Genomic DNA, 56,132 nt, shown 5'->3' on the forward strand with positions numbered 1-56,132 from the left:
GGTGGGTGACGACGTCCCGGTGGACGAGGCGCAGGCGCGGGGCGAGCGGGCCGTAGAGGGCGGTGGCCATGGCGTGCTGCGCCGGAGAGGCGTCCACGGCGTCGACCCGGCCCGGCGCGTGGTGCACGGTCAGGTGGGCGGCGTGACGGGCGGCCCCGGCCCCGAGATCGGCCAGGGTCGTTCCGGCGAGGTCACCGAGGACTTCCGCTCCCGGCCCGTCGACCTGACTCCAGGACCACCGGAAGGAATCGGGGACGGCGTGGTCCCGCTCGGCGCGGTCCCGGCCGTAGTGGTGCCAGAGGTCTGTGGTCGTCACCCGCCTCATCCTGACGGCGGCGCGCGCGGGCCGCGCCCGGTTCGGGGGAAAGTCACCCGGGTGCCCCCGGGGCCCGGACGGTCTCCGGACCACGGGGGGCGGGCGGGTCAGTGGGCGTCGTTGCCGTGGTGGCAGGGCCCGCAGGAGGCAGCGTCCTCCCACAGTGGCAGGTCGACCTCCCAGCCGGCGCGGGCGACGAGGTGTGCGGTCTTCATGACCGACCCGTCGTTCTTCACGTCGACCAGGGGCACGTGGTGCAGGAAGCGCCCGTCGTTGTACGTGTCGCACAGCTCGGCGTAGGCGACGGTGTCGAGGATGATCGTGTGGACGCCGACGTCCACGATCGTGCTCGGGGCGAGTCCCAGGCCCTCGCCGCGGTGGGCCATCGCGGTGAGGAGGTAGGCGTAGCCCTGGCCGAGGACGCGGGCCGCCATGACGGAGTCGTAGGGGTGGTCCCGCATGAGCAGGCCGACCTGCTTGTCCCAGAGGACGGCCGGCACGAGGTCGCGGGGGGAGCGGGACGGTCCGGTCACCGGATCGGTGACGACGGCGTTCTCGGCTGCGGTTGCCATGGTGCCTCCCTCGGGCTGTGCCTCCGCGAGGTGCGGGGCGATGTCCCGAGGACACCGCACTCCACATCCGGAGAGTGATCGACTCTCCTCCTGTGCAAGGCGTTTGCGCATCGTGCAAGCGGTCTCGACGTGGGGCTTCCGGGGCCCGTACCGTGAGGGCCCCGGTCGTGCGGCAGGGGGAGGGGCCAATGGCCGGTGACCCGCTCTGGAACAGCCCGGAAGTCAGGGAGTCGGTCGCCCGGCGCCATCCCGGCGGGCTCGTACGGCTGGGCCGCGAGCGCCGGGGATGGACGCTCGTCGACCTCGGTCGGCAGTTGGGCTGCTCGGCGGCGACGGTCTCGCGGATGGAACGCCGCACGCGGGTGACCGATCTGACGCTGATGCACCGGGCCGCCTCCGCGGTGGGCGTACCGCAACACGTCCTGGTGAGTTCTCTGGCGCCCCCGGCTCCCACCGCATCGGCCACCACTAGAGTGTCGGCCAGTCCGCACGCCGAGGAGGACCCGATGCGCCGCCGCTCGCTGCTCGCCGCCACGGCGACCGTTCCGGCCGCCATGCTGCTCGGCATGGACCGGGCCCTGGCCGACACCCCGTCGCCCACGGGCAGGGGCGCACTCGATGCCCGTACGGCGTCCGCTCGCGGGCTGTACGACAAGGGCTCCCACACGCGGCTCATCGCTCTGCTGCCGGACCTCCTGGCCGACGGGCACGCCGCAGCGTCCTCACGTCGTGAACTCGACCAGGCGAGGCTCTCCTCCGTCTACAGCCTGAGCGCCGCCCTGCTGATCAAGCTCGGCTCGTACGAACGGGCCCGCCTCGCCGCCGACCGCGCCCGCACCTGGGCCGAGGTGTCCGGCTCTCCGCTCGCCGAGGCCGCCGCCTCCCGGGAACTCGCGATCGTGCTCCGTCACCAGGACCGGGGCGAGGAGGCGCAGAGCCTCATGGAGTCGGCGGCGGCCCGGGTGGAAGCCACGGGGCTGCGGACGGAGGCCGCCTCGTCGGCCTATGCGCAGATGCTGTGCACCCTGGCCTACACCGCCGCCCGGGGAGGCCGGCGCGCCGAGGCGCCGGCCATGGCCGATGAAGCCCGACGCGCCGCCCGGCGCCTGCCGCTCCTCGCACCCACCGGACGTCTCTTCCCCATCAACCCGGCTGCTGTCGACCTCTATACCGTCGGTGTGCACTGGGCGCTCGGCGACGCCGGTGCGGCCCTGGAGGCCGGACGGAACCTTCGGACCGACCACTTCCCGACGGCCGAGCGCAAAGCGCGGCTGGGCACCGACATGGCCCGTGCCTGGTGGGCGTGGAGCCGCCCCGAGCAGACCGCCCGCGCCCTGCTCGACGCCCACCGGGCGAGCCCCGGCGAGGTGCGGGACCGCCCCGCGATCCGCCGCATCGTCACCGAGTTGGCGCAACGGCACCCCCGGGCCGCCGGCGTACGCGAACTGCACGCCGCCGTGTCGGCCCCGGCCAGTGCGGGAAAAGGTGCCGGCGACCGCCCGTCATGAGACGGACCCCGCTCCGAGCAGGAGCCAGGTGGACGCGGTCGCCGGTCGGTCCCCGAATTTGTCAGCACCCGGGGACGGCAGGAGCCTAACCGGGGCCCGGGCCCCGGGGCACGTGGATTACGGCCGGGTCAGGAGCCGAGCGCCGCCAGGACGTGCGGGGCCGCCTCCGCCAGGGTCGGGAAGTGGCGGTGGGCGTCCGGGTGCGGGGCCGGGACGTTGACCGTCCAGACCGTCATCCCGGCGTCGAGCCCCGCCCGCACCCCCGAGGGCGCGTCCTCGATCACCAGGCAGTCCGCCGGGTCCGCGCCCAGCTTCTTGGCGGCGGTGAGGTACGGGACGGGCGACGGCTTTCCCTCCGCCACCGAGGCCGCGTCGACGATCAGCCCCGGCAGCGGGAGCCCGGTCCGTCCGAACCGCCCCCGCACCCGGTGCTCGTAGTTCGACGTCACCAGTGCCCACCGGTCCGCCGGGAGCGCGGTCAGCAGCCCGGCGGCGCCGTCGAAGGCCGTGTACGTGCCCGTACGGACGTCCTCGCCCTCCAGCGCGTGCAGGAGGGCGAGGCACGCGTCCGGGTCCTCGGCCGGTACGACCGCCGCGAACGTCTCCACGGGCCGCGTCCGCAGCGCGACGGCGTACACCTCGTCCCCGTCCAGCCCGTACCGCCCGGCCCACTCGTGCCAGACGCGGCGCTGGTTGGCGACGGCGTCCACGAGGGTGCCGTCGACGTCGAAGAGGACGACCTTCTTCCCGGTCACACGGCCGAGGCGAAGGCCGCCCAGGCGGCGGGGGCCACGGCGAGCTGGGGGCCGTGCGGGACCTTGGAGTCACGGACGTGGACGGTGGTGGGGTGGGCGGCGACCTCGACGCAGTTGCCGCCTTCACCGCCGCTGTAGCTGGACTTGTGCCAGTCGTACGCGACCTCGATGCAGGCCCCGCCCTCGCCGCTGCTGTAGCTGCTCTTGAACCAGGCCAGATGTGCGGTGCTCATAGCTCTCCCAGCAATTTTTCGATGAACTCCAGGGACTCCATGGGCGTGAGTGCCTGTGCGCGCATGATTCCATACCGCTCTGCGTACGTGCGTGCCTCTTCTGGGTCGGTGATCAGGCGGGCGTGCTGGTAACTCTCGATGTACGCGACCTCTCGTTTCCCCCTCAGGGTGAGGAGGATGAACTCACCTCCCAGCGCCGGGTGTTCTTCGCGATCGGTCGGCATGATCTGGAGGTGAACGTTCCGGAGCTTGGCGACCTCGACCAAGCGCTTGAGCTGTTCACGGAAGGCCTCTCGTCCGCCCAATGGGCGACGGAGTACATCCTCTTCGATGACGAAGCTCATTGTCGGCGCTGGCTGCTTCTCGAAGATGGCCTGACGTGCGATTCGGTCAGCCAGTAGCTTCTCGATGCTCTCCTCGTCGTACAGCGGACGCCGATGGCGGAAGACGGCATCCGCGTACCCGTGCGTTTGGAGAATGCCCGGCATGGCCTGGGGCGAGTAGTGATGCAGGGAGACCGCTTCCGCCTCGGCCTTGGCGTAGTTCCGGAACCAGTCCGGGTGTCGTACCCGAACCCGCGCCAGCGCCTCCCGTACGTTGTCCGCCGCCGCGGCGAGCACCCCGCCCGCCTTCACCACCGGATCCACCCGTACCAGGAAGTCCGGTTGCGGAGTCCGTACGCCCCGCTCGATCGACGAGATCAGGTCCTCGCTGCAGTGCACGAGGCCCGCCAGCTCCGCCTGGCTCAGCCCCGCGTTGTGGCGCAGGACTTTCAGGATCTTGCCCAGCGCTTGGAAAAGGTGCGCCGTACCGTCCACTTCGGAGGGCCGTTCCGGCCGCTCCTCCTCGTTCCCCGACATCCGTACCGCCTTCTTGGCGTGCCCGTACCGTTACGCAGCGTCGTCGCGTCGCTGCTGGTCAGCGTAGGGGCGGCGGACCACTCTCGGGGCATGAAGTCAGAAACCACCACCCCGACCGGTGAGTTCGTCCTCCGGCTGTCGGCCACGCGCCGGGGCGCACGCCTGGCGCGCCTGCTGGGCGCGCAGCAGCTCCGGGAATGGGAGGTCACCGGGGCCGGGGCCGAGGCCGCCGAACTGGTCCTCGCCGAGCTGGCCAGCAACGCGGCCCTGCACGGGCGCGTGTCCGGGAGGGATTTCGAGGTGCGGATGGAGCGGGGGGAGGGCCACGTGCGGATCGAGCTGTCCGACGCGCGTGGCGAGCGGCGGCCGTTACCGTCCGCGACGCCCGACGAGGGCGGTTACGGGCTGGTGCTCGTCGCCGCCCTCGCCACGGCGTGGGGGGTGAAGGAGCGGGAGGTCGGCAAGACGGTCTGGGCGACCGTCCCGCTGACTCCCCGCTGACCCTCTTCTGAGGTTTCGTCAGAAGAGGTGGAGACCCCCGGTCATCAGGGCGGCGTTGGTGATCGTGGCGCGCCCCTCGAACGGGGCGCGCCAGTCGCCGGTTCCCTTGTAGAAGTAGGCCCGGCCCTGGGCGCCGTACGCCACCGCGTCGGCGCGGCCGTCCGCGTCGGCGTCGCCGAGGCCGACGACGGCCGCGTACGCGTTCCAGCCGCCGCCGATCTTCGTGCGCGCCGCGAACGTGCCGTCGCCCTTGCCGAGGTAGAGCCAGAGGACGCCGTCCTTGTCGCGGGCGACGAGGTCGCCGGCGGCTCCGCCCGCGATGTTGCCGACGGCGGTGAGCTGGTTGTAGATCCCCCAGCCGAAGCCGATCTTCGTACGGGCCGCGAAGGGCGCCGAGGTGTTGCCCGTGCCCTTGTACAGCCACAGCTCACCGGCCTTGTCGGTGGCGACGAGGTCGGGGCGGCCGTCGGCGGTCAGGTCGCTGCCGCCCGCGAGCCGGTCGTAGACCTGCCACCCGCCGCCGACCCTGACGCGGGGCGCGAGGGCGCGGCCGGCGCCCTGGTGCAGCCAGAGCACGCCGCTGCGGTCGCGGGCCAGGAGGTCGGCGTGCGGGGAGCCGCCGAGGTTCCCGGGCGCCAGGACCCGGTCGTAGCCGCTCGCGCCGTAGGAGAGGCGGGTCGTGTCCAGGGTGACCGGCGCCCTGCCCCGCAGGACCTGGTTGCCGTCGTAGACGCGTACGCCCTTGTCGTCCCCGACGAGCAGGTCGGGGGTGCCGTTGTCGTTGAAGTCGTGCGCGGTGGGCGTGCGGGCGACCTCGAAGGTGCCGGACCGGGTCACGGCGGGGCCGATGCCGTTGAGCGGGTGGGCGGTGAACTCCCAGGCGTACTGGCCGTTGTAGGCGGTGACGTCGTTGGGGAACACGCCGTTCCAGCCCAGTCCGTAGCCGTTGCCCGCGAGGTACGACAGGCTGGGCCACAGCACCTTCCCGGAGGCGGTGTGGGTCAGCTTGAGGGACGTGCTCGCCCGGCGGCTGAGGGTCCAGCTCATCCGGAACAGTCCGGTGGCGGGGTCGAAGACGGCCTTCTCGGGGACGTTCTGGGCCACGAGCGTCAGCGCGGTCGGCTCGCCGGTGGAGGCGACGAGCGCGGCGGCCGGGGTGCCGTCCGGGCCGGGGGCGATCCGGTAGAGGCCCTCGCCCGCGTCCAGGGTGCCGCCGCGCAGCACCGGGGCGCCGCCGGGCCCGGTGACGCCTTCGGCCACGTGGTCCAGGAGCTTCACCGTCTCACCGGTCTTCAGCGAGCGGGCGGTCAGCGGGTGGAGGGCGTGCGGGACGGTGGTTCCGGCGCCGCCCGGGAGCGCGTACGCGACCCAGTCGCCGACGAGGCCGGTCAGGAGGCGGTCCGCGTGGGGGAGCGGGAGGCGCTCGGTCGCGCCGGTGTCCCGGCGGGTGACGGCCAGGACCGTCGTGGTGGCGGTGGGGTGCTCGACCACGGCGAGGTGCGCCGGCGACAGGGCGGTGTCGGAGAGCGGCCCGGTCCCGGAGGCCCCGTACCGCTCGACGACCGCGCCGGAGGCGACGTCCACGACGGCCGCGTGCTCCTGCCGGGACCCGCCCTCGGCGCTCGCGTACAGGACCACGAAGGCGGTGGGGGAGTCCACGTCCACGCGCGTGACGACGGCGTCCTCGGGCAGACCGGTGACCTCGCGCTCGTCGGGGCCGTCCGGCCCCGCCCCGACGAGCCGGACCCCGGTGCCGCCGGCCGCGTTCGCCGCCGTCATGACGAGGGTGGTCCCGGCGATCCCCCGGAGGGAACGGCCGGGCAGGGCGGCGGTGTCGAACCGCAGGGGAGCGGCGCCGGTGGCCATGTCGTACAGCTCGACGACACCCCCCTCGCGCTTCGCGACGAGGTCCGCCCCCATGACACCCGCGTACGGCTTCCCGGCCAACTCGGTCGTGACCCCGTCCGCGTACCGCGTCCAGCGGTAGGGCCCCCTCTCCGCGCCCGTGTTCCCGGCGCTGAGGAACCCGGTGGGGCCGCTTCCCATGACGATCGAGTTCCGGGGGAAGGGGGCGGTGGTCTGTGCCTGCGTCTGTGCCTGTGCCTGTGCCGTCGGGGGAGTGGGGGCGGGGGCGGCCGACGCGGCGGGGGCCGTCAGGGCGCCGCCGGTGACGGCGAGGACGGCGACGACGGCGGCGGTGAGGCGGCGCCGGGGGGTGCGTGCCTGGGACAAGGAGGCGGTCCTTCTCGGACGGAGGGAGGGGGGAAGGAGCGGGGAGGTGCGAGGAGGAGCAGGGAGGGGCGGGGCCGCGGGCCGGCGGTGGACCGGCCCGCGGAGCCGTCAGTACAGGGTCGAGCCCAGACGGGTGAACTCGTCCGGGGTGGCGATGTTGACGGGGCTCTCGAACGGGGCCTTCCAGTCGCCGGTGCCCTTGTGGAGCTGGAGGCCGCCGCTGCCCGGGCCGACCTCGGGCCCGTTGACCACGAGGTCGGGGAGGCCGTCGCGGTCGGCGTCGCCGACGGCGACGATCGCCGAGTACGAGTCCCAGCTGCCGCCGATCTTCGTGCGGGGCGCGAAGGTGCCGTCGCCCTTGCCGAGGTACAGCCAGAGGACGCCGTCCTTGTCCCGGCCGACGAGGTCGCCGGCGGCGGCGCCGCCGATGTTCCCGGTGGCGACGATCTTGTCGTAGATGCCCCAGCCGTGACCGATCTTGACGCGCGGCTCGAAGGGCGCGGCGCTGTTCCCGGTGCCCTTGTACAGCCACAGGCCGCCGTCCTTGTCGACGGCGACGAGGTCGGGTCGGGCGTCGCCGTTCAGGTCGCTGCCGGCGGTGATCCGGTCGTAGATCTGCCAGCCGCCGCCGACCTTGACGCGCTGCGCGAAGGGGGCGGCGGCGTCGCCGGTGCCCAGGTGCAGCCAGAGCGCGCCGGTCGTGTCCCGGGCGGCCACGTCCGCGAAGCGCGCGCCGCCCAGGTTGCCGGGGGTGACGATCTGGTCGTACGCGCCCCAGCCGGAGCCGACGTCCGTCCTCTCCAGCGGGACCTCGGTGCCCGAGAAGAGGGTCTGACGGGCGTCGTAGACGAACAGCGCGCCGCCCTCCCGCAGGAGCAGGTCCGGGGAGCTGCTGTCCGAGAAGTCGTGCGGGGCCTGCTTCCCGGAGACCTGGAAGGTGCCGATCCGCTCCACCGAGGGGCCGATGCCGTTGACGGGCCACGCCGTCATCCGCCACGTGTACTCGCCGTTGTGCGCGGCGGTGCGGTTGTCGAGCAGTCCGCTCCAGGGGACCCAGAGGCGCCCGGAGGGCTCCGTCGTGCTGGAGCTGCTGCTCCACCGCTTCCCGGTCGCCTTGTGCGTCACCTCGACGCGCCCCTCGACCAGGCCGGCCCTTTCGAACTGCCAGGTGAAGCCGCTGTCACCGCTCTTCGTGGTGAAGTCGAAGTCGGGGACGGTCCCGCCCGTCAGCCGGAGCGCGAGCGACCGCCCGGTGCTCGCCACGAGGGTGGCGGCCGGGGTGCCGTCGGGGCCGGGGGCGATCCGGTAGAGGCCCTCGCCGTGCTCCAGGGTGGCGCCCTGCACGAGCAGCGCGCCGTCCTTCTCGGCGCGGATGCCGTCCACGGTGTCCAGGAGGTCCACCGTCCGGCCGTCCGTCAGCGAGCGGACCGACAGGGAGTGCAGGGGGTTCGGGCCGGAGATCGACGCTCCGGCCACGCCGTACGCGACCCAGTCGCCCATCAGCTCGACCCGGAGGTCGTTGCCCTTGCCGAGGGGAACGCGCGTGACGTCGGTGCCGCTCCGCCCGGACAGCGCCAGGACCGCCTCGGCGTCGTGTTTCATGCCGTGGTACTCGGCCCAGGCCAGGTGCGTCGCGGACACGCTGACGTCGGAGGAGACCGAGGCCTTCGGCAGGACGCGGTCCTCGGCGACCGTGCCCCCGGCGACGTCCACCACGGCCGCGCGGACCGAGGTCGCGCCGTCCGTCGTGGCGGCGTACACGAGCGTGAGGGTGCCGGGCGCGCCCAGGTCGTACCGGCGGACCGACGCGTTCTCGGGCAGCCCCTGGACCTCGCGGGTCCGGACCGTGCCGTCCACGGAGTCGACGAGGAGGACGGCGGTGCCGCCGGCGCGGGGGACCTCCACGACGAGGGTGGAGCCCGCGAGCCGCACGAACTTCGCGGAGTCCCCCAGGGAGGCGAGGTCGACGACGACGGGGTCGGCGCCCGTGGCCATGTCGAGCAGCTCGTGCCGGGTCCCCTCGGACCGCACGATCACGTCCGACCCGGCACCGCCCGCGTAGGTGCCCGCGGGCAGGGTGGTGGTGACGCCGTCCGCGTATCGCGTCCAGCGGAAGGCGGAGGAGGGCGTGGTGTCCTCGTACCAGCGGCTCAGGAAGCCCGAGGGGCCGTTGCCGACGACGATGGCGCCGGGCAGCAGCGCGGGGGTCTCCTGCACCGCCTTCCCGGTCTGCGCCGCCCCGGCGGCGGCGCCGGGCGCCGCCACGGCCGGGACCGCCGCGACGGTGCCCAGGGTGACGGCGAGGGCGGCGGTGACGGCCAGGGCGAGACGGCCGCGGGACGTACGTACTCGGGACAAAGCGGTGTTCCCCTCCGGAGACGCGGGTGTGGCGTGTCGCGCCACGCCCGCATGACCTCCGGAGTGATCGAATGGTTGTACGCCTCCGTCGGAAGACCTGGTTGTACGTCAGGTCGTCCCCGAGGGGGGCCTCGCCGGGCGCGCGGGGCAGGCGGCGTACGTACGGGTCGGGGCGGCCCGTCCCGCCCTCACCGCCCCCGTTCCACCACCCCCCGCACGTACGCCGCCTGCCCCGCGTGCTGGAGGTCGTCCGCGATCACCGACACCAGGCGGACGCCGAGGGTGACCGGTGGGTTCCAGGCGGTGTCGACGACCCGGTCCAGGTCCGCGTCCGTCACCGGACCGAGCAGTTCCGCCGTCCGGTCGTGCACGGCGTCGTGGTAGCCGAGGAGGAGGTCCGCCGGGGCCCGGACCCGGCCCGATTGGGCGCTCGTCTGGCCGTACCCGGTCGCCTTCTCCGAGAAGGGCAGGCCGAAGCGGTCCGCCCAGCCCCCGGCGGTCCACAGCTGCTCCGTGCCGAAGGCGCCCGCCAGGTGGTCGTCCTGGATGCGGGTGAGGTGCCAGACGAGCCAGGCGACCGAGTTCGCCTCCGGATCGATCCGGGCGGCCAGCTCGTCCTCCGAGAGGCCCTCCACCGCCCCGTGGACGGCCTCGCGTACCCGGCCGAACGCGTCGACCAGCAGACCGGCGCTGTCCATGCGGACTCCTTCCCACGAGGGACCGGCGGTCAGGAACGTCCCGCCCGCCACCGTTCCACCATCGCCTCCACGTCGAACGGCCGCAGGTTCAGCGGCGGCCCGGCCGGCGGCCGCAGCAGGGCCTCGGCGATCTTCGTGTTGACCTCGCCGAGGATCCGCCGGACCCGGCTCTCCGAGACGGCCTCCGCCACCGCCGCCTCCGCGTCCTCGGCCTCCTTGCGCAGGGCCAGCGAGGGCGGCAGCACGGACGCGCCCTCGCGGTGCATCTTGCCCTTGATCCACCACAGCTCGTCGTACGGCGCCGAGTCGTCGGGAAGCGGCTTCCCGAATCCCGGCAGGCTCCGGAACTCACCCCGCTCCGCGGCCTCGCGGATCTGCTTGTCCACGAACGACTCGAAGCTCACACCGGGCGGCTTGCGTTCGGTCATGTGTCCAGACTACGTAACTGGCCCGCTCCGGGTGTGGTGTTCGCGGTCTACTGCGCCGCGCGGTCTTCCGGCACGCTGTGGTCCGTTCAACGCGCGTCGACCCCTGTCCCACCGATCCCCACCCCCGTACCGGAGGACACATGCGTGCACGGATCACCCCGCTCGGCACCCTCCTCGCGCTCGTCGCGGGCCTGCTCACCGCGCTCGTCACCACGACCCCCGCCCAGGCCGCGCCGCTCTTCAAGGCGCCCTTCGCCTGCGGCCAGAAGTGGACCTACAGCCACCACTCGGCCGAGGTCCGCCAGGCCCTCGACTTCGTCCGCTCCGACGGCGGCGGCACCGCCGGGGCCCCGGTCCTCGCCTCGGCGTCCGGCACCGCCTACCGCTACTCCCAGCCGTCCGGCGCCGGGAACTACATCGTGATCGAGCACGGCGGCGGCTGGAAGACGTACTACTTCCACCTCAGCGCCTACGCGGTCGCCCACGGCGCCGCCGTCTCCCAGGGCCAGCGGATCGGCACCACCGGCTCCACCGGCAACAGCTCCGGCGCCCACATCCACTACGAGCAGCTCTACAACGGCGTCGGCCAGCCCATCACGATCAACGGCGCCTCCCTCGCCCCCTACCCCGGCTCCTACGGCTCCAGGCACCTGACCAGCGACAACGGCTGCTCCGGCGGGGGCGGGAAGTACTGGGTCGACACCTTCGCCAACGCCACCGGCTACGCCCAGGCCAACACGGGCAATGCCCAGGGCGTGCTGAACGCCGGCACGAACTACGTCTACTGCAAGGTCTGGGGCCAGGAGATCCGCGACGCCTCCGGCAACTACAACCACTGGTGGCTGCGGACCGACCTCGACACCGTGTACGCCGGGAAGAACGGGCGGAACGCCCACGTCTCCGCCTACTACCTGTCCCGCTGGGGCAACGACGAGGCCCGCGACAACAACGGGACCGTGATCCCCACCTGCTGATCCGCCCCCCCGGAAGGCCCCGGAAAAGGCAGGAGCCCCACTCGTGCCGCGAGGCACGGAGCGGGGCTCCTTGGGTACTGCTCTAGTGGTAGGCGATCGCCGACCCGGGCACCTTAGGCCGGGGAGACGTTCTCCGCCTGCGGGCCCTTCGGGCCCTGCGTGACGTCGAAGGTCACGACCTGGTTCTCCTCGAGCGAACGGAAGCCGTTCGCGTTGATCGCGGAGTAGTGGACGAAGACATCCGGGCCGCCGCCGTCCTGGGCGATGAAGCCGAAGCCCTTTTCAGCGTTGAACCACTTGACGGTTCCGGTAGCCATAAGCCCTCCTTGGGCCAAAGGGTTGCCCTGCTCCAGAACCTGCAAAGAAGTCTGAAAACTACAAAAGCCTGCGGGTCACATGCTCCGCAGGCTCTGTACTGCAAGGGAAACCAAACTGCAACTTGCGTTGAGCGTAGCACGCAGAACGCTCGGGAGGGTAGAGGGAAAGATCACGTCACCCGAGTGTTTGAACGTCCCTCCCGCGCTGACGCGCGTGCCCCGGCGATGCCCGCTCCGTGAGACGGGTCTAGCCTCACGATGTGGACAAAGCAACCGACGAGCACCGCAGCCGGCCCCGCGTCGGACACATCCAGTTCCTGAACTGCCTCCCCCTCTACTGGGGCCTGGCGCGCACCGGGACGCTCCTGGACCTGGAGCTCACCAAGGACACCCCGGAGAAGCTCAGCGAGCGGCTCGTCCGGGGCGACCTGGACATCGGCCCCGTCACCCTCGTCGAGTACCTCCGCAACGCGGACGACCTGGTCGCCCTCCCGGACATCGCCGTCGGCTGCGACGGACCCGTGATGTCCTGCGTGATCGTGTCCCAGCGGCCCCTGGAGGAGCTCGACGGCGCCCGCGTGGCGCTCGGCTCCACCTCCCGCACCTCCGTGCGCCTCGCCCAGCTGCTCCTGTCCGAGCGGTACGGCGTGTCGCCCGACTACTACACCTGCCCGCCGGACCTCGGCCTGATGATGCAGGAAGCCGAGGCGGCCGTCCTCATCGGCGACGCCGCGCTCCGGGCCTCGCTGCACGACGCGCCCCGGCTCGGCCTCCAGGTCCACGACCTGGGCCTGATGTGGAAGGAGTGGACGGGCCTCCCGTTCGTCTTCGCCGTGTGGGCGGCCCGCAAGGACTACCTGGCGCGCGAGCCGGAGACCGTCCACGAGGTCCACCAGGCCTTCCTCGCCTCCCGTGACCTCTCCCTCGAAGAGGTCACCAAGGTCGCCGAGCAGGCGGCCCGCTGGGAGGCCTTCGACGCCGCACTCCTGGAGCGGTACTTCCGCACCCTCGACTTCCGCTTCGGGCCCGAACAACTCGCGGGCGCCCGCGAGTTCGCCCGCCGCACCGGCCCCACGACCGGTTTTCCCGCGGACGTCGCGGTCGAACTCCTGGCACCCCCGCGCGGCTGACCGCACGGCCCCGGAACGGGCGCCCGGAAATTCACACGAACGTAATTCCGGCGCGTCCCCGGGCCCATTCCGCGGACGCCCGCGAACGGCCGGACGGAATGCGGACGCCCGAAAGGGGGAGACGGTTTCCCGCGCGTTCACCGACCGGGCCGGCGGAGAACCGCGCCCGGATCCCCGATGCCGGAAATTCACCGGAATAGGGCGGCGACCGCGCGGCCGCTCCCCGACGGAGGCGGCCGGGGCCCCTGGCGTAGGCTGGTTCGGTCTGTCAGTACCCCTCCGAAAGGGACGAACCCGGTGACCGAGAAGGCCGAACTGCAGTCCATTCTGGACCGCGCCGCCGCGGGCGGCCGGATCACCCCCGAGGAGGCGCTCGACCTCTACCGCTCGGCGCCCCTGCACGCGCTCGGCGCCGCCGCCGACGCCGTGCGCCGCCGCCGGTACGCGGGGACCGAGCACATCGCGACGTACATCATCGAGCGGAACATCAACTACACGAACGTCTGCGTGACGGCGTGCCGGTTCTGCGCCTTCTACGCCGCGCCGAAGGACACCAAGAAGGGCTGGACCCGGGACCTCGACGACATCCTGCGCCGCTGCGCGGAGACCGTGGAGCTCGGCGGCACCCAGATCATGTTCCAGGGCGGCCACCACCCGGACTACGGCGTCGAGTACTACGAGAAGCACTTCGCCGCGATCAAGGCGGAGTTCCCGCAGCTGGTCATCCACTCCCTGGGCGCCTCCGAGATCGAGCACATGGCCCGCATCTCCGGCGTCTCCGTCGAGGAGGCGATCGGCCGCATCCACGCCGCCGGCCTCGACTCCTTCGCCGGCGCGGGCGCCGAGCTGCTGCCCGAGCGCCCCCGCAAGGCCATCGCGCCCCTGAAGGAGTCCGGCGAGCGCTGGCTGGAGATCATGGAGATCGCCCACGGCCTCGGCGTGGAGTCCACCTCCACCATGCTCATGGGCACCGGCGAGACCAACGCCGAGCGCATCGAGCACCTGCGCATGATCCGTGACACACAGGACCGGTCGGGCGGCTTCCGGGCCTTCATCCCGTACACGTACCAGCCCGAGAACAACCACCTCAAGGGCCGCACGCAGGCCACGCTCTTCGAGTACCTGCGCATGATCGCCATCGCCCGGCTGTTCCTCGACAACGTCGCGCACATCCAGGGCTCCTGGCTGACCACCGGCAAGGAGGTCGGCCAGCTCTCGCTGCACTACGGCGCCGACGACCTCGGCTCGATCATGCTGGAGGAGAACGTCGTCTCCTCCGCCGGTGCCAAGCACCGCTCCAACCGCCTGGAGATCATCGACCTGATCCGCAAGGCGGGCCGCGTCCCGGCGCAGCGCGCCACCACGTACGAGCACCTGGTCGTCCACGACGACCCGGCGAACGACCCGGTCGACGAGCGCGTCGCCTCCCACATCTCGTCCGTCGCGATCGAGGGCGGCACGGCCCACCCGGAGCTGAAGCTCCTCGACGCGAACTGAGCGGGACGCGGACGGACGAGAACACGCGAACCGACGAGAAACGAGCCGACGACACCGTGCTGACGATCCACGTGGCCGAGGCGACCCCCGAGAGCGCCGTCCTGGTCGACGGCGCCCTCGTCGCCGCCGTCGGGCCGTACGAGGACCTGGTCGCCGTCCGCCCCGGGGCGCGGGTGCGGCGGTGGCCCGGCATCCTCACCCCCGGCCTCCTCAACCCGTACGGGCCCGAGCTGCTCGAAGGCATGTACCACCCGGACCCCCGGGAGGCCGAGGGGTTCGGCACCGAGCCGATCCCCGGGGAGCGGGCGCAGCGGATCTTCCGGGCCGACCCCTCGCGGCGCGGCGCCTCCGCGCGCCGGGGCGTGCAGCGGCTCCTGGCCCACGGGACGGTCGCGGTCGCGGGCGAGCTGCGCGGCCGGGCGGCCGCGGACGCCGTGCGCCGGGCCGGGCTCGCGGTCGGCCGCCGCCCGGAGCGGCTGCCCGGACCGCCGTCCTTCTCTCCGGTCCCGCTGGTGCTGCTGCCCGCGCCGGTCCCGGGCGGCCCGGCCCGCTTCGCCGTCTTCGACGTCCCCGACCGGGCGGCCCTGGTCCGCCTCGGCGCGTCGACCTGCGTCGCCACCGTGCTCGGCGGGCGGCTGGTCCACCGGGCCCGCTGAGCGTCCGGCGCGCCCGGCGCCGCCGAGCGCGCCCTGCCGACCGGGGCGGGAGGGGCCCTGAGACAATGGGACCGCCCGCCCGTCGCCGATTCTGCGAGGCCGAACGCCCGTGACCCGCGCCACCCTGGACAAGCAGCCGCACGAAGTCGCGTCGATGTTCGACGACGTGGCGGCCAACTACGACCTCACCAACGACGTGCTCTCGCTGGGCCAGGACCGCCGCTGGCGCAAGGAGGTCGCGAAGGCGGTCGACGCCCGCCCGGCACAGCGGATCCTCGACCTGGCCGCCGGCACGGCCACCTCCTCGCAGCCCTTCGCGCGGGCGGGCGCGTACGTCGTCCCGTGCGACTTCTCCCTCGGGATGCTGCGGGTCGGCAAGAAGAACCACCCGTGGATGCCGTTCACGGCGGGCGACGGCACGGAACTGCCCTTCCGCGACGACGTGTTCGACGCCGTCACGATCTCCTTCGGCCTGCGGAACATCCAGGACACCGAGCAGGCGCTGCGCGAGCTGTACCGGGTGACGAAGCCCGGCGGCCGGGTCGTCATCTGCGAGTTCTCGCACCCGACCTGGGCGCCGTTCCGCACGGTGTACGAGGAGTACCTGATGCGCGCGCTGCCGCCGGTGGCCCGCGCGGTCTCCTCCAACCCCGACGCGTACGTGTACCTGGCCGAGTCCATCCAGTCCTGGCCGGACCAGCCGGCCCTGGCGGGCCTGCTCCAGAAGGCCGGCTGGTCGAAGGTCGCCTGGCGGAACCTGTCGGGCGGGATCGTGGCCCTGCACCGGGGCTTCAAGCCGTAACCCCCGCCGCCCTTCCGCCCCGCGCCTAGACTTCCCCCATCCTTCCCTCGACCCCTTAGGGAGCCCCGCCGTGACCGAGCAGTCCCTCTCCGAGCACAGCGCAGATGTGATCGTCGTCGGAGCGGGCCCGGCCGGCTCGACCACCGCCTACTACCTGGCGAAGGCGGGCCTGGACGTCCTCCTCCTGGAGAAGACCGCGTTCCCGCGCGAGAAGGTCTGCGGCGACGGCCTCACCCCCCGCGCCACCAAGCAGCTCGTCGCCATGGGCATCGACATCTCCGAAGAGGCCGGCTGGCTGCGGAACAAGGGCCTGCGGATCATCGGCGGCGGCGTCCGCCTGGAGCTGGACTGGCCGGAGCTGGCCTCGTACCCGGACTACGGACTCGTCCGCAAGCGCGACGACTTCGACGAGCAGCTGGCCCGCCAGGCGCAGAAGGCCGGCGCCCGCCTGTACGAGCGCTGCAACGTGGGCGCGCCCGTGATCGACGACCGTACGGGCCGGATCACCGGCGTCCACGCCAAGCTGGGGGAGGAGAAGCGCGAGGTCACCTTCCACGCCCCGCTGGTTGTCGCCGCCGACGGCAACTCCAGCCGGATCTCCCTCGCGATGGGCCTGCACCGGCGCGACGACCGGCCGATGGGCGTCGCCGTCCGCACGTACTTCACCACCCCCCGGCACGAGGACGACTACCTGGAGTCCTGGCTGGAGCTGTGGGACCGGCGCGGCCCGCAGGACCGGCTGCTGCCGGGCTACGGCTGGATCTTCGGCATGGGCGACGGCACCTCGAACGTCGGCCTCGGCATCCTCGACTCCTCCTCCGCGTTCAAGGAGCTGGACTGGCGCGAGGTGCTCAAGGCCTGGTGCGCCTCGATGCCGGAGGACTGGGGCTTCACCCCGGAGAACATGACGACCACCATCCGGGGCGCGGCCCTGCCGATGGCCTTCAACCGGCAGCCGCACTACACCAAGGGCCTGCTGCTGGTCGGCGACGCGGGCGGCCTGGTCAACCCGTTCAACGGCGAGGGCATCGCGTACGCCATGGAGTCCGGCCAGATCGCGGCCGACGTCATCGTCCAGGCGCACGCCCGCGCGACCCCGGCCCAGCGCGAACTGGCCCTGCGGAACTACCCGCAGGTCCTCAAGGACACCTACGGCGGCTACTACACGCTCGGCCGCGCCTTCGTGAAGCTCATCGGCAACCCGAAGGTCATGAAGATCGCGACCCAGCGCGGTCTGACCCACCCGCTCCTGATGAAGTTCACCCTGAAGATGCTGGCGAACCTCACCGACCCGACGGGCGGCGACGCGATGGACCGCATCATCAACGGCCTGTCGAAGGTGGCCCCGAAGGCCTGACCGGCGCCCGCGCACGGCGAAGGGCCGTCACTCCCCCGAGGAGTGACGGCCCTTGCGCGTGCGAGCGTCCGTGCGGAGTGCTCAGAGGATGCGGACGGCGCCCGACGGCGGGTCCCAGTCCAGGGAGCGCTCGACGACGCCGGTGGAGGAGTTCTGCGCGCCGACGTACTTGCCGCCGCCGACGTAGATGGCGACGTGGTACGAGCCGCTGCGGCTGCCCCAGTACAGGATGTCGCCCGGCTGGAGGTTCCCCAGGGAGACGGAGCTGCCCATGCTCGACTGCTGGTACGAGATGCGGGGCAGGTCGATGCCGGCCGCGCGGTAGGCGGCCTGGACGAGGCCGGAGCAGTCCCACGAGTTGGGGCCGGTGCCGCCGCTGACGTAGGCGTCGCCGACCTGGGCGCGGGCGAAGGCCACGATCGAGGCGGCGGAGCCGGTGGGGGCCTGCGTCCGGCTGCCGCTGTCCGAGGCGGAGGAGCCGCTGTCGGAGGACGACGAGGACGACGAAGACGACGAGGGCGAGCCGCCGTCGTTCGACGGGGACGAGGTGGTGGCGAGCTGGGTGCGCGTGCTGGTGCGGGAGGCGCGCTCGGCGGCCTCCTCGGCCTCCTCGCGCTCCTTCTCGGCCTTCAGACGGGCCTTCTCGGCGCGCTCGGCCGCGGCCTTGCGGTCCGCCTCGGCCTTGGCCTTCTTGGCGTCCTGGGAGGCCTTCTTGAGGGCGGCCTGCTCCAGGGTCCGGAGGCTCTGGTCGAGGGCCTCCTGCTGGGACGCCTCGGCGGAGGCGGCGACCGCGCTCGCGAGGTTCGACCCGGCGGCGAGCGAGCCCAGGGTGGGCATTTCGATGGTCTCGGTCACCGGCTCGGCATTCGCCGGCCCGGCAGCACCGGCCACCGCGATGGTGCCGAGGACGCCACCGGCAACTCCGGCCCGGAGCGCGAGCTTCGAAGCGCTGCGGCGGGGCTTCCGGTGGCTGGGTATGTGAGCGGTGTGGGACATGGGAACAACCGCTATCAGGGCTTGACGGTTCCGTTCAAGAAACGTGGGTTGCGCCACAGTTACGTTCGGAACCTGTGAATCCGCTTCCGTGGCACCTTTATTGACGCCGTAACGGGCAAATCGGGCATGGGTCATCCGGCCCTTGATCACTGGTTTTCATTGAAAAGCCCGAATTGCCCGACGCTTACCACCTCTTGACACCCTTGGCCAAGCCCCCTTCTTTCCGGTCCTTCTTCATGTGACGCAGCTCACAGGGGGGTTCGTGAAAACGCGCACGCGTCCACCTCCGTACGCGCGACCCCCCGACCGGGCGACGGCCGGGTCCTTTATCACCCGCTCGCGTCCATCGCCAATTTGCCTGTAGATGCCAACACTTGATAGTGCGACACCCCCTCCGAGCAGCGATTTCCGGTACGGATGTCACATCTGGTGATCACCTGGGCGCTTCGCGCAACAAGATCACCGCTCATCCGACTTCATGATCCTTCGTCAGGTGGTGGAGATCACAAACTACGTGCTGCACCCCGTGTCGCAGATCACAGAGGGGCAGGCATAAGATGCGGGGCAGCCGGGCTTGTGAACTGCCTCACATGGGGGCGATCTTTCACGGCGCGGCGGTGCGGTCCAACGGTCAAGGACGACTGGAAGGAGCGAGGAGCGTGAATGCGTACGCGCCCGTCCTCGTGCTCGGTGCCCTGGGTGCGGGGTTTGCGATCTTCTCCGTGGTCATGGCCACGCTCATCGGGCCAAAGCGGTACAACAGGGCAAAACTGGAGGCGTACGAGTGCGGCATCGAGCCGACACCCACGCCCGCCGGCGGCGGCCGCTTCCCGATCAAGTACTACCTGACGGCGATGCTCTTCATCGTCTTCGACATCGAGATCGTCTTCCTCTACCCCTGGGCCGTCACCTTCGACGCCCTGGGGCTTTTCGGGCTCGTGGAGATGCTGCTCTTCGTGCTCACCGTCTTCGTCGCCTACGCCTACGTGTGGCGGCGCGGCGGCCTGGAATGGGACTGAGGGGCTGAGGGGCACCTATGGGACTCGAAGAGAAACTCCCGAGCGGCTTTCTGCTGACGACGGTCGAACAGGCCGCGGGCTGGGTGCGCAAGGCGTCCGTCTTCCCCGCGACCTTCGGCCTCGCCTGCTGCGCCATCGAGATGATGACCACCGGAGCCGGCCGGTACGACCTGGCCCGCTTCGGCATGGAGGTCTTCCGCGGCTCGCCGCGCCAGGCCGACCTGATGATCGTGGCCGGCCGGGTCAGCCAGAAGATGGCGCCCGTCCTGCGGCAGGTCTACGACCAGATGCCCAACCCCAAGTGGGTCATCTCCATGGGCGTCTGCGCCTCCTCGGGCGGCATGTTCAACAACTACGCGATCGTCCAGGGCGTCGACCACATCGTCCCGGTCGACATCTACCTGCCCGGCTGCCCGCCGCGCCCGGAGATGCTGATCGACGCGATCCTCAAGCTCCACCAGAAGATCCAGACCTCCAAGCTCGGCGTGAACGCCGAGGAGGCGGCGCGCGAGGCGGAGGAGGCGGCGCTCAAGGCACTGCCGACCATCGAATTGAAGGGCCTGCTCCGGTGAGTGACGAGACACCCAACCCCGAGAAGGAGCTGAGCGCGCAGAACCTGCCGGGCCAGCGCGGGGACCACGGGGAGGAGGTCCGCGTCCAGCGCGGCATGTTCGGTGCCCGGAGCGGCGCCGACACCTCCGGCTACGGCGGCCTCGTCCGCTCGGTCCGGCTCCCCGGCCCGGCCGCCCGCCCCTACGGCGGCTGGTTCGACGAGGTCGCCGACGAACTGGAGGGCGCCCTGGAGGAGCAGGGCCTCCTCCCGGAGAACGCGATCGAGAAGACGGTCGTCGACCGCGACGAGCTCACCTTCCACATCGAGCGCGAGCACCTCGTCCGCGTGGCCCGCACCCTGCGCGACGACCCGGCGCTCCGCTTCGAGCTCTGTACCGGCGTCTCCGGCGTCCACTACCCGCACGACAAGGGCCGCGAGCTGCACGCCGTCTACCACCTGCGCTCGCTGACCCACGGCCGGATGATCCGCCTGGAGGTCTCGGCCCCGGACACCGACCGCCGGATCCCCTCCCTCGTCGCCGTCTACCCGACGAACGACTGGCACGAGCGCGAGACGTACGACTTCTTCGGCATCGTCTTCGACGGCCACCCCGCCCTCACCCGGATCATGATGCCGGACGACTGGCAGGGCCACCCGCAGCGCAAGGACTACCCCCTCGGCGGCATCGCCGTCGAGTACAAGGGCGCCCAGATCCCGGCTCCGGACCAGCGGAGGTCGTACTCGTGACCACTCCCCACGCGTCTCCCCGCGAGACGACCGAAGGCTCCGTCTACACGGTGACCGGCGGCGACTGGGACGAGGTCGTCCGGTCCGCCGCCAAGGCCGACGACGAGCGGATCGTCGTCAACATGGGCCCCCAGCACCCGTCCACCCACGGAGTGCTCCGCCTCATCCTGGAGATCGACGGCGAGACCGTCACCGAGGCCCGCTGCGGCATCGGCTACCTCCACACCGGCATCGAGAAGAACCTCGAATACCGGACCTGGACGCAGGGCACCACCTTCGTCACGCGCATGGACTACCTCACCTCGTTCTACAACGAGACGGCGTACTGCCTCGGCGTGGAGAAGCTCCTCGGCATCACCGACCAGATCCCGGACCGCGCCAGCGTCGTCCGCGTCCTGCTCATGGAGCTCAACCGGCTCTCCTCGCACCTGGTCTGCATCGCCACCGGCGGCATGGAGCTCGGCGCCACCACGATCATGATCTACGGCTTCCGGGACCGCGAGATGATCCTGGACCTGTACGAGCTGATCACCGGCCTGCGCATGAACCACGCGTACATCCGCCCCGGCGGCCTCGCCCAGGACCTCCCGCCCGGCGCCGTCGACGCCGTGCGCGAGTTCGTGAAGACCATGAAGAAGAACCTGCCGGAGTACGACAAGCTCGCCACCGGCAACCCCATCTTCAAGGCCCGGATGCAGGACGTCGGCTACCTCGACCTCACCGGCTGCATGGCGCTCGGCGCCACCGGACCGATCCTGCGCTCGGCGGGCCTCCCGCACGACCTGCGCAAGACCGACCCGTACTGCGGCTACGAGGACTACGACTTCGAGGTCCCCACCGCCGACACCTGCGACTCCTACGGGCGGTTCCTGATCCGCCTGGAGGAGATGCGCCAGTCCCTGCGGATCGTCGAGCAGTGCCTCGACCGGCTGGAGCCCGGCGACGTCATGGTCGCCGACAAGAAGATCGCCTGGCCCGCGCAGCTCGCCCTGGGCACCGACGGACTCGGCAACTCCCTCGACCACATCAAGAAGATCATGGGCACCTCCATGGAGGCCCTGATCCACCACTTCAAGCTGGTCACCGAGGGCTTCCGGGTCCCGCCCGGCCAGGCCTACGCGGCCGTCGAGTCCCCCAAGGGCGAACTCGGCGCGCACGTCGTCTCCGACGGCGGCACCCGCCCCTACCGGGTCCACTTCCGCGACCCGTCCTTCACCAACCTCCAGGCCATGGCGGCGATGTGCGAGGGCGGCCAGGTCGCCGACGTCATCGTCGCCGTCGCCTCCATCGACCCCGTGATGGGAGGCGTCGACCGATGACCGAACAGATCAGCCTGGGTATGCCCCAGCTCCCCGCCCCCGGCTACCCGGCGGACGTCCGCGACCGCCTGGAGGAGGACGCGCGGGCCATCGTCGCCCGCTACCCGGACTCCCGCTCCGCGCTCCTGCCGATGCTGCACCTCGTGCAGTCGGAGGAGGGCCACGTCACCCGCACCGGCATGGCGTTCTGCGCCGACGTCCTCGGCCTCACCACCGCCGAGGTCACCGCCGTCGCCACCTTCTACACCATGTACCGGCGCAAGCCCTCCGGCGACTACCAGGTCGGCGTCTGCACCAACACCCTCTGCGCGGTCATGGGCGGCGACGCCATCTTCGACGAACTGAAGGAGCACCTCGGCGTCGGCAACAACGAGACGACCGAGGACGGCAAGGTCACCCTCGAACACATCGAGTGCAACGCGGCCTGCGACTTCGCCCCCGTCGTGATGGTCAACTGGGAGTTCTTCGACAACCAGACCCCCGAGTCCGCCAAGAAGATGGTGGACGACCTGCGGGCCGGCCGGACCGTCGAACCCACCCGCGGCGCCCCGCTCTGCACCTTCAAGGAGACCGCCCGCATCCTCGCCGGCTTCCCCGACGAGCGCCCCGGCGCCGTCGAGGCCACCGGCGGCGCGGGCCCCGCCTCCCTCGTCGGCCTGCGCCTGGCCAAGGGCGAGCAGCCGCACCACCGCATCGTCCACCCGCGCGGCGAGTCCCCCGGCCAGAACCCCCCGGGCCAGACGCCGGGCCGGAGCTCCTCCGGACAGGGCGAGGACGCCGGGCGGGACGAGACCTCCGGACAGGAGGGGAAGTGATGACCTTGGCAGCCGAGATCAACAACAGCAGCCCCGAGAAGCTCCTCGCCCCCGTCCTCTCGGCCTTCTGGGACCAGCCCGACTCCTGGACCCTGGAGACCTACGAGCGCCACGAGGGCTACCGGGGCCTCCGCAAGGCCCTCGCGATGAGCCCCGACGACCTCATCGCGTACGTCAAGGAGTCCGGCCTCCGCGGCCGCGGCGGCGCCGGCTTCCCCACCGGCATGAAGTGGCAGTTCATCCCGCAGGGCGACGGCAAGCCGCACTACCTCGTCGTCAACGCCGACGAGTCCGAGCCCGGCACCTGCAAGGACATCCCGCTCCTCTTCGCCAACCCGCACTCGCTCATCGAGGGCATCGTGATCGCCTGTTACGCGATCCGCTCCAGCCACGCCTTCATCTACCTGCGCGGCGAGGTCGTCCCCGTCCTGCGCCGCCTCCACGAGGCCGTCCGCGAGGCCTACGCCGCCGGCTACCTCGGCCGGAACGTCCTCGGCAGCGGACTCGACCTCGAACTCACCGTGCACGCCGGCGCCGGCGCGTACATCTGCGGCGAGGAGACCGCGCTCCTCGACTCGCTCGAAGGCCGCCGCGGCCAGCCCCGGCTGCGGCCCCCCTTCCCCGCCGTCGCCGGTCTGTACGCCTGCCCCACCGTGGTGAACAACGTGGAGTCCATCGCGTCCGTTCCCGCGATCCTCAACAAGGGCAAGGACTGGTTCACCTCCATGGGCAGCGAGAAGTCCCCGGGCTTCACGCTGTACTCGCTCTCCGGGCACGTCGCCACGCCCGGCCAGTACGAGGCCCCGCTCGGCATCACCCTGCGCCAGCTCCTCGACATGAGCGGCGGGATGCGCCCCGGCCACCGCCTCAAGTTCTGGACCCCCGGCGGCTCCTCCACCCCGATGTTCACCGACGAGCACCTCGACGTGCCCCTCGACTACGAGGGCGTCGGCGCCGCCGGATCCATGCTCGGCACCAAGGCGCTCCAGTGCTTCGACGAGACCACCTGCGTGGTCCGGGCCGTCACCCGCTGGACCGAGTTCTACGCCCACGAGTCCTGCGGCAAGTGCACCCCCTGCCGCGAGGGCACGTACTGGCTCGTCCAGCTGCTCCGCGACATCGAGGCCGGCAAGGGGCAGCTCTCCGACCTCGACAAGCTCAACGACATCGCCGACAACATCAACGGCAAGTCGTTCTGCGCCCTCGGCGACGGCGCCGCCTCGCCGATCTTCTCCTCCCTGAAGTACTTCCGCGAGGAGTACGAGCAGCACATCACGGGCAAGGGCTGCCCCTTCGACCCGGCCAAGTCGACCGCCTGGGCGGACAACCACAAGGAGGTGACCGCATGACCGTCACCGAGTCCGGCCCCACGGGCGGCGGCCCGGCCGTGCCGCCGGAGGACCTCGTCACGCTGACCATCGACGGCATCGAGATCTCCGTCCCCAAGGGGACCCTGGTCATCCGCGCCGCCGAACAGCTCGGCATCGAGATCCCGCGCTTCTGCGACCACCCGCTCCTCGACCCCGCCGGCGCCTGCCGCCAGTGCATCGTCGAGGTCGAGGGCCAGCGCAAGCCGATGGCCTCCTGCACCATCACGTGCACCGACGGCATGGTGGTGAAGTCGCAGCTCACCAGCCCCGTCGCCGAGAAGGCCCAGCACGGCGTGATGGAGCTGCTGCTCGTCAACCACCCGCTGGACTGCCCCGTCTGCGACAAGGGCGGTGAGTGCCCCCTGCAGAACCAGGCCATGTCCCACGGACAGGCCGAGTCCCGCTTCGAGGGCGTCAAGCGCACCTACGAGAAGCCCGTCCCGATCTCCACGCAGGTCCTCCTCGACCGCGAGCGCTGCGTGCTCTGCGCCCGCTGCACCCGCTTCTCCAACCAGGTCGCGGGCGACCCGATGATCGAGCTGATCGAGCGCGGCGCGCTCCAGCAGGTCGGCACCGGCGAGGGCGACCCCTTCGAGTCGTACTTCTCCGGCAACACCATCCAGATCTGCCCGGTCGGCGCGCTCACCTCCGCCGCCTACCGCTTCCGCTCCCGCCCCTTCGACCTGGTCTCCTCGCCGTCGGTCTGCGAGCAGTGCTCCGGCGGCTGCGCCACCCGCACCGACCACCGGCGCGGCAAGGTCATGCGGCGGCTCGCCGCCGAGGACCCGGAGGTCAACGAGGAGTGGATCTGCGACAAGGGCCGCTTCGGCTTCCGGTACGCCCAGCAGCGCGACCGGCTCACCACCCCGCTGGTGCGGAACGCCGCGACCGGTGAGCTGGAGCCCGCCTCCTGGCCCGAGGCCCTGGAGGCCGCCGCCCGCGGCCTCGTGCGCGGCCGCACCGGCGTCCTGGCCGGCGGCCGGCTGACCGTCGAGGACTCCTACGCGTACGCCAAGTTCGCCCGGGTCGCCCTCGACACCAACGACGTCGACTTCCGGGCCCGGGTCCACTCCGGCGAGGAGGCCGACTTCCTGGCCTCCGCCGTCGCCGGACACGGCCGGGACCTGGACGGCACGGGCGTCACGTACACCTCGCTCGAAGCCGCCCCGGCCGTGCTCCTCGTCGGCCTGGAGTCCGAGGAGGAGGCCCCCGGCGTCTTCCTGCGGCTCCGCAAGGCCTGGCGCAAGCACGGCCAGCGGACCTACGCCGTCGCCGCGTTCGCCACCCGGGGACTGGAGAAGGCCGGCGGCACCCTGCTGCCCGCCGCCCCCGGCACCGAGACCGAGTGGCTCGACGCCCTCACCTCCCGGGTCGGCCTCACCGGCGACGGGCTCGCCGCCGCCGAGGCCCTCCGCCAGGAGGGCGCCGTCCTCGCCGTCGGCGAGCGCCTCGCGGGCGTGCCCGGCGCGCTCACCGCCGCCCTGCGCGCCGCCACCGCCACCGGCGCCCGGCTCGTCTGGATTCCGCGCCGCTCCGGCGAACGCGGCGCCGTCGAGACCGGCGCCCTCCCGGGGCTCCTGCCCGGCGGCCGGCCCGCGACCCACCCCCGCGCGCGTGAGGAGGTCGCCGCCGTCTGGGGCGTCCGTGAACTCCCCGCCCGCTACGGCCGCGACACCGACCGGATCGTCGAGGCCGCCGCCACCGGCGAACTCGCCGCCCTGCTCGTCGGCGGCGTCGAGGTCGCCGACCTGCCGGACCCGGCACGCGCGCGCGAGGCGCTCGACGCGGCCTTCGTGGTCTCCCTGGAGCTGCGGCCCGGCGAGGTCACCGACCGCGCCGACGTCGTCCTGCCGGTCGCGGCCGTCGCCGAGAAGTCCGGCACCTTCCTCAACTGGGAGGGCAGGGCCCGGATGTTCGAGGCCGCGCTCAAGCCGGAGCAGATGACCCGGCCGCTCGCCCCGACCGACACCCGCGTCCTGCACATGCTGGCCGACGCCCTCGACGTCCACCTGGCCCTGCCCGACCTCGTCGCCGCACGGCGGGAGCTGGACCGGCTCGGCGGCTGGACCCACGAGCGGGCCACCGAGCCCACCGAGCCCGGCCGCCCCGCCCCCCGCACCGGCGACGGCGAGGCCGTCCTCGCCGGACACCGGCTGCTGCTCGACCTCGGACGCCTCCAGGAGGGCGACACGGCCCTCGCCGGCACCCGGCACGCGGCCGTCGCCCGGCTCTCCGCCGCCACCGCCGCCGACACCGGCGTCAAGGACGGCGACGTCCTGGAGGTCACCGGACCGGCCGGCTCCGTCGCCCTCCCGCTCCTGGTCACCGAGATGCCCGACCGCGTCGTCTGGCTCCCGCTGAACTCGACCGGGCGCGGCGTCCTCTCCGACACCGGCGCCCGCCCGGGCGACCTGGTCCGCATCGGCCCGGTGGCCCCGCGCCCCGCCGACGTCACGGAGGTGCAGGCATGAGCGTGCCGCTCGCCGCTGAAGACCTGTCCATGTTCGGCACGGACCCCTGGTGGCTCGTCGCGGTCAAGGCCGTCTTCTGCTTCGCCTTCCTGATGGTGACGGTGCTCTTCTCCATCGTGTGGGAGCGCAAGGTCGTCGCCTGGATGCAGCTGCGCGTCGGCCCCAACCGGCACGGCCCCTGGGGCCTCCTCCAGTCCCTCGCGGACGGCGTCAAGCTGATGCTCAAGGAGGACGTGATCGTCAAGAAGGCCGACAAGGTCGTCTACGTCCTCGCCCCGATCGTCGCCGCGATCCCCGCCTTCATGGCGATCGCCGTGATCCCCTTCGGCCCGGCGGGCAACGAGGTCTCGATCTTCGGCCACCGCACCACGATGCAGCTCACCGACCTGCCGATCGCGATGCTGTACGTCCTCGCGGTCGCCTCCGTCGGCATCTACGGCATCGTCCTCGCCGGCTGGTCCTCCGGCTCCACGTACCCGCTCCTGGGCGGACTGCGCTCCTGCGCGCAGATGATCTCCTACGAGATCGCCATGGGCGCGGCCTTCGCCTCCGTCTTCCTCTACTCCGGGTCGATGTCGACCTCGGCGATCGTCGAGGCGCAGGCGGACCGCTGGTTCGTGATCCTGCTGCCGGTCTCGTTCATCATCTACGTGATCACGATGGTCGGCGAGACCAACCGGGCCCCCTTCGACATGCCGGAGTCCGAGGGCGACCTCGTCGGCGGCTTCAACACCGAGTACTCGTCCATCAAGTTCGCGCTGTTCATGCTCGCCGAGTACGTGAACATGGTGACGGTCTCGGCCGTGACGGTGACCCTCTTCCTGGGCGGCTGGCGGGCCCCGTACCCGGTCTCCACCTTCTGGGAGGGCGCGAACCACGGCTGGTGGCCGATGCTCTGGTTCGTGCTCAAGGTGCAGCTGCTGCTGTTCTTCTTCATCTGGCTGCGCGGCACCCTGCCCCGCGTCCGCTACGACCAGCTGATGAAGCTCGGCTGGAAGGTCCTCATCCCGGTCTCCGTGGTCTGGCTGATGCTGGTCGCCACCGTCCGGGCGCTGCGCAACGAGAACATCGCGTTCACCAACATCGTCCTGTACGTGGCCGGGGCCGTGCTCGCCCTGCTCCTCCTCTCCTTCGTGGTCGACCTCTTCCGCGACCGGAAGGCGAAGGCGGCGGCGCCCGCGCCCGAGGAGGGCCGGGACTTCGACCCGATGGCCGGAGGCTTCCCCGTACCGCCCAAGCCCGGACAGTCCCTGCCGCCCGTGCCCCGGCGCAGGCCGCGATGGGGGTCCCCCCATGCGTCCAGCCATGGGGGAGACCGGGACCTCGTTGTCAGTGGCGCCCCCGATACTGCTACTGCGAGTGATGGAAAGGAGACGGACGGTGTCTGACTTCCAGAATCCGGTGGCCGGCTTCGGCGTGACCTTCAAGGCCATGTTCAAGAAGCGGCTGACCGAGCAGTACCCGGAGCAGCAGAAGACGACGGCGCCCCGCTTCCACGGCCGGCACCAGCTCAACCGTCACCCCGACGGCCTGGAGAAGTGCGTCGGCTGCGAGCTGTGCGCCTGGGCCTGTCCGGCCGACGCCATCTACGTGGAGGGCGCGGACAACACGGAGGAGGAGCGCTACTCGCCCGGCGAGCGCTACGGCCGCGTCTACCAGATCAACTACGCCCGCTGCATCCTGTGCGGGCTGTGCATCGAGGCCTGCCCCACGCGCGCGCTGACGATGACCAACGAGTTCGAGCTGGCCGACTCCTCCCGGGCGAACCTGATCTACACCAAGGAGCAGCTCCTCGCGGGCCTGGAGGAGGAGATGGTCGACACCCCGCACGCGATCTTCCCGGGCATGACCGAGCAGGACTACTACCGGGGCCTCGTCACCGCGGCGGCCCCCGGCACGGTCCGTCAGGCCGCCGTGTCCAAGGGGGAGAAGGACGACGCCGAGGACGGCGCCGACGAGGAGGTGGACGCGTGAGCGCGCACCTCGCCCCCCTCGCCCCGCTCTCCTCCGAGACCCTCGCGGCCTACACGACCTCGACCGGCGAGGCCGTCCAGTTCTGGGTCCTCGGCACCGTCGCCGTCGTCGGCGCGCTGTGCACGATCCTGATGCGCAGGGCCGTCCACTCGGCGCTCTGCCTCGCCGGAACCATGATCGTCCTGGCGGTCTTCTACCTGGCCAACGGCGCGTACTTCCTCGGCGTCGTCCAGATCGTCGTCTACACCGGCGCGATCATGATGCTCTTCCTCTTCGTCGTCATGCTGGTCGGCGTCACGGCCGCGGACTCCCTGAAGGAGACCCTCAAGGGCCAGCGCTGGTGGGCCGCCGCCTGCGGCCTCGGCTTCGGCGTCCTGCTCTGCGCCGGCATCGGGAACGCCTCGATCACCGAGTTCGCCGGCCTCGGCGCCGCCAACGCCGCGCGCGGCGGAAACGTCGAGGGCCTCGCCGCCCTCATCTTCACCAAGTACGTCTTCGCCTTCGAGATCACCGGCGCGCTCCTCATCACCGCCTCCGTCGGCGCGATGGTCCTCACCCACCGCGAGCGCACCGAACGCGCCCGCACCCAGCGCGAGCTCGCCGAGCAGCGCGTCCGGGAGGGGAAGCACGTGCCGCCGCTGCCCGCGCCCGGCGTCTACGCCCGGCACAACGCCGTGGACGTCGCGGGCCTGCTGCCCGACGGCACCCCGGCGGAGCTCACCGTCATGGGGACCCTGCGCAAGCGGGGCCAGATCCGGGACGTGTCCAGCGAGGCCATGGCCGACCTCAAGGCCCTGGAGCAGCGCTCCGAGGAGCGGCTCGGCCGCGACCGGGGCGCGCGCGACCGCGACGCGTTCGGCCGGGACCGGGACGAAGAGGAGGCCAACCGGTGAATCCCGTCAACTACCTGTACCTGTCCGCCCTGCTGTTCACCATCGGCGCGGCCGGGGTGCTGATCCGGCGCAACGCGATCGTGGTCTTCATGTGCGTGGAGCTGATGCTCAACGCCTGCAACCTCGCGTTCGTCACCTTCTCCCGGATGCACGGCAACCTCGACGGGCAGATCGTCGCCTTCTTCACGATGGTCGTCGCCGCCGCGGAGGTCGTCGTCGGGCTCGCGATCATCGTGTCCGTCTTCCGTGCCCGCCACTCGGCCTCGGTCGACGACGCAAGCCTGATGAAGCTGTGAGGGGCTGACCGTGGAAAATCTCATCGCTCTGCTCGTCGGGGCGCCCCTGCTCGGCGCGGCCGTGCTGCTCTGCGGCGGCCGCCGGCTCGACCGGGTCGGCCACTGGATCGGCACGCTCCTCGCGGCCGTCTCCTTCGGGATCGGCCTGGCGCTCTTCGCCGACATGCTCGGCAAGGGGGCCGAGGAGCGGGCCCTGCACCAGCGGCTCTTCACCTGGATCCCGGTCGAGGGCTTCCAGGCGGACATCGCCTTCCAGCTCGACCAGCTCTCCATGACGTTCGTCCTGCTGATCAGCGGGGTCGGCACCCTCATCCACGTGTACTCCATCGGATACATGGAGCACGACGAGCGGCGCCGCCGGTTCTTCGGCTATCTGAACCTGTTCGTCGCGGCGATGCTGCTGCTCGTCCTCGCCGACAACTACCTGCTCCTGTACTTCGGCTGGGAGGGCGTCGGCCTCGCCTCGTACCTCCTCATCGGGTTCTGGCAGCACAAGCCCAGCGCGGCCACCGCCGCGAAGAAGGCGTTCCTGGTCAACCGGGTCGGTGACATCGGCCTCTCGATCGCCATCATGATCATGTTCACCACCTTCGGGACCTTCGCCTTCGGGCCGGTCCTGGAGGCGACCGGGCAGACCTCGCAGGGGACGCTGACCGCGATCGGCCTGATGCTGCTCCTCGCGGCCTGCGGCAAGTCGGCCCAGGTGCCGCTGCAGTCCTGGCTCGGGGACGCGATGGAGGGCCCGACCCCGGTCTCGGCCCTCATCCACGCGGCCACGATGGTGACCGCCGGTGTCTATCTGATCGTCCGCTCGGCCGGCATCTTCAACGCGGCCCCGGACGCGCAGCTCGTCGTCACCGTCGTCGGCGCGGTCACGCTCCTCTTCGGTGCGATCGTCGGTTGCGCCAAGGACGACATCAAGAAGGCGCTGGCCGGTTCGACGATGTCGCAGATCGGCTACATGATCCTGGCGGCGGGCCTCGGCCCGATCGGCTACGTCTTCGCGATCATGCACCTGGTGACGCACGGCTTCTTCAAGGCCGGGCTCTTCCTCGGCGCCGGTTCGGTCATGCACGGCATGAACGACGAGGTCGACATGAGGAAGTACGGCGGCCTGCGGAAGTACATGCCGGTCACCTTCGTCACCTTCGGCCTCGGCTACCTGGCGATCATCGGTTTCCCCGGTCTGTCCGGCTTCTTCTCCAAGGACAAGATCATTGAGGCGGCGTTCGCGAAGGGCGGCGCGGAGGGCTGGATCCTCGGCGCGGTCACCCTGCTCGGCGCGGCCATCACCGCGTACTACATGACCCGCGTGATGCTGATGACCTTCTTCGGCGAGAAGCGCTGGCAGCCCGACGAGAACGGCAACCCGCCGCACCCGCACGAGTCGCCCAGGACCATGGTGATCCCGATGGTGCTGCTGGCCGTCGGATCGGTCGCCGGGGGCGCGGTCTTCGAGTTCGCCGGGTTCGTCGAATGGCTGGAGCCGGTCACCGGCTACGCGCACGGCCACCCGCCGATCGGCGCCGCGGCCGTCACCGCCTGCACCGTCGCCGTCATGGTGATCGGCGTCGGCCTGGCCTACCTCCAGTACGGGCGCCGGCCCGTCCCGGTGGTCGCCCCGCGCGGCTCGCTGCTCACCCGGGCGGCCCGCCGCGACCTGCTCCAGGACGACTTCAACCACGCCGTCTTCGTCACGGGCGGCACCCACCTCACCCGCTCGCTCGTCTACGTCGACCACTCCCTGGTGGACGGCGTGGTCAACGGCACCGCGGCGAGCGTCGGCGGGCTCTCCGGCCGGCTGCGCAAGCTCCAGAACGGCTACGCCCGCTCGTACGCGGTCTCCATGTTCGGAGGTACGGCGGTGCTGATCGCCGCGACCCTGCTGATGAGGGCGGTGTAACTGTCATGTCCTTCCCGCTCCTTACGGTGACGGCAGCGGTGCCGGCGGTCGGTGCGATCCTGACCGCCGCCGTGCCCGCCGCCCGCCGCACCGCCGCCAAGTGGCTGGCGCTGCTCGTCTCGCTCGCCACGCTCGTGCTCGCCGGGATCGTCTTCGCCCGGTTCGAGCCGGGCGGCGAGCGGTACCAGCTGACCGAGTCGTACGCCTGGATCAAGGACTTCGGCGTCCGGTACGAGCTGGGCGTGGACGGCATCGGGGTGGCGCTGATCGCGCTCACCGCGCTGCTGATCCCGTTCGTGATCCTGGCGGGCTGGCACGACGCCGACCCCCTGGAGACCTCGTCCAAGCGCTGGCGGCCGACGCAGGGCTTCTTCGCCCTGATCCTCATGGTCGAGGCGATGGTGATCCTCTCCTTCGAGGCCACCGACGTCTTCCTCTTCTACATCCTCTTCGAAGCCATGCTCATCCCGATGTACTTCCTCATCGGCGGCTTCGGGGACCGGGCCCACGCGGGCTCCGACGAGAACGCGGCGGCCCAGCGCTCCTACGCGGCCGTCAAGTTCCTCCTCTACAACCTGGTCGGCGGCCTGATCATGCTGGCCGCCGTCATCGGCCTGTACGTGGTCGCGGGGAACTTCTCGCTCACCGAGATCGCCGGGGCCCGGGCCAACGGCTCCCTGGAGATCGCGACCAGCACCGAGCGCTGGCTGTTCCTCGGCTTCTTCTTCGCCTTCGCGGTGAAGGCGCCGCTGTGGCCGCTGCACACCTGGCTGCCGAACGCGATGGGGGAGGCGACCGCCCCGGTCGCCGTCCTCATCACCGCCGTCGTCGACAAGGTCGGCACCTTCGCGATGCTCCGCTTCTGCCTCGGGCTCTTCCCCGAGGCCTCGAAGTGGGCCACGCCCGCGATCGTCGTCCTCGCCCTGATCAGCATCGTCTACGGGGCGCTCGTCGCCGTCGGCCAGCGGGACATCAAGCGCCTGGTCGCCTACGCGTCCATCTCGCACTTCGGCTTCATCGTCCTGGGCATCTTCGCGATGACCAGCCAGGGCCAGTCCGGCGCCACGCTCTACATGGTCAACCACGGCATCTCGACGGCCGCCCTGATGCTGGTCGCCGGGTTCCTGATCTCCCGGCGCGGCTCGCGGCTCATCGCCGACTACGGCGGCGTGCAGAAGGTCGCGCCGGTGCTCGCCGGCACCTTCCTGATCGGCGGCCTCGCGACCCTGTCGCTGCCCGGACTCGCCCCGTTCGTCAGCGAGTTCCTGGTCCTGGTCGGCACCTACGCCCGCTACCCGGTGGCCGGCGTCATCGCCACCACCGGCATCGTCCTCGCCGCGCTCTACACCCTCGTCCTGTACCAGCGGACGATGACCGGGCCGGTGAAGGAGGAGGTCCGGAAGCTGCCGGACCTGCGGCCGCGCGAGCTGGCCGTGGTCGTCCCGCTGATCGCCGTCCTGATCTTCCTCGGGGTCTTCCCGAAGCCGCTGACGGACGTCGTCAACCCGGCGGTGCGGCACACCATGTCCGACGTCCAGCAGAAGGACCCCCAGCCAGAAGTGGAGGCGGCCAAGTGAGTGCTCCCGCTGTCGCATCCTCCGTCCACAGCCTGTGGACGACCGCCGCCGTCGAGCCGCTGGAGAAGATCCCGGCGCCCCACATCGAGTACACGCAGCTCGCGCCCGTGCTCATCGTGGTCGGCGCCGCCGTCCTCAGCGTCCTCGTCGAGGCCTTCGTGCCCCGCAAGGGCCGCTACACCGCCCAGGTCTTCCTGAGCGTCCTCGCGCTCGCCGCCTCCTTCGCCGCCGTCGTCGGCCTGGCGGCCGGCGGCTACGGCTCCACCAAGGCCCACATCGCGGCCATGGGCGCCATCGCGGTCGACGGACCCGCCCTCTTCCTCCAGGGCACCATCCTGCTCGCCTCGATCGTCGCGGTCTTCACCTTCGCCGAGCGCAGGCTCGACCCGGCCGACCACGGCCACCGGGTCGACTCCTTCGCCGCCGAGGCCGCCGCCGTGCCCGGCAGCGACCACGAGAAGGCGGCGGTCAAGGCCGGGTTCACCACCACCGAGGTGTTCCCCTTCGCCCTCTTCGCCGTCGCGGGCATGTTGGTCTTCCCCGCGGCCAACGACCTCCTGACGCTCTTCATCGCCCTGGAGGTCTTCTCCCTCCCGCTGTACCTGCTGTGCGCCGTCGCCCGCCGCAAGCGGCTGATGTCGCAGGAGGCGGCCGTCAAGTACTTCCTGCTCGGCGCCTTCTCCTCGGCCTTCCTGCTCTTCGGGATCGCCCTGCTCTACGGCTACTCGGGCTCCGTCTCGTACGCCACGATCGCCGACGTCGTCGACGGCACGGTCACCTCGGTGAACCCGGCGCTCGCCGACACCATGGGGAACGACGCGCTGCTCCTCATCGGCTTCGCCATGGTCCTCATGGGGCTCCTCTTCAAGGTCGGCGCCGTGCCGTTCCACATGTGGACCCCGGACGTCTACCAGGGCGCCCCGACCCCGGTCACCGGCTTCATGGCCGCCGCGACCAAGGTCGCCGCCTTCGGCGCGCTGCTCCGCCTGCTCTACGTGGTGCTCCCGGGCCTCACCTGGGACTGGCGGCCGGTCATGTGGGGCGTCGCGATCCTCACCATGCTGGGCGGCGCGATCGTCGCCATCACCCAGACCGACATCAAGCGGCTCCTGGCGTACTCGTCCATCGCGCACGCCGGCTTCCTGCTCGCGGGCGTCATCGCCGCCACCCCCGACGGCATCTCCTCCGTCCTCTTCTACCTGGGCGCCTACTCCTTCGTGACGATCGGCGCCTTCGCCGTCGTCACCCTGGTCCGCGACGCGGGCGGCGAGGCCACCCACCTCTCCAAGTGGGCCGGTCTGGGCCGCCGTTCGCCGCTGGTCGCGGCGGTCTTCGCGGTCTTCCTGCTCGCCTTCGCCGGCATCCCGCTGACCTCCGGCTTCTCCGGCAAGTTCGCGGTCTTCAAGGCGGCGGCCGAGGGCGGCGCGGGCGTCCTCGTGGTGGTCGGCGTGCTCTCCTCGGCGATCGCGGCCTTCTTCTACATCCGGGTCATCGTGCTCATGTTCTTCAGCGAGCCCAAGGCGGACGGCCCCACGGTCGCCGTCCCCTCGGCCTTCACCACGATCGCCATCACGGCGGGCGTGGCGGTCACCCTGGTCCTCGGCCTCGCGCCGCAGTACTTCCTGGACCTGGCGAACCAGGCGAGCGTGTTCGTGCGGTAGCCCCGGACGGACGCGCGCGAAGGGCCCGGCTCCCCAGGAGCCGGGCCCTTCGGCGCACTTCACCCCCGCCGGACGCCGTGTCATCGTGGGAGCCGCACCCAATGGTCTGTACCAGTCCTGGAGGGATGGTTCCATGCGCGGCACCACGGTCTTACCCGGAGCGCCCTGCGCCGCCCCGAGGGACGGCGACCCGCCCGTGCACCGGCTCGAACTGCGCCTGCCCGACCGGGTGCCCTTCGCCGCCGGGGGATTCGACGCGATGGGCCCGATGTCGCGGGCCGCGTACCCTCACCGGCACACCTTCTACGAGATCGTGCACGTCACCGAGGGCAGCGGCGTCCACGTGCTCGACCTGGACCGGTACGAGGTGCGGCCGCCGCAGCTCGGGGTGATCCTGCCCGGCCAGGTGCACCACTGGGAGGGCGTGCGCGGGCTCGAAGGGTCGCTCGTCCTCTTCACGCCCGAGTTCCTGGTCGGCGGACCCGACGACGAGGAGCTGCTGCGGCGGCTCGGGGAGCGGCCCTGGGTCGACCTCGACGCCGCCACCCACGAGCGCACGAGCCGGCTCCTCGGCGACCTGGCCGAGGAGTACCGGCACGGGGCCGACGGCTTCGCCGGAGTGCTGCGGTCCCTGCTCCACGTCCTCCTCGTACGGGCCGCCCGGCTGCCCGGCGGAGGAGGGACCGCACCGCCGCCGCCCGGCCTGGCCGACGACTTCCTGCGGCTCGCCCGCACCGCCGGGACCGCCGGGCTCTCCGTACGGGAGTGCGCCGAGCGCATCGGGGTGACCCCCGGGCACCTCACCGAGGTCGTGCGGGCCGCCACCGGCCGCACCCCCGCCGCGCTGCTCCGCCAGGAGCGGGTGCGGGAGGCGCAGCGGCTGCTCGTCGCCACCGGACTGCCCGTGCGGCAGGTGGCCGCCCGGGTCGGGTTCGAGGACGCCGCCTACTTCTGCCGGTTCTTCCGCAGGGAGGTCGGCCGCAGCCCGGGGCGCTTCCGAAAAGACCACGACCGCCGCGTTCCGTCCATCGAACCCGGTGCCGCGGGCCCCTAGGTTCGTGCCGATCCCAGCCCCCCACCCGAGGAGCCAGGCACATGGACCACGAGACCAGCACCGGGCACGTCAGCCGCAAGACCGTCCTGCGGGCCGCGCTCGCGGCCGGCATGGCGGCGCCCGCCGTGCTCATGGGCGTCCCCGCGCTCGCCCGGACCCTGACGGAGAGCGGGCAGACGCCCGCGCTCACCCCCGCGTGCGACGACGGCGACGACCCCACCCCGGAGCAGATCGAGGGCCCGTACTTCAAGCCCAACTCCCCGCTGCGCTCCAGCCTCCTGGAGTCCAACACCCCCGGCGTCCGGCTCACCGTCAGCGGCTACGTCTTCGGGCTCGCCTGCCGGCCGATATCCGGCGTCCTGCTCGACTTCTGGCAGGCCGACACCAACGGCGCCTACGACAACACCGGATTCCGCTTCCGCGGCCACCAGTTCACCGGCGCCGACGGCTCCTTCAAGCTCACCACGATCGTGCCCGGCCTCTACCCGGGCCGCACCCGCCACCTCCACGTCAAGGTGCAGGCCCCCGGCCGCCCGGTGCTCACCACGCAGCTGTACTTCCCGGGCGAGCCCCGCAACAACACCGACAGCATCTTCGACCCCCGGCTGCTGATGACCGTGCGGGACGCGGGCGGGGCGCGCGAGGCCGCCTTCGACTTCGTCCTCAACGTGCCCCAGAACCCCGGCCCGACGCCGACGCCCACCCCGACCACCCAGCCGCCGGGGGGCAGCTGGGCGGTCGGCACCGCCTACAAGGCGGGGGACGTCGTCACGTACGGCGGGGCGCGGTACACCTGCCTCCAGGCGCACACCGCCCAGCCCGGCTGGCAGCCGCCGAACGTCCCCGCCCTCTGGAGGGCCGTCTGACGGACCGTCCGGCGGTCAGGCGGCGGGCACGATCCGGCCCCGGACCTCGCCCAGGGCGACCCTGGTGCCGTCCGGGCCCGGCGCCCACGCGGTGAGGACGACCTCGTCGCCGTCCTCCAGGAACGTCCGCTTGCCGCCGGACAGTTCGAGCGCGTCCCGCCCGTTCCAGGTCAGCTCCAGGAGCGAACCGCGCTGGTTCACCTCCGGCCCGGAGACCGTCCCGGAGCCGTACAGGTCGCCCGTGCGCAGGGACGCGCCGTTCACCGTCATGTGGGCGAGCTGCTGGGCCGCCGTCCAGTACATCGAAGAGAACGGCGGCTCGGCCACCACCTCGCCGTTGATCTCGACGGTGATCCGCACGTCGAAGCCGCCCCGCTCCTCCTCGTCCGCGTCGTCCAGGTACGGCAGGAGCGGGAAGTCCCGCGCGGGCGGGGCGGTGCGGGCCGCGTCCAGGGCCTCCAGGGGCGTCACCCACGCCGACACCGACGTCTGGAACGACTTGCCGAGGAACGGGCCGAGCGGCACGTACTCCCAGGCCTGCACGTCCCGCGCCGACCAGTCGTTGAGCAGCGTCAGACCGAAGACGTGCTCGCGGAAGTCGGAGAGCGGGACCGGCTTGCCCAGTTCCGAGGGGGTGCCGACGAGGAAGCCGACCTCCGCCTCGATGTCCAGCTTCACCGACGGCCCGAAGACCGGGGCCGGGTCGGCGGGCGCCTTGCGCTGCCCGGAGGGGCGCACGACGTCGGTGCCGGAGACCACGACCGTGCCCGCGCGTCCGTGGTAACCGATCGGCAGGTGCTTCCAGTTGGGGGTGAGCGCGTCGCCGTCGGGGCGGAAGATCCGGCCCACGTTGGTCGCGTGGTGCTCGCTCGCGTAGAAGTCGACGTAGTCCGCGACCTCGTACGGCAGGTGCAGCGTCACCGCGTCCAGCGGGTGGAGCAGCGGCTCGACGTCCGCCCGGTGTGCCGGGACCGTCACCCAGGCGGTGAGCGCCCGGCGGACGTCGCGCCAGGCGGTCCGCCCGGCGGCGAGCAGCGGGTTCAGGCTGGGCTGCGCCAGGAGCGACGCGTAGGGGGAGCCGAGCGCGTGCGCCGCGGCCCCCGCGTCCAGCACGTACCCGCCGATCCGGACGCCGAGCCGGCGCCGGTCGGGCTCCTCGGCGGTGGAGAAGACGCCGTACGGGAGGTTGTGCGGGCCGAAGGGGTCGCCCTCGGCCAGGTCGAGCGGGCTGTGCTCGGACATCGGTACCTGCCTCGCTTTCCACGGGTGTGGGGGACACGTTACGGGTCGGGCCGCCGGGCGCTGATGACATGGATCACACGGAAAGTGCGGCCTCCGTGGGCAACTGTCCGCGTTCGTGCCCTTTGGGTGCCCACCGGCCTCGTCCACCGGGTCCGAGCTGCGGAAACGGGCCTCCCACCGGGGCTTTCCCGGCCCTACGATCACGGTGGTATCGCGCCGCGTGAAGCAGCCCGCAGGTGCGCGCCCGCCCTTCCCTCATCTTTCCCTGACCAGGAAAAAGGTCCCGCACTGTGAAGATCCGTCGCATTCTCGCGACCGCCGTGGCCGCCGCCGTGACCACCCCGGTCGTGTTCCTGTCCGCCGCGCCGGCGTTCGCCGACACCAAGCCGTCGCCCGCGTCGACGCAGAAGCCCGCCCAGAACGAGGACGACAAGCCGCCGACGCACCAGGAGCTGGTGGAGGCCGTCGCCAAGGCGCAGGCCAAGCTCGACGCCCTGGAGGCGGAGCGCAAGCAGGTCCTGAAGGACCTCAAGGACGACACGATGGACCCGGCCCTGAAGGCCGAGTTCCTCGCCGCCCAGGAGGCCGTCAAGCTCGCCGACGAGGCCAAGAAGACCGCCGACCAGAAGGTGGTCACGGCCCAGGCGGCGCTGGACGCGCTCACCGAGGCCTCCACCGAGGAGGAGCGGAAGCTCGCGGAGAAGGACCTCGCCGACGCGAAGAAGGCCGCCGAGGACGCCGTCACCGCCAAGACCGCCGCCGACCTGCGCCTGGGGAAGGCCCGGACCGCCTGCGACGACGCCCGCGTCGCCCTCGCGCGGAAGGCCGAGCTGCTCCGCAGGGACATCGTCCTCGCCGAGGAGGAGCTCGCCCAGGCGGAGCAGGACCTGGAGGACTTCGAGGAGCTCTCGGAGTGCGTCGAGGACGACGCCGTCCGGATCGACCTGAGCGGCCCGGAGACCATCACCGCCGGGCAGCCCGCCGTCTTCTCGATGCGCGTCACCAACGCCTCGGACCGGACCCTGGACCTCGTCGACGTCTACGCCAACGCCTCGCGGCTCATCCTCCCCGGCGAGGACATCGACGAGGACACCGACTTCACGAAGTGGTCCATCCCCGTCGAGTGGTCCTCGGCCGACGTCCTCGAATGGACCCCGGTCTCCGACGAGTTCGAGTCCATCGAGGTCGGCAAGCTCGCCAAGGGCGCCCACTACGACGTGAAGCTGCGCCTCACGCCCGCCGCCGACTCCCCGGCCGGCCAGGGCATGGCCTTCGCCTACGCCGAGTACGAGAACAACGACGGCTCCTGCGGCATGGCCCTGGACGGCGCGCACGTCGGCTTCGACATCCTCGCCAAGGGCGACAAGCCGAAGCCGACCCCGACCCCGACCCCGACCCCGTCGCCGTCGACCTCGACGCCCGCCCCGGCGCCCTCCACCGGGAGCACCGGGAACACCAACACCACCCAGCAGGGCGGCTCGTCCTCCACCCCGGTGAACAACGGCACCCTCGCCGCCACCGGCGCCAACGACGTCCTGCCGCAGCTCGGCCTGGCCGCCGCCGGGGCCGTCGCCCTCGGCGCCGGCGCGGTGGTCGTCGCCCGCCGCCGCAAGGCCGGCACGCAGGCGTAAGGCACCGGACCGGATCCCCCGTACGCGCGCTCAGCCCGCCGTGCGGGGGATCCGCTTTTCCCAGGTGCGCCGGAAGACGACCTCGTCGCCCTCCTTGCACACCACCTCGTTCCAGGTGTGGAAGGCCTCCGCGTCGCAGGTGATCTCCGAGCGGGTGTCCACGCCGACGTCCCAGCCCCGGTCGGGCCGGCGCAGCCGGATCGTCCAGTCCGAGCGGGTGCGGGCGGTCAGCGGGCCGCTCTCCTCGATCGTGTAGGTCTCCAGGGCGTCCTCGGTGAACTCCAGGCCGTCCGGGTACACGCGCGTGCCGCCGTACTTCGGGTCCACCTCCAGGCGCCACTCGCCCTTGGCCACGTCCCGGACCACCACCCGCTCCGGGCGCCGCTCCTCCCCGGCCTCCGGATGGACCACGCCCAGCGGCGCGGCCTGCTCCGGCTCCTCCCACACGACCGTGTCCTCGGTGCGGCGGCGGACCGGCAGGGTGAGGGAGGAGCCCGCCGGGTCGAGGGTGAAGCCCGCCGCGTCGGGCCGGGGCCAGATCCACGGCCAGTACGTGGAGGAGACCGCGAGCCGCACCCGGTGGCCGGGCGCGAAGGCGTGCCCGATGCCGTTCAGCTCGAAGGTGAAGGCCTCCGTCTCCCCGATCAGGGCCGGTTCGGCCCGGTCGCGGCCGTGGCGGGCGGAGAAGTTCAGGGCGCCCCGGGTGACGAGGGTGGAGGAGCCGTCCGGGGCGATGTCGCAGAGCCGGGCGATCACCTGCCCGGTGGGGGCGGCCGCGCGCAGCGACAGGCTCACGGACGGGCGGCCCAGGATCTCGACGGGGCCGCCGTCCTCGGGCACGGGGAAGTCGAAGCAGGCCGAGTGGGCGTCCTCCTCGCGCTGGTCGGGCGGCAGGTCCGCGTCGTTGCCGAAGGGGAAGAAGCGGCCCGCGTCGATCCCGGTCTGCTGGGGCGAGTCGACGACCACCGGGGAGCCCTGGAAGCCGTACGTGACGGGGGTGACGTTCGGGGACGGCCAGGCGGGGTCGGTGACCCAGCGGCCCGGCAGCTCCTCGTAGACGGTGGCCGGCGGGTGCGAGTCGCTGATCCAGGACCGCAGCAGCGGCTCGTCCATGACGCCGTTCGCGGCCCCCTTGAGGTGGTGGTCCCACCAGCGCAGGGTCTCCTGGAGGAAGCCGATCGCGGGCCCGGGCGGCAGCCCCCGGTCCGGGTACTGGTGCGACCAGGGCCCGACGATCCCGCGCACCCGGTCCGCCGGCAGGTGCCGGACGAGCCGCAGGACGGTGTCGCGGTACGGGTCGTGCCAGCCGCCCACGGCGAGGACGGCGGCCCCGATCGCGCCGTAGTCCTCGCAGACGCTGCCGTGCTTCCAGTACGCGTCCCTCGTCTGGTGGGAGAGCCAGGTGTCGACGAGCGGCTCCACGGCCTCCAGGCGCCGCAGCCACATCGCGCGCCACTCCTCGCCCGCGTACTCCGGGTCCGGCGGCCGGGAGGCGAAGGCGAGCATGGTCGCGCCCCAGGCGTGCATGTCGACGCCGAGGACCGAGCCGCCCATGTAGTGCACGTCGTTGTCGTAGCGGTCGTCGGTGGAGCAGACGGTGACGACCGCCTTCAGCGGCTCGGGGGCGAGGGCGGCGATCTGGAGGGAGTTGAAGCCGCCCCAGGAGATGCCGAACATGCCGACCCTCCCCGTGCACCAGGGCTGTTCGGCGAGCCAGTTCACCACGGCCACGCCGTCGGCCAGCTCGGTCGCGTCGTACTCGTCGCCCGGCAGCCCCCCGCTGTTGCCGTGGCCGCGCACGTCCACCCGTACGGAGGCGTAGCCGTGGCCCGCGTACCAGGGGTGGCGCTGGTGGTCGCGGGGCGCGGTCCAGTCGCTCAGGCGGTACGGCAGGTACTCCAGGAGCGCCGGCACGGGCTCCTCGGTGACCGGCCGCCACACGCGCGCGTAGAGCGGGGTGCCGTCCGGCATCGGGACGCGGACGTCCTCGCGGCGGGCCTCGTACGGGAAGTCGGTGCGGATCTTCGGCATCGGGTCACCTCAGTGGACGGGGTGCATGGTGCGGCGCAGCCAGGGCGCCAGGGCGATCACGACGAGGCCGGCGGCGACGGCCACCGCGCCGTTCACGCCGAAGTACACGGGCTTGGAGACGTCGTCGTAGAGCTTCACGGTCTGGGCCTGGATGCCGTTGGCCAGCGCCAGGGAGAGGAACCAGAGCGACATCGTCTGGCTGGAGAAGGCCTTCGGGGCGAGCTTGCTGGTGGCGGACATCCCGGAGGTCTCCAGGAGCACGTCGCCGAGGCCGAGCAGCAGGTACGAGCCGACGATCCACCACGCGGCCATCCGGTAGGAGTCGTCGGCGTGCCCGGAGGTCGGCAGGACCATCAGGAGGAAGGACAGGCCGCCGAGGACCACCCCGAAGGCGATCTTGTTGGAGGCGTGCGGCTGGCGGTGGCCCATCCGGGACCAGACGGCGGCCACCACGGGCGCCAGGGCCACCTCGAAGGCGCCGAGGGCGGAGGCGTACCAGCTCGCCGGGAAGTCGAAGCCGAGGATGGTGGTGCGGGCGTTGGTGGAGGCGAGCAGCATCATCGTCGAGTACGCCTGGAAGAGGATGAAGTTGAACACCACCGACGCCAGGAACAGCACGACGTACGGCCTGAGGCGGCCGCGCTCCTCGGGCGTGACCCGGGGGCTGGTGAACATCACCCAGAAGTAGACGACCGGCGCGACCACCGAGACCAGGGTCAGCACGTCCACGAACCGGCCCATGGTCAGCCATCCGGCCAGGGCCAGGACCGTGGCGGCGGCGGCCGTGAGGACCGCGCCCGCGACCATGAGCCGGACCGCCCGGCGCAGGGCGTCCGGGGCGAGCGCGAACTCGGCGGCGTGCTTGCGCCCGGCCAGGTGACGGCGGCCCGCCACGTACTGGACCAGGCCGAAGGTCATGCCGATCGCGGCGGCCGAGAAGCCCCAGTGGTAGCCCTGGTGGTCGGCGAGCCAGCCGGTGATCAGCGGGCCGGCGAAGGCGCCGATGTTGATCGCCATGTAGTAGAGCGCGAAACCGGCGTCGCGGCGGTCGTCGTCCGTGCGGTAGAGCTTGCCGACCATAGTCGCCACGTTCGGCTTGAGCAGGCCGGTCCCGGCGCTGATCAGACCGAGCCCCACCCAGGTCATGGCGGCCGTGGGGACCGCCATGGCGTAGTGCCCGCAGGCGATCAGGATCCCGCCCCAGAGGACCGCCCGGTATGAGCCGAGGACGCGGTCCGCGAGCCAGCCGCCGGCCACCGAGACCAGGTAGACCAGGGTTCCGTAGGCGGCGGAGACCGAGGCGGCGGTGCCGGGGGACATGCCGAGTCCGCCGTCGGAGACGGCGGCGGCGAAGTAGAGGACGAGGATCGCCTGCATCCCGAGGAACGAGAACCGCTCCCAGACCTCCAGGCCCGAGAGGGTCAGCAGGCCCTTCGGATGCCCGAGGAAGGCGCGGTCGTCCTCGGGCGGGGGCCGCCCGTCGCCCGGATCGGTGTCGATGTTCGTTCGGGACAAAACGCCTACTCCTGTGGGTATCGGCTGATCCCGAACATACCGGGGGTGACGGGAAGGCGCCCACGGTGATCGAAAGGTGACCGGATACGCTGGCTTGAGTGAATCCAGCGACACATCGACAATCCGTGTGATCGTCCCGTGTGATCGCTGCCGACCGTGTAGCGACAGCAGGCGTCAGCAGACAGGAGACCCCCTCGTGACCGTCGTCGGGCCGTTCGGCCTCAGCGTGCGGGACCAGGCTCTTGAGGCCGATGTCCAGACCGGTCTGGCGGCCGTGGAGGCGGGCCTCCTGGACGCCACCAAGAGCGACGTCCCCTTCATCACGGAGGCCGCGCAGCACCTCGTCCTGGCCGGCGGGAAGCGCTTCCGCCCGCTGCTCGTGATGCTCGCCGCCCAGTTCGGCGACCCCTACGCGCCCGGCATCGTGCCCGCCGCCGTGGTCGTCGAGCTGACCCACCTGGCCACGCTCTACCACGACGACGTCATGGACGAGGCCGACGTCCGGCGCGGCGTCCCCAGCGCCAACACCCGCTGGGGCAACTCGATCGCCGTCCTCACCGGCGACTTCCTCTTCGCCCGCGCCTCCCACACGCTCGCGGACCTCGGCCCGGAGGCCGTCCGCATCCAGTCCGAGGCGTTCGAGCGCCTGGTGACCGGCCAGATCCTGGAGACCGCCGGACCCACCGACGGCCGCGACCCCGTCGACCACTACCTCGACGTCCTCGGCGGCAAGACCGGCTCCCTCGTCGCCGTCGCCTGCCGCTTCGGCGCGATGATGGCCGGCGCCGACGAGGACGTGGTCGGCACCCTCACCCAGTACGGCGAGCGGCTCGGCGTCGCCTTCCAGCTCGCCGACGACGTCCTCGACATCGCCTCCGACTCCCACGAGTCCGGCAAGACCCCCGGCACCGACCTGCGCGAGGGCATCCCGACCCTGCCCGTCCTGCACCTGCGGGCCGCGGCCGCCGCGCACGGACGCCCCGAGGACGTCGAACTCGTCGCCCTCGTCGACGGCGACCTCACCGACGACGCCCGGCACGCCGAGGTCCTGCGCCGGCTGCGCGCCCACCCGGCCCTGGAACAGGCCCGCCGGGACACCGTCCGCTACGCGGAGGAGGCCCGCGCGATGCTGGCCCCGCTCCCCGACGGCTACGCCAAGTCGGCGCTCGCGGAGCTGTGCGACGCGGTGGTGCACCGGGCGGGCTAGGGCCTGTCCGGCGGCACACCACCCCCCGGAAACCGCGTTATGGTCGTGTTGATCATGTGCACGACCGGGAGGGGAAAACAATGAGGGCGAAGTACTGGATCGTCGCGGCGACGGCGGCTCTGGCGGTGGGCGGCGCGGTCTCGACGGGCGACGGCGGCCCGGGGACGGTCGAGAGCACGGGCGCCACGCCCTCCGCGACGGCGTCGGACGCCCCGTCCGCGCCCCGCGCCGAGCCCGCCCCGACCACCCCCGTCGCCACGCGGAGCCTGCACAGCTCGTAGCGCCGCCGCTCGAGGCGGCCCGCTAGGGCCCGTCCTCCGGCCGCGCGCCCGAGCCCGTCTCCAGGTCGTGGGCGAGGGCGTGGAGCCAGACCTCCACGTCCGTGAGCGGGGCCAGCAGGGGGACCGGGACCCGGGCCGCCACCTCCGGCGGCAGGGGCGCGGGGCGGACCCGTACGCCGTCCGGGGGGAATCCCGCCGCCCGTACGGTCGCCGTCACCACCTCCTCGGCCGTCTCCCGCGCCCAGCGCCGGGCGTCCGGCGGAAGCCCCGGCATCCCGTCCGTACGGGGCAGCCAGTAGGCGCCGACCAGCGTGCGCGACCCGTGGTCGAGCACCGCGAGCCAGTCGTGGGCGGCCGGGGAGGCGTCCGCGGCGGGCTCCGTCCGGTACTGCGCGTAGGCCGCCTCGGCGATCCGGAGCCGGTGCAGGGCGAGCCGTACGCCGGGGGAGGGGCCGTCCGCGGGCGCGCCGCCTCCGTCCGTCACCGCCGTCGCCGCGGCCCGCACCAGCGGCGCGGCGGCCCGCAGCAGGCCGGACATGGCGTACCGGATCTCGGCGCGGGCCCCCGCGGGCCAGGCGAGCAGGCCGCACAGCAGGCCGATCGCGCTGCCCGTGAGCACGTCGACCAGCCGGGCCTCCGCGAGCCGCCAGGTCACGGGCGCGATCTGGGCGAAGGCCGTGGCCACGACCAGGGTGAAGAGCCCCTGGCCCCGGGCGGGGCCGCCGAGCGGGCCCAGCGTGAAGGCCACCAGCATCATCGGCACGAGCAGTGCCGCGTACACCCCGGACGCGCCCCCGGCCCCCACGATCAGGAGCCCGGCCGCGAACGCCCCCGCCAGCGTCCCGGCGGCCGCCGCCCGCACGGCGGACCAGGTGGCGCCCGCCGTGGTGCGCCCCAGGGTCAGGACGGCGAGCAGCACCCAGAAGCCGTGCGTCAGATCGAGCGAACCGGCCACCAGCCGGGCGAGCGCCAGGCCGAGCGCGGTGCGCAGGGCGTTCTGGAAGACGACGGAGCGCCGGGTCAGATTGCCCCCGATCCGGACGGCCACCAGCCGGGCCGTGCCCTCCGCCGCGTACCAGAACTGCTCGCGGGGCAGCCCGTGGAGCCGCTCCCGGCCGCCGAGCGCGAGGGAGGCGGCCGTGCGGACGGTCACCGCCGACACCGCCGCCGTCAGGACCGTCGACCGCCGGACCAGGACGGCGCGCGGGACCGGCTCCCGCCCGTCGGAGTCCCCGCCGCGCGCCTTCAGGAAGTCCGCGACCATCTCTTCGAGGAGCTGCGGCCCGGCGAGGACCCGGCCCCGGCGCCCCCGCCGTCCCCGTCGTAGCGCCGCGGCCGTCTCCGTACAGCTCGCCGCGATCCCCCGCAGCAGGTCCGCCGAGACCGTGTCCCCGGGCGCCGGGACGTGCGCGGCAAGCAGGGCCAGCTGGTCGAGGAGCCGCCGGGTCGCGGCCCCCGCCTGGGCCAGGGCCCGGTCGGTCCGGCCCGCGCCCGTCGGCCGGACCCCGGCGGGCAGCCGCGACAGGCGCAGCTCCCGCCCGGCCGTCCCGAGCCGCCCCGCCGCCTCCGGGTCCGGCCCTTCCCCGCGCACGACCCCGGCGGCGGCCCGGGCCGCCAGGTCCAGGGCGCCGGCCAGCCGCACCCGGTACGGGGGCTCCGGCGCGTCGGGGAACAGCACCGCCTCGGCCAGGGCCAGGAGGGCCCCGCCGACGGCGAGCCCGGCCAACCGCTGCGGCAGCGTCCCCGGTTCGTACGGCGGGAAGCAGGCCAGGATGTAGAAGAGCTGGAGTCCCGGGGCGGCGCCCGCGATCCGGGGCCCGCAGACCGCCCCGAAGGCGAGCGCGAACCCGACCGCCAGCATCCCCGCGACGGCCGGCCAGGTCCCCACCGCGAGGACGGTCCCGAGGACGACGAGCACGGCCGCGGCCGGCACCGCCCGCAGCACGGTCGCGGCGCGCTCCCGGCCCGCTCCGGGCAGGGGGGAGAGGATGCCGAACGCGATGGGGGTGAACAGGGCGTAGACCCCGGCCACCGGCCGGTCCAGGAGGTAGAGCGCGGGGTAGAACCCGGCGGCCGTCGCGGCCGTGACGTGCGCGGCGTGGCGTCCGGTGCGCGCCACCGCGGAGAGCCCCTCGGCCATGACGGCTCCTCTCGACCCGCCTCCCTCCAGTCTCGCCCGGGACCGCGCGTCCCGCCTTCGCGGAACAGGACGTACCGCCGCTGCGGAACCGGGCGTACAGTCTTCGCGGAACAGCACGTACCGCCTTCGCGGAACCGGGCGTTCCGATCGTGCGGATCCGTACCGGTCTCGGGGTCGGGTCATCCCGGAGGGGTAGGCGAGGTTGATCCCGGGGGCTGACGCATCTCGCCCCGGGGTTTGGTCAGATGGAGTACATCGACCACGTGAGGCCGTTCGGGGCCTCTCCAGGGCGCACGGAGGTAGCGGAGACCATGGCAGCGAACGAAGTCCCCAGCGAGACCCCCAGCGAGGTCCGCGGCGAGGCTCGTGGCGAGACCCGTCGCAGGGCGAGCCGGTACGTCGTCCCCGTCGCGGTGGCCGGCGTGGCCGCGGCGACCATCGGTCTGGTCCCGGCGCTCGCGGCGGCCGGCGACCCGGACCTGCCGGAGATCACGGCCCAGCAGCTCATCGAGAAGATCGCGGGCTCGGAGACGCAGACCCTCTCCGGCACCTTCAAGGTCTCCACCGACCTGGGCCTGCCGGCCCTCGGCGGCCTGGCGTCCGGCCTCGGGGGCCTGGGCGGCGGCGCCTCCTCCTCCACGGCGGACCCCGCGCAGAAGCTCACCGAACTCGCCTCGGGCACCCACACGCTGCGCCTGGCGGCGGACGGCCCCGAGCGCCAGAAGCTCACCCTGCTGGACGGCTCCGACGAGTACAGCCTGATCCACAACGGCGACGACGTCTGGGCCTACGACAGCAAGTCGAACGAGGTCTTCCACGAGAAGGGCGCCTCGGAGGGCCACGCGCCGGAGGAGTCCGGGAAGAAGGAACTGCCCGCGACGCCCAAGGAGCTCGCGGACGAGGTCCTGAAGGCGGCGGGCGACACCACGTCGATCACGGTCGACGGCACGGCGAAGGTGGCGGGCCGGGACGCGTACCAGCTGGTGATCAAGCCGAAGCAGGCCGGCTCCACGGTCGCGTCGGTGAAGATCGCGGTGGACGCGGCGAACGGCACCCCGCTGAAGTTCACCCTCTCCTCGGTCGAGGGCGGCAAGCCGGTCGTGGACGCGGGCTTCACGAAGGTGGACTTCGCCCGTCCGGACGCGTCGGTCTTCGCCTTCGAGGCGCCGAAGGGCGCGAAGGTGACGGAGGGCGCGGCGGAGGAGGCGGGCAAGCCGGAGAAGCTCCCGGAGAACTTCGAGAAGGAGTTCGGGAAGGACTTCGAGAAGGGCTTCGAGGACTTCGGCAAGGGCCTGAACGTCATCGGCGAGGGCTGGACGACCATCGCGAAGCTCGACACCGGCGCCCCGGCGCCCAAGACGGAGGACGCGCCGAAGGAGTTCCAGGGACTCCTGGACTCCTTCGGCGACGAGGTCACCGGGAAGTTCGGCTCGGGCACCCTCTTCAAGACGAAGCTGGTGAACGCGCTCCTCACCGACGACGGCAAGGTCTACGTCGGCGCGGTGACGAAGGACGCGCTGGTGGACGCGGCGAACGCCGGCAAGTAGCGGCGGAACCGGTTGGGACCCCGGGCGGGTCGGGGGCGATGGTCACCGACCCGCCCGGGCGTTTCACGGGTGCGCCGGCCTTACGGGAAGGTCAGCTTGAAGGCGTTGATGTAGCCGGTGTCGGCCGCGGCCTTGTCCTGGACGCGGAGCTTCCAGGCGCCGTTGGCGACCTCGGAGGAGGCGTTGACGGTGTAGGTCTGGACGATGTTGTCGGCGCTGCCGCCGGTGCGGTTGTGCAGGTTGTAGACCGAGCCGTCGGGGGCGACGAGGTCGACGATCAGGTCGCCCTTGTAGGTGTGGACGATGTCCACGCCGACGGCCAGGTTGCTGGGGGCGTTGCCGGTGACGCCGGTGACGTTGACCGTCGAGGTGACCGCGGCGCCGTTGTCCGGGATGGACACGTCGGCGGTGTTCTCGAAGACCTTGCCGGTCGGCGGGTTGGTGGAACCGGCGGACAGCGTCCAGATCGCGTGCGCGACGGCGTCGCTGTTGCGGTCCAGGGCGGTGTCGTTGATGTTCGACGTGGTGTCGCAGGAGGAGTGGTAGCAGCGGTCGAACGCCGTCGCCGTACCGCCCCACTTGGTGACCTGCGCGCTGGTCTTCACGCGGCTCGCGCCGGTGAAGAGACCGCCGACCGGGACGCCCGCGCTCTTGAACGGGGCGTGGTCGGAGCGGCCGTCGCCCTCGGTCTCGATCTCGGTCGGGACGCCGAGGCCGGCGAAGTAGCTCTTGAAGGTCTGCTCGATCGTCGGGTCGTCGTCGTAGACGAAGTAGCCCGGGTTCGGCGAGCCGATCATGTCGAAGTTCAGGTAGCCCTTGATCTTCGAACGCTCGGTCGTCGGAAGGTTGTTGACGTAGTACTTCGAGCCGACGAGGCCCAGCTCCTCGGCGCCCCACCAGGCGAACCGCAGGTGCTTGGAGGGCTGGTAGCCCGCGCGGGACACGGCGAGGGCGGTCTCCAGGATCGCGGCGGACCCGGAGCCGTTGTCGTTGATGCCGGGGCCCGAGGACACCGAGTCGAGGTGCGAGCCGGCCATCAGGACCTGGTTGGGGTCGCCGCCCGGCCAGTCGGCTATCAGGTTGTAGCCGGTGGCGCCGCTGGTGGTGAACGTCTGGAGGCTGGTGGTGTATCCGGCGGCGTCCAGCTTCGCCTTCACGAAGTCGATGGACGCCTTGTAGCCGGTACGGCCGTGGGCCCGGTTGCCGCCGTTGGCGGTGGCGATGGACTGGAGGTCCGTCAAGTGCTGCTTGACGGCGGCGAGCGAGATGTCGGGCGCGGCGGCGACACCGGCGGCCTCGGCGGGCCGGGCGGTGGCGCTGGTCCCGGTGAGGCCACCGAGCGCGAGCGCCGCGAGGGCGGCGACCGCGGTGACGCGTCTGGGCACGGAGATGTTCATGTGGGGGCTCCGGATTCCGAACGGGGATGGGACGGAACGTGCGAGACGCCTCGGGCTCGGGGGGCCGCGAGGCGTTGGAGCTGTACGTGTGCGCGTGCGGTGTTCAGTTGTCCGCCGCACGCGCGTTCTGTTGCACGTGCGTTCTGTTGTGCGTGCTGAATGTTCAGTGACGGGATGTGTTCACGTCAAGAGCGGAAACCGGTCAGGGGCGTTCGCTCAGCGGACGAGGGGGTGGGGCGGCCCGGGCCACTCGGGCAGGTCCCGCTGGGCCAGGCCCGTGCGGAAGTTGGACACGGACGCCATCGAGCGCCCGGCGGTGGCCCCGCCATCGGTCACGATCTCGGCCCACAGGCGACGGCGGCGGGCGATCGCCGTCCACACCGCACCAGGGATCTCCCCCATCCCTCACGACCGGACCGGCGATCGATGATCAGTGAGACGCCCTAGACGCCCTGGACGCCCTAGGCGTTCGGCCCGAGACACAGCCTTGCGAGGCGGGGAAGTCGTCGGTGCATCTCCGCGGCGTCGTCGAAGTCGAAGTCCTCGCCCATGTCGGCTTCTCCGTAGACGTGTTCATCAGCCGGCTTGTACTCGGCCCAGGCTTGGTAGAAGGCATTCGAGTCTCCGGTAAGGCGTTTGAAGGCATTACTGGCCGCGTAGTTCATGTCCTCGTAGAACAGGGCCTCGTCGCGGTGAGCCGATATCGTCTCCACCACGACAGGATGCTCGGCAAGACTGTCCGGCTCGGCGGCGGTGCGCTCGTACCATGCGCGGCCCAGGGCGATCACTCCGGCCCGGAAGTCGATGAAACTGTCGTCGGAGCAACCCCCGCCCATGAGATAAGCGGCGGCCCAGACATCCCACCGGTACAGACCGTCGTGCACCTCGTCGAACCGCGCCGCGTACTCCAGGATCTCCTGGAGCGGGCGGTCGGCGAGGAGGCCCACCAGCACCTCGTCGAGGGGCTTGCCGCTGGTGGCCGCGGAAGAACGAGCGGTTTCGATGATCTGCCAGAACCGGTCGATATCCATGACCGGCACTCTTCCATCTCGGTATGACACCGCCTGTGAGAGATGCCCCTCCGTTCGGCCGAGTACGGCTCTCACCCCGCCCCGACCGCCAGTGGCGTGAAGCCGGACGTCCGCTTCGGTGAAAGTGAAGGCGGTGGTGAGACCTACCGCACCAACCGCAACCACACGCTTCTTACACCTGAAGGGCGTTGGCCATGGAGGGTCCACGCAAGCAGAGCCTCGTCGAGTCCGAGCACCGTCGCCGCCCCGTATGCCTCAGCTCTCGGCGCGCAGCTCCCTGGCCGCGTAGTAGGCGTGCAGTGCGGCCTCGCTTCCGGAGCCCAGGGCGGTCATGATCCGCTGGAAGCGGGCGGAGCGGAGGTCGCCGGCCACGATGACACGCGGGTGCTGGTCGGTGGGCGGGCAGTAGCCGTCCGCGCCTCGGGTGAGGTCTCCGGGCGGGGCGGTGGGCGCGTTGCCGATGCTGAGGTAGGCGGCGTCCGCCGTGACCGTCCGCCGGGCACCGTCCTGGCCCACCGCTTCCGCCGACACCTGGGCACCTTCCCCACAGCTCAACGTCATGTGCTCGACGGGGAGAAGAGTGACGCGAGAGTCCTCACGGATCTCCTCGATCTTGTACGCGTCGGTCGCCGGGTACGCCACGAGCAGGCGGGTGTCGGTGGTCGGGTGGGCGCGCAGGAAGGTGCCGATCGGGCGGTCGCCGCCGAGGACGAGGAGAGCGCGGCCTTCGGCGTCGTCCGCCTCGGCCTGCCAGAGCGGGGGCAGGGTGAGGCCCTCGGGGGCGGTGATCCAGGCGACGTCGCGGGGCTGGAGGGGGCCGACGCCGGTGGCGACGATCGCGTACGGGGCGGTGAGGCGGCTGCCGGTGTCCACCGTGACGGTCACCCGGTCGTCGTCGGCGCGAAGCTCGGTGACGTGGCGACCGAGTTCGAGGCGGCACAGCTCCGTGCTCTTCAGCTCCGCGACGATGGAGTCGGCGAACTCGGGGCCGCTGGTGTAGCCGCCGAGGACGTTGTTCAGGGCCGGGATCCGGTAGAGGTTGCGGCACAAGCGGTCCGGCTCGATCAGGATCGAGCACATGCCGACGCTGGCGGCCATGCGGGCGGCGGCGCAGCCGGCAGGGCCGCCGCCGACGATGATCAGGTCGGTGTCGTACAGCGTGTCGGCCATGGGGCTATTCCAGCACCGGGGCCCCGGCGTATGCGGTGAGTCGGCCGATCACGTGGTCGCTGGTGACGAGTTGGCCGGTTCCGATCAGGCGGCGGGCGACGACGAGGCCGGCGTCGTGGACGTCCGGACCTGCGTCGCTCGCGGAGGCGTCGGTGACGATCCAGGGCGCGTAGCCGTGCTCGAAGGCGTCGGCGGCGGACTTCAGGACGCAGCTCTCGGTGGCGATCCCGCAGAAGACGAGGTCGGTCCAGCCGGCCCGGCGGATCAGCTCGACGGCCTCCGGGGTGAGGAGCGTGTACCCGGTCTTGTCGACGATCGCGTGCGCGTGGGCGGCGGCCTCGGCGAGGTCGGGGACGATGTCGGTCTCGGGCGCTTCCTGGAGTCGGCGCCACTGGAAGAAGCGCTCGTAGGGGCTGTCCGGATAGTTGAAATACCGGGTGAAGATCACGGGTCGACCGGCGGCGGACCACTGGGTCACCAGGTCGGAGACCGCGGGCACGGCGTGGCGGCTGTGGTGGTTCACGAAGCCGTTCTGCATGTCGATCACGACAAGTGCGGCGCTGCCGATGTCCATCCGCTGTCTCCCCTGCCCCGTTGCCCCGTGTTCTCAGCCGACGCTCTCGCGCAGAGCATCCTGTGCGGCGCGCAGGAAGCGCCAGCCGTACCGCTCGGGTATGGAGGGGTCCTGGCCGTCCTCGATTCCCTCCATGTTCCTGCCGAGGATGCCGTCGTCGACGATCCGGAGGCCATGACCGCCCGGCAGCTCGCCCGCCAGTGCCTCCATCGACCGCCGCGTCCGAATCCCGCCAGCGGGCGGGGTGCCCACGGCGCGACGCTGGAGCCATGCGTACTACTGAGACCTCTCCCGCGCCCGGGGCTTCCCCTGCCCCTGGACCCGCCAGGACCTCCTACGCCCCCCGGCCCATCGCGCCCGACGCGCTCGCCCGGTTGCGGGTCGTCGACGACGCCGGGCGGGGGTGTGTGCCGTACGTGGCCACCGAGGGCGGGGAGCCGCTTCGTTGCTGTCTGCGTTCCGCCGCGGCCGGTGAGCGGATCGCGCTCGTCTCGTACGCGCCGCTGCGGCGCTGGGCGGCGGAGACGGGGGCGGAGCCGGGCGCGTACGACGAGCAGGGGCCCGTCTTCGTGCACGCCGGGGAGTGCGGCGGGCCCGCGCCCTCGGGGGAGTACCCCTTCGCGCGGCCCGGGGCGCTGCGGACCCTCCGCCGGTACGACGCGGAGGGCCGGATCGCCGGCGGCCGGCTCCTGGAGATCCCGGAGGACCCGGCGGAGGGCTTCGACCGGGCCCTCGCGGAGGCCTTCGAGGACCCCGCCGTGGCCCTGGTGCACGTCCGGGCCGTCGAGTACGGCTGCTTCCACTTCGAGGTCCGCCGCCCCTGACCCCGCCCGCGCTACTGCACGCAGAACTCGTTCCGCTCGGGGTCCGCCATGACCACCCACGACCCCGACGGCTCGTCCACCTCGCGCAGGACCGTCGCGCCGAGGTCGGTCAGCCGGGCGACCTCCTTGTCCCGGGCGCCCTCCTCCGCGTGGACGTCGAGGTGGATGCGGTTCTTGACGGTCTTCGCCTCCGGGACGCGCTGGAAGAGGATCCGGTGGCCCAGGCCCGCGTCGGTGTCCTCGTCGTACGGCTCGTCCGGGTGCCGCACGGCGGCGAGGTCGCGCCAGCCGAGCCGCTCGTCCTCCGTGCCCTCGTGCACGGCGGTCGTCGCCGCGTCGGGCACGGCCCCCATCCCGAGGAGCCGCCGCACGAGCGCGCTGTGGTCCTCCTCCCGGTAGTGCAGGGCGGCGGCCCAGAAGGCTGCCTGCGCGTGGGGGTCGGCGGCGTCGACGACGAGCTTCCAGTGAAGGGGTTTCATGGAACCGGTTGTAACCGCTCCGTCGCTCCGTATGCCACCGGAACGACCCTTCTGCACTAGATCGGGCGGTTCCTAGCCCACCCGTACGCGGTCCAGGAGCCCCTCCTGCTCCGGATACGGCTCCTCCCGGGGGAGCAGCGCCCGGGCGCCGTCCAGGTCGCCGGACCGGACCAGGTCGTGGACGCGGTGGGCCAGCGGGGTCACGTCGGTGATCGACACCGTCCACTCGTCCGCGTACCGGCGGGACGCCTCGCCCGCCAGGCCGAGCTGGAGCGAGCGGTACGGGAGGGGGTTCAGGCGCGGGTCGCGCTCCGGGTCCCACTGGACCCGGGCCGGGGACCGCCCCAGCTCGCGCTTCCACGCGTCCCGGTCGGGGTGGAACCCGTGCGCGTAGTGGGAGAGGCAGGCGTTCCGCAGGGCCCATTCGAAGCCCTCGCGGGTGATCTCCACGGCGAGGACGGTCTCCTGGCCCTCCTTGGTGCCCCAGCCCGAGCGGTACATCATCCACAGGAACGACGGCTTGATCCAGGTCATCCGCTCCCGCTTCCAGACGGCCGGAAACCGGCCCTCCCGCGCCGCCGGCAGCCCGATCCCGGGCCGGTACGCCTGGTAGACGGTGATCGTGCGGTCCGTGTGGAGCGCGCGGATCCGGTACTTCGGTTCTTCCATGCGCTCCAGGGTGGGGGAACGCCCGCCGCGCCACTACCGGTTATTTCCGGACGCCTCCACGGACGCCTCCACGGACGGCTCCACAGGCGCGCCGCGCGCCTCAGCGGCCCAGCGCCCCGCACACCTCGGCGGTCAGCGCGTCCGCCGCGTCCAGGGTCGCCGCCAGCGCGGCCGGGTCCGTGCCGAGGGCGGAGAGGAGGGCCTGCGCGCGGGCGGCGAAGTCCGGCGGGGCGGAGGGCAGTTCGCCCGCCTCCCGCACCGCGCCCTTCTCGTTCAGGACCCAGCTGCCCTCCCGCGCGTGCAGGGCCTGCACGAGGAGGCCGACCGCGCGGAAGAGGCAGCCCGCCACGTAGAAGGCGTCCCCGCGGACCGCTCCCTTCCGGGCGCAGGCCAGGATGAACGGCGCCTCCCAGCGCGCGTTCTCGACGAGCGCCTTCCGCAGCGCGTCCGGGTAGACCCGGGCCTCCTCCCGGACCTCCCGGAGCTCGCCGGTCGGGTCGGCCAGGACGCGGCCGAGCGCCAACTCGCCTACGTACGAGGGGGAGTAGACGCCCAGGGGGTGGCCGGCCTGGGTGCCGACCTCGAAGCGTCCCTCCGCGCACTCCTCCCGGACGTGGCGCACCCGGTCCAGGTCGCGGTAGATCCAGTCCACCCGGTGACCGTCGACGACCAGCCAGGCACCGCCGTCCACCCACGGCCCCCAGCCGCCCGGCTCGGTCACCTCCACCGGGCCGCCGGTCAGCTCGGCCGCCAGCAGGCGCAGGGTGGCGGTGTCCAGCGGCGGCCGGTAGTAGAGGCCGAGGTCGTGGTCGGAGTCCGGGGCGTGCGTCCCCCGCGCCCGGCTGCCGCCCAGGCACACGCCGACGACCCCCTCGACCCCGGCCAGGCGGTGCGCGATCTCCAGCAGTCGTTCCATCCGGCCCAGTCTGCGCAAGCCGCCCGCCGCCCGCCATCCGATTACCGGGGCGCCCCCGCCGTCACGGCGCCCTCCAGCAGGGCCTCCTTCGCGTCGTACTCCTCCCGCGCCGCCGCGATCTCGTTCTGGTGCTGCTCGGTCCAGGTCACCAGGGAGCGGATCGTGGTGTGCAACGTGCCTCCCAGCGGGGTCAGTTCGTACTCGACGCGGGGCGGGACCACCGGGTGGACCGTGCGCTTCACCAGGCCGTCGCGCTCCAGCTGGCGCAGGGTGACGGTCAACATGCGCTGGCTGACGCCGTCGATCTCGCGCTTCAGCTCCGTGAAGCGCAGCACGCGGCGGTCGAGGAGGGCGATGACGAGCAGGGACCACTTGTCCGCGACCCGGTCGAGGATCTGCCGGACCTCGCAGTCCTCGCGGGTGTCCCACTGGAAGGGGTCGGTGTCCCCCTCGGGCCCGTAGGTTCCCTCGCAGTGACTCGGTGACTTCGAAGTGCCTTCTTCCATGGCACCCGATGCTCCCGCAGGATGCAGGTGGTTACAAGAGGGAACCGGCCCTCCCGAACGTAACCGTCCACCCCAACCCATCCTGCCCTGGAGACAGTTGTGTCCTTCCGCGCCTGGAGCCTGCTCCTCGTCCTCTGCGGGACGATCTTCCTCGAAGGCATCGACGTCGCCATGCTCGCCGTCGCCGTGCCCACCATCCGCGCCGACCTCGGCCTCACCACCGGCACCGCCGCCTGGGTGATGTCCGCCTATGTCCTCGGCTAC

Annotated in this window: 54 protein-coding genes and 1 pseudogene (2 of these 55 cut by a window edge); 30 read left to right on the plus strand and 25 right to left on the minus strand. The window is 72.1% G+C overall.

The annotated features are described in order from the left end of the window. Together ACIQVI_RS13915 and ACIQVI_RS13920 are read right to left on the minus strand one after the other, a co-directional pair. Positions 1–325: the 5' end (the start) of a class I SAM-dependent methyltransferase gene (locus ACIQVI_RS13915; RefSeq protein WP_403595117.1), read on the minus strand. It extends 479 nt beyond the left edge of the window; the window shows 325 of its 804 coding nt (coding positions 1–325); the start codon lies at positions 323–325; its stop codon lies off the left edge, out of view. 98 nt (positions 326–423) lie between these two features. After that, the gene (locus ACIQVI_RS13920; protein WP_403595120.1) at positions 424–888 is read right to left on the minus strand and encodes a hypothetical protein; all 465 of its coding nucleotides are present in this window, start codon (positions 886–888) and stop codon (positions 424–426) included. A 188-nt stretch (positions 889–1,076) separates the two neighbouring features. Here ACIQVI_RS13920 and ACIQVI_RS13925 point away from each other — a divergent pair, with 188 nt between their 5' ends. Beyond that, the gene (locus ACIQVI_RS13925; RefSeq protein ID WP_403595122.1) at positions 1,077–2,396 is read left to right on the plus strand and encodes a helix-turn-helix domain-containing protein; all 1,320 of its coding nucleotides are present in this window, start codon (positions 1,077–1,079) and stop codon (positions 2,394–2,396) included. Positions 2,397–2,524: 128 nt separating this feature from the next. Here the strand turns inward: ACIQVI_RS13925 and ACIQVI_RS13930 are convergent, their stop codons facing one another. The 3 genes from ACIQVI_RS13930 to ACIQVI_RS13940 are packed head-to-tail and all read right to left on the minus strand — an operon-like array spanning position 2,525 to position 4,244. Continuing rightward, the gene (locus ACIQVI_RS13930; RefSeq protein WP_403595126.1) at positions 2,525–3,151 is read right to left on the minus strand and encodes an HAD family hydrolase; all 627 of its coding nucleotides are present in this window, start codon (positions 3,149–3,151) and stop codon (positions 2,525–2,527) included. Beyond that, on the minus strand, positions 3,148–3,384 hold the full coding sequence (locus ACIQVI_RS13935; protein ID WP_403595128.1) for a DUF397 domain-containing protein: 237 nt from the start codon (positions 3,382–3,384) through the stop codon (positions 3,148–3,150). Before ACIQVI_RS13935 ends, ACIQVI_RS13930 begins: the two co-directional genes overlap by 4 nt. Further along, on the minus strand, positions 3,381–4,244 hold the full coding sequence (locus tag ACIQVI_RS13940) for a helix-turn-helix domain-containing protein (RefSeq protein ID WP_403595130.1): 864 nt from the start codon (positions 4,242–4,244) through the stop codon (positions 3,381–3,383). The genes ACIQVI_RS13935 and ACIQVI_RS13940 overlap by 4 nt, the downstream gene beginning before the upstream one ends. Before the next feature lie 90 nt (positions 4,245–4,334). Between ACIQVI_RS13940 and ACIQVI_RS13945 the strand changes: the two genes are divergently transcribed. Further along, positions 4,335–4,745, plus strand: coding sequence for an ATP-binding protein (locus ACIQVI_RS13945; protein WP_403595133.1), 411 nt, complete (start codon positions 4,335–4,337; stop codon positions 4,743–4,745). An 18-nt stretch (positions 4,746–4,763) separates the two neighbouring features. On the opposite strand, the gene ACIQVI_RS13950 is transcribed toward ACIQVI_RS13945, so the two are convergent. The 4 genes from ACIQVI_RS13950 to ACIQVI_RS13965 form a co-directional block, all read right to left on the minus strand. After that, a complete protein-coding gene (locus ACIQVI_RS13950; RefSeq protein WP_403595136.1) occupies positions 4,764–6,977 on the minus strand; it encodes an FG-GAP repeat domain-containing protein in 2,214 nt (737 codons plus the stop codon). Positions 6,978–7,085: 108 nt separating this feature from the next. Further along, positions 7,086–9,335, minus strand: a complete 2,250-nt coding sequence (locus tag ACIQVI_RS13955) for an FG-GAP repeat domain-containing protein (RefSeq protein WP_403595140.1) — start codon at positions 9,333–9,335, stop codon at positions 7,086–7,088. A 188-nt stretch (positions 9,336–9,523) separates the two neighbouring features. Continuing rightward, complete coding sequence (locus ACIQVI_RS13960; RefSeq protein WP_403595143.1) at positions 9,524–10,033, minus strand: DUF664 domain-containing protein; 510 nt, start codon at positions 10,031–10,033, stop codon at positions 9,524–9,526. 29 nt (positions 10,034–10,062) lie between these two features. After that, the gene (locus ACIQVI_RS13965; RefSeq protein WP_121831012.1) at positions 10,063–10,461 is read right to left on the minus strand and encodes a DUF1992 domain-containing protein; all 399 of its coding nucleotides are present in this window, start codon (positions 10,459–10,461) and stop codon (positions 10,063–10,065) included. A gap of 140 nt (positions 10,462–10,601) precedes the next feature. Between ACIQVI_RS13965 and ACIQVI_RS13970 the strand changes: the two genes are divergently transcribed. Next, a complete protein-coding gene (locus ACIQVI_RS13970; RefSeq protein ID WP_403595146.1) occupies positions 10,602–11,435 on the plus strand; it encodes a M23 family metallopeptidase in 834 nt (277 codons plus the stop codon). Positions 11,436–11,548: 113 nt separating this feature from the next. Here ACIQVI_RS13970 and ACIQVI_RS13975 read toward each other — a convergent pair whose 3' ends face one another. Continuing rightward, positions 11,549–11,752 carry a cold-shock protein gene (locus ACIQVI_RS13975; RefSeq protein ID WP_041130679.1) on the minus strand — a complete coding sequence of 68 codons (204 nt, stop codon included), beginning with the start codon at positions 11,750–11,752 and terminating at the stop codon, positions 11,549–11,551. A gap of 260 nt (positions 11,753–12,012) precedes the next feature. On the opposite strand from ACIQVI_RS13975, the gene ACIQVI_RS13980 reads away from it, so the two are divergent. From ACIQVI_RS13980 to ACIQVI_RS14000, 5 genes and pseudogenes are all read left to right on the plus strand, one after another. Further along, positions 12,013–12,882 carry a menaquinone biosynthetic enzyme MqnA/MqnD family protein gene (locus ACIQVI_RS13980; RefSeq protein WP_403595149.1) on the plus strand — a complete coding sequence of 290 codons (870 nt, stop codon included), beginning with the start codon at positions 12,013–12,015 and terminating at the stop codon, positions 12,880–12,882. Between the two features lie 297 nt (positions 12,883–13,179). Next, positions 13,180–14,379 carry a cyclic dehypoxanthinyl futalosine synthase gene (gene mqnC, locus ACIQVI_RS13985; protein WP_403595152.1) on the plus strand — a complete coding sequence of 400 codons (1,200 nt, stop codon included), beginning with the start codon at positions 13,180–13,182 and terminating at the stop codon, positions 14,377–14,379. 56 nt (positions 14,380–14,435) lie between these two features. Further along, positions 14,436–15,035 (plus strand): hypothetical protein, encoded by a 600-nt coding sequence (locus ACIQVI_RS13990; protein ID WP_403595155.1) that lies wholly within the window; start codon positions 14,436–14,438, stop codon positions 15,033–15,035. A gap of 109 nt (positions 15,036–15,144) precedes the next feature. After that, entirely contained in the window at positions 15,145–15,837 is a 693-nt protein-coding gene (locus ACIQVI_RS13995) for a demethylmenaquinone methyltransferase (protein ID WP_351969390.1), read from the plus strand. A gap of 40 nt (positions 15,838–15,877) precedes the next feature. After that, positions 15,878–17,194 (plus strand): annotated as a pseudogene (locus ACIQVI_RS14000) (geranylgeranyl reductase family protein); the annotation flags it as partial. Between the two features lie 81 nt (positions 17,195–17,275). Here ACIQVI_RS14000 and ACIQVI_RS14005 read toward each other — a convergent pair. Then, complete coding sequence (locus ACIQVI_RS14005) at positions 17,276–18,190, minus strand: C40 family peptidase (protein ID WP_403595159.1); 915 nt, start codon at positions 18,188–18,190, stop codon at positions 17,276–17,278. Between the two features lie 659 nt (positions 18,191–18,849). Here ACIQVI_RS14005 and ACIQVI_RS14010 point away from each other — a divergent pair. The 16 genes from ACIQVI_RS14010 to ACIQVI_RS14085 all read left to right on the plus strand — a co-directional run bounded on the left by ACIQVI_RS14010 (position 18,850) and on the right by ACIQVI_RS14085 (position 36,708). After that, positions 18,850–19,209 (plus strand): NADH-quinone oxidoreductase subunit A, encoded by a 360-nt coding sequence (locus tag ACIQVI_RS14010; RefSeq protein WP_019888619.1) that lies wholly within the window; start codon positions 18,850–18,852, stop codon positions 19,207–19,209. 17 nt (positions 19,210–19,226) lie between these two features. Next, positions 19,227–19,781, plus strand: coding sequence for an NADH-quinone oxidoreductase subunit B family protein (locus ACIQVI_RS14015; protein WP_030208804.1), 555 nt, complete (start codon positions 19,227–19,229; stop codon positions 19,779–19,781). Then, positions 19,778–20,509 carry an NADH-quinone oxidoreductase subunit C gene (locus ACIQVI_RS14020; protein WP_403595162.1) on the plus strand — a complete coding sequence of 244 codons (732 nt, stop codon included), beginning with the start codon at positions 19,778–19,780 and terminating at the stop codon, positions 20,507–20,509. The genes ACIQVI_RS14015 and ACIQVI_RS14020 overlap by 4 nt, the downstream gene beginning before the upstream one ends. Continuing rightward, positions 20,506–21,828, plus strand: coding sequence for an NADH-quinone oxidoreductase subunit D (locus ACIQVI_RS14025; RefSeq protein ID WP_351969387.1), 1,323 nt, complete (start codon positions 20,506–20,508; stop codon positions 21,826–21,828). The genes ACIQVI_RS14020 and ACIQVI_RS14025 overlap by 4 nt, the downstream gene beginning before the upstream one ends. Next, positions 21,825–22,643: an NADH-quinone oxidoreductase subunit NuoE gene (gene nuoE, locus ACIQVI_RS14030; protein ID WP_351969386.1), complete on the plus strand. Its 819-nt coding sequence runs from the start codon at positions 21,825–21,827 to the stop codon at positions 22,641–22,643. Before ACIQVI_RS14025 ends, nuoE begins: the two co-directional genes overlap by 4 nt. Further along, positions 22,640–23,992 (plus strand): NADH-quinone oxidoreductase subunit NuoF, encoded by a 1,353-nt coding sequence (nuoF, locus tag ACIQVI_RS14035; RefSeq protein ID WP_351969385.1) that lies wholly within the window; start codon positions 22,640–22,642, stop codon positions 23,990–23,992. The genes nuoE and nuoF overlap by 4 nt, the downstream gene beginning before the upstream one ends. Further along, positions 23,989–26,484 carry an NADH-quinone oxidoreductase subunit G gene (locus ACIQVI_RS14040; RefSeq protein ID WP_403595167.1) on the plus strand — a complete coding sequence of 832 codons (2,496 nt, stop codon included), beginning with the start codon at positions 23,989–23,991 and terminating at the stop codon, positions 26,482–26,484. The genes nuoF and ACIQVI_RS14040 overlap by 4 nt, the downstream gene beginning before the upstream one ends. Then, positions 26,481–27,872: an NADH-quinone oxidoreductase subunit NuoH gene (gene nuoH / locus ACIQVI_RS14045; protein ID WP_351969383.1), complete on the plus strand. Its 1,392-nt coding sequence runs from the start codon at positions 26,481–26,483 to the stop codon at positions 27,870–27,872. Before ACIQVI_RS14040 ends, nuoH begins: the two co-directional genes overlap by 4 nt. Further along, entirely contained in the window at positions 27,847–28,458 is a 612-nt protein-coding gene (nuoI, locus tag ACIQVI_RS14050; RefSeq protein ID WP_351969382.1) for an NADH-quinone oxidoreductase subunit NuoI, read from the plus strand. The genes nuoH and nuoI overlap by 26 nt, the downstream gene beginning before the upstream one ends. Further along, a complete protein-coding gene (locus tag ACIQVI_RS14055) occupies positions 28,455–29,351 on the plus strand; it encodes an NADH-quinone oxidoreductase subunit J (protein WP_351969381.1) in 897 nt (298 codons plus the stop codon). Before nuoI ends, ACIQVI_RS14055 begins: the two co-directional genes overlap by 4 nt. Further along, on the plus strand, positions 29,348–29,647 hold the full coding sequence (gene nuoK, locus ACIQVI_RS14060; protein WP_030208826.1) for an NADH-quinone oxidoreductase subunit NuoK: 300 nt from the start codon (positions 29,348–29,350) through the stop codon (positions 29,645–29,647). The genes ACIQVI_RS14055 and nuoK overlap by 4 nt, the downstream gene beginning before the upstream one ends. A 10-nt stretch (positions 29,648–29,657) precedes the next feature. Further along, positions 29,658–31,550, plus strand: coding sequence for an NADH-quinone oxidoreductase subunit L (gene nuoL, locus ACIQVI_RS14065; RefSeq protein ID WP_403595172.1), 1,893 nt, complete (start codon positions 29,658–29,660; stop codon positions 31,548–31,550). Between the two features lie 5 nt (positions 31,551–31,555). Beyond that, positions 31,556–33,127 carry an NADH-quinone oxidoreductase subunit M gene (locus tag ACIQVI_RS14070; RefSeq protein WP_351969379.1) on the plus strand — a complete coding sequence of 524 codons (1,572 nt, stop codon included), beginning with the start codon at positions 31,556–31,558 and terminating at the stop codon, positions 33,125–33,127. After that, the gene (gene nuoN / locus ACIQVI_RS14075; RefSeq protein ID WP_403595176.1) at positions 33,124–34,788 is read left to right on the plus strand and encodes an NADH-quinone oxidoreductase subunit NuoN; all 1,665 of its coding nucleotides are present in this window, start codon (positions 33,124–33,126) and stop codon (positions 34,786–34,788) included. The genes ACIQVI_RS14070 and nuoN overlap by 4 nt, the downstream gene beginning before the upstream one ends. A 133-nt stretch (positions 34,789–34,921) precedes the next feature. Then, a complete protein-coding gene (locus tag ACIQVI_RS14080; protein ID WP_403595179.1) occupies positions 34,922–35,842 on the plus strand; it encodes a helix-turn-helix domain-containing protein in 921 nt (306 codons plus the stop codon). A 41-nt stretch (positions 35,843–35,883) separates the two neighbouring features. Further along, positions 35,884–36,708, plus strand: coding sequence for a carbohydrate-binding protein (locus tag ACIQVI_RS14085; RefSeq protein ID WP_403595182.1), 825 nt, complete (start codon positions 35,884–35,886; stop codon positions 36,706–36,708). A gap of 15 nt (positions 36,709–36,723) precedes the next feature. Here ACIQVI_RS14085 and fahA read toward each other — a convergent pair whose 3' ends face one another. After that, positions 36,724–37,950 carry a fumarylacetoacetase gene (gene fahA / locus ACIQVI_RS14090; protein WP_403595185.1) on the minus strand — a complete coding sequence of 409 codons (1,227 nt, stop codon included), beginning with the start codon at positions 37,948–37,950 and terminating at the stop codon, positions 36,724–36,726. A gap of 290 nt (positions 37,951–38,240) precedes the next feature. On the opposite strand from fahA, the gene ACIQVI_RS14095 reads away from it, so the two are divergent. Further along, the gene (locus tag ACIQVI_RS14095) at positions 38,241–39,581 is read left to right on the plus strand and encodes a peptidase (protein WP_403595188.1); all 1,341 of its coding nucleotides are present in this window, start codon (positions 38,241–38,243) and stop codon (positions 39,579–39,581) included. Positions 39,582–39,611: 30 nt separating this feature from the next. On the opposite strand, the gene ACIQVI_RS14100 is transcribed toward ACIQVI_RS14095, so the two are convergent. Both ACIQVI_RS14100 and ACIQVI_RS14105 read right to left on the minus strand, forming a co-directional pair. Beyond that, a complete protein-coding gene (locus ACIQVI_RS14100) occupies positions 39,612–41,612 on the minus strand; it encodes a CocE/NonD family hydrolase (protein ID WP_403595191.1) in 2,001 nt (666 codons plus the stop codon). A gap of 9 nt (positions 41,613–41,621) precedes the next feature. Continuing rightward, entirely contained in the window at positions 41,622–43,127 is a 1,506-nt protein-coding gene (locus ACIQVI_RS14105) for a peptide MFS transporter (protein WP_403595194.1), read from the minus strand. 196 nt (positions 43,128–43,323) lie between these two features. Between ACIQVI_RS14105 and ACIQVI_RS14110 the strand changes: the two genes are divergently transcribed. After that, positions 43,324–44,334 (plus strand): polyprenyl synthetase family protein, encoded by a 1,011-nt coding sequence (locus tag ACIQVI_RS14110; RefSeq protein WP_351973171.1) that lies wholly within the window; start codon positions 43,324–43,326, stop codon positions 44,332–44,334. Positions 44,335–44,414: 80 nt separating this feature from the next. After that, the gene (locus ACIQVI_RS14115; RefSeq protein ID WP_403595197.1) at positions 44,415–44,615 is read left to right on the plus strand and encodes a hypothetical protein; all 201 of its coding nucleotides are present in this window, start codon (positions 44,415–44,417) and stop codon (positions 44,613–44,615) included. 22 nt (positions 44,616–44,637) lie between these two features. Here the strand turns inward: ACIQVI_RS14115 and ACIQVI_RS14120 are convergent, their stop codons facing one another. Further along, positions 44,638–46,755 carry an FUSC family protein gene (locus ACIQVI_RS14120; protein WP_403595200.1) on the minus strand — a complete coding sequence of 706 codons (2,118 nt, stop codon included), beginning with the start codon at positions 46,753–46,755 and terminating at the stop codon, positions 44,638–44,640. A gap of 311 nt (positions 46,756–47,066) precedes the next feature. On the opposite strand from ACIQVI_RS14120, the gene ACIQVI_RS14125 reads away from it, so the two are divergent. Continuing rightward, on the plus strand, positions 47,067–48,302 hold the full coding sequence (locus tag ACIQVI_RS14125) for an outer membrane lipoprotein carrier protein LolA (RefSeq protein ID WP_403595203.1): 1,236 nt from the start codon (positions 47,067–47,069) through the stop codon (positions 48,300–48,302). Positions 48,303–48,382: 80 nt separating this feature from the next. Here ACIQVI_RS14125 and ACIQVI_RS14130 read toward each other — a convergent pair whose 3' ends face one another. From ACIQVI_RS14130 to ACIQVI_RS14155, 6 genes are all read right to left on the minus strand, one after another. Then, the gene (locus ACIQVI_RS14130) at positions 48,383–49,699 is read right to left on the minus strand and encodes a M28 family metallopeptidase (RefSeq protein ID WP_351973168.1); all 1,317 of its coding nucleotides are present in this window, start codon (positions 49,697–49,699) and stop codon (positions 48,383–48,385) included. Positions 49,700–49,915: 216 nt separating this feature from the next. Next, a complete protein-coding gene (locus ACIQVI_RS14135) occupies positions 49,916–50,101 on the minus strand; it encodes a hypothetical protein (RefSeq protein WP_403595206.1) in 186 nt (61 codons plus the stop codon). A 59-nt stretch (positions 50,102–50,160) separates the two neighbouring features. After that, positions 50,161–50,730: a DUF4240 domain-containing protein gene (locus ACIQVI_RS14140; RefSeq protein ID WP_403595209.1), complete on the minus strand. Its 570-nt coding sequence runs from the start codon at positions 50,728–50,730 to the stop codon at positions 50,161–50,163. A gap of 255 nt (positions 50,731–50,985) precedes the next feature. Further along, positions 50,986–51,900, minus strand: a complete 915-nt coding sequence (locus tag ACIQVI_RS14145; RefSeq protein ID WP_403595212.1) for an FAD-dependent oxidoreductase — start codon at positions 51,898–51,900, stop codon at positions 50,986–50,988. 4 nt (positions 51,901–51,904) lie between these two features. Next, on the minus strand, positions 51,905–52,474 hold the full coding sequence (locus ACIQVI_RS14150; RefSeq protein WP_403595215.1) for a cysteine hydrolase: 570 nt from the start codon (positions 52,472–52,474) through the stop codon (positions 51,905–51,907). 33 nt (positions 52,475–52,507) lie between these two features. Further along, positions 52,508–52,684, minus strand: a complete 177-nt coding sequence (locus tag ACIQVI_RS14155; RefSeq protein WP_403595217.1) for a hypothetical protein — start codon at positions 52,682–52,684, stop codon at positions 52,508–52,510. Positions 52,685–52,743: 59 nt separating this feature from the next. On the opposite strand from ACIQVI_RS14155, the gene ACIQVI_RS14160 reads away from it, so the two are divergent. Continuing rightward, the gene (locus tag ACIQVI_RS14160) at positions 52,744–53,298 is read left to right on the plus strand and encodes a DUF1203 domain-containing protein (protein ID WP_403595220.1); all 555 of its coding nucleotides are present in this window, start codon (positions 52,744–52,746) and stop codon (positions 53,296–53,298) included. A gap of 11 nt (positions 53,299–53,309) precedes the next feature. On the opposite strand, the gene ACIQVI_RS14165 is transcribed toward ACIQVI_RS14160, so the two are convergent. From ACIQVI_RS14165 to ACIQVI_RS14180, 4 genes are all read right to left on the minus strand, one after another. Next, complete coding sequence (locus ACIQVI_RS14165; RefSeq protein ID WP_351972767.1) at positions 53,310–53,777, minus strand: VOC family protein; 468 nt, start codon at positions 53,775–53,777, stop codon at positions 53,310–53,312. A gap of 72 nt (positions 53,778–53,849) precedes the next feature. Beyond that, positions 53,850–54,446 (minus strand): DUF4291 domain-containing protein, encoded by a 597-nt coding sequence (locus tag ACIQVI_RS14170; protein WP_351972766.1) that lies wholly within the window; start codon positions 54,444–54,446, stop codon positions 53,850–53,852. A gap of 100 nt (positions 54,447–54,546) precedes the next feature. Beyond that, a complete protein-coding gene (locus tag ACIQVI_RS14175; RefSeq protein ID WP_403595225.1) occupies positions 54,547–55,362 on the minus strand; it encodes a nucleotidyltransferase domain-containing protein in 816 nt (271 codons plus the stop codon). Positions 55,363–55,403: 41 nt separating this feature from the next. Next, complete coding sequence (locus ACIQVI_RS14180; protein WP_403595228.1) at positions 55,404–55,868, minus strand: winged helix-turn-helix transcriptional regulator; 465 nt, start codon at positions 55,866–55,868, stop codon at positions 55,404–55,406. 99 nt (positions 55,869–55,967) lie between these two features. Between ACIQVI_RS14180 and ACIQVI_RS14185 the strand changes: the two genes are divergently transcribed. Next, positions 55,968–56,132 carry the beginning of an MFS transporter gene (locus ACIQVI_RS14185; protein ID WP_403595231.1) on the plus strand. 1,233 nt of this gene lie beyond the right edge of the window, so only the first 165 of its 1,398 coding nucleotides appear in the window; it begins with the start codon at positions 55,968–55,970; its stop codon lies off the right edge, out of view.

Source organism: Streptomyces sp. NPDC098101 (assembly GCF_044760185.1).
In the GTDB taxonomy this organism is placed as follows: domain Bacteria; phylum Actinomycetota; class Actinomycetes; order Streptomycetales; family Streptomycetaceae; genus Streptomyces.

Coding starts and splice junctions, on each gene's coding strand:
- ACIQVI_RS13920 (WP_403595120.1), bottom strand. CDS start 888: ATGGCAACCGCAGCCGAGAACGCCGTCGTCACCGATCCGGTGACCGGA.
- ACIQVI_RS13965 (WP_121831012.1), bottom strand. CDS start 10,461: ATGACCGAACGCAAGCCGCCCGGTGTGAGCTTCGAGTCGTTCGTGGAC.
- ACIQVI_RS14070 (WP_351969379.1), top strand. CDS start 31,556: ATGTCCTTCCCGCTCCTTACGGTGACGGCAGCGGTGCCGGCGGTCGGT.
- ACIQVI_RS14130 (WP_351973168.1), bottom strand. CDS start 49,699: ATGAACATCTCCGTGCCCAGACGCGTCACCGCGGTCGCCGCCCTCGCG.
- ACIQVI_RS13935 (WP_403595128.1), bottom strand. CDS start 3,384: ATGAGCACCGCACATCTGGCCTGGTTCAAGAGCAGCTACAGCAGCGGC.
- ACIQVI_RS14005 (WP_403595159.1), bottom strand. CDS start 18,190: ATGTCCCACACCGCTCACATACCCAGCCACCGGAAGCCCCGCCGCAGC.
- ACIQVI_RS14135 (WP_403595206.1), bottom strand. CDS start 50,101: ATGGGGGAGATCCCTGGTGCGGTGTGGACGGCGATCGCCCGCCGCCGT.
- fahA (WP_403595185.1), bottom strand. CDS start 37,950: ATGTCCGAGCACAGCCCGCTCGACCTGGCCGAGGGCGACCCCTTCGGC.
- ACIQVI_RS13960 (WP_403595143.1), bottom strand. CDS start 10,033: ATGGACAGCGCCGGTCTGCTGGTCGACGCGTTCGGCCGGGTACGCGAG.
- ACIQVI_RS14040 (WP_403595167.1), top strand. CDS start 23,989: ATGACCGTCACCGAGTCCGGCCCCACGGGCGGCGGCCCGGCCGTGCCG.
- ACIQVI_RS13945 (WP_403595133.1), top strand. CDS start 4,335: ATGAAGTCAGAAACCACCACCCCGACCGGTGAGTTCGTCCTCCGGCTG.
- ACIQVI_RS14160 (WP_403595220.1), top strand. CDS start 52,744: ATGCGTACTACTGAGACCTCTCCCGCGCCCGGGGCTTCCCCTGCCCCT.
- ACIQVI_RS14115 (WP_403595197.1), top strand. CDS start 44,415: ATGAGGGCGAAGTACTGGATCGTCGCGGCGACGGCGGCTCTGGCGGTG.
- ACIQVI_RS14100 (WP_403595191.1), bottom strand. CDS start 41,612: ATGCCGAAGATCCGCACCGACTTCCCGTACGAGGCCCGCCGCGAGGAC.
- ACIQVI_RS13975 (WP_041130679.1), bottom strand. CDS start 11,752: ATGGCTACCGGAACCGTCAAGTGGTTCAACGCTGAAAAGGGCTTCGGC.
- ACIQVI_RS13940 (WP_403595130.1), bottom strand. CDS start 4,244: ATGTCGGGGAACGAGGAGGAGCGGCCGGAACGGCCCTCCGAAGTGGAC.
- ACIQVI_RS14155 (WP_403595217.1), bottom strand. CDS start 52,684: ATGGAGGCACTGGCGGGCGAGCTGCCGGGCGGTCATGGCCTCCGGATC.
- ACIQVI_RS14080 (WP_403595179.1), top strand. CDS start 34,922: ATGCGCGGCACCACGGTCTTACCCGGAGCGCCCTGCGCCGCCCCGAGG.
- ACIQVI_RS14015 (WP_030208804.1), top strand. CDS start 19,227: ATGGGACTCGAAGAGAAACTCCCGAGCGGCTTTCTGCTGACGACGGTC.
- nuoH (WP_351969383.1), top strand. CDS start 26,481: ATGAGCGTGCCGCTCGCCGCTGAAGACCTGTCCATGTTCGGCACGGAC.
- ACIQVI_RS14165 (WP_351972767.1), bottom strand. CDS start 53,777: ATGAAACCCCTTCACTGGAAGCTCGTCGTCGACGCCGCCGACCCCCAC.
- ACIQVI_RS14150 (WP_403595215.1), bottom strand. CDS start 52,474: ATGGACATCGGCAGCGCCGCACTTGTCGTGATCGACATGCAGAACGGC.
- nuoI (WP_351969382.1), top strand. CDS start 27,847: ATGGAAAGGAGACGGACGGTGTCTGACTTCCAGAATCCGGTGGCCGGC.
- nuoE (WP_351969386.1), top strand. CDS start 21,825: ATGACCGAACAGATCAGCCTGGGTATGCCCCAGCTCCCCGCCCCCGGC.
- ACIQVI_RS13970 (WP_403595146.1), top strand. CDS start 10,602: ATGCGTGCACGGATCACCCCGCTCGGCACCCTCCTCGCGCTCGTCGCG.
- ACIQVI_RS13925 (WP_403595122.1), top strand. CDS start 1,077: ATGGCCGGTGACCCGCTCTGGAACAGCCCGGAAGTCAGGGAGTCGGTC.
- ACIQVI_RS14125 (WP_403595203.1), top strand. CDS start 47,067: ATGGCAGCGAACGAAGTCCCCAGCGAGACCCCCAGCGAGGTCCGCGGC.
- ACIQVI_RS14120 (WP_403595200.1), bottom strand. CDS start 46,755: ATGGCCGAGGGGCTCTCCGCGGTGGCGCGCACCGGACGCCACGCCGCG.
- ACIQVI_RS14170 (WP_351972766.1), bottom strand. CDS start 54,446: ATGGAAGAACCGAAGTACCGGATCCGCGCGCTCCACACGGACCGCACG.
- ACIQVI_RS14180 (WP_403595228.1), bottom strand. CDS start 55,868: ATGGAAGAAGGCACTTCGAAGTCACCGAGTCACTGCGAGGGAACCTAC.
- ACIQVI_RS14140 (WP_403595209.1), bottom strand. CDS start 50,730: ATGGATATCGACCGGTTCTGGCAGATCATCGAAACCGCTCGTTCTTCC.
- ACIQVI_RS14145 (WP_403595212.1), bottom strand. CDS start 51,900: ATGGCCGACACGCTGTACGACACCGACCTGATCATCGTCGGCGGCGGC.
- ACIQVI_RS14085 (WP_403595182.1), top strand. CDS start 35,884: ATGGACCACGAGACCAGCACCGGGCACGTCAGCCGCAAGACCGTCCTG.
- ACIQVI_RS14175 (WP_403595225.1), bottom strand. CDS start 55,362: ATGGAACGACTGCTGGAGATCGCGCACCGCCTGGCCGGGGTCGAGGGG.